The 56,516-nt window shown below is 69.2% G+C and carries 53 protein-coding genes and 1 pseudogene (1 of these 54 running past the window's edge); 24 read left to right on the forward strand and 30 right to left on the reverse strand.

Going from position 1 to position 56,516, the window contains the following annotated elements:
- The 5 genes and pseudogenes from ABZX37_RS37140 to ABZX37_RS37160 all read right to left on the reverse strand — a co-directional run.
- Positions 1-72: pseudogene (locus ABZX37_RS37140) on the reverse strand (NUDIX hydrolase); the annotation flags it as partial.
- A gap of 65 nt (positions 73-137) precedes the next feature.
- Complete coding sequence (locus ABZX37_RS37145; protein ID WP_354747680.1) at positions 138-1,211, reverse strand: Glu/Leu/Phe/Val dehydrogenase dimerization domain-containing protein; 1,074 nt, start codon at positions 1,209-1,211, stop codon at positions 138-140.
- Positions 1,212-1,358: 147 nt separating this feature from the next.
- Positions 1,359-2,558 carry a kynureninase gene (locus tag ABZX37_RS37150; protein WP_354747682.1) on the reverse strand — a complete coding sequence of 400 codons (1,200 nt, stop codon included), beginning with the start codon at positions 2,556-2,558 and terminating at the stop codon, positions 1,359-1,361.
- Positions 2,555-3,346: a tryptophan 2,3-dioxygenase family protein gene (locus tag ABZX37_RS37155; protein ID WP_354747684.1), complete on the reverse strand. Its 792-nt coding sequence runs from the start codon at positions 3,344-3,346 to the stop codon at positions 2,555-2,557. Before ABZX37_RS37155 ends, ABZX37_RS37150 begins: the two co-directional genes overlap by 4 nt.
- An 8-nt stretch (positions 3,347-3,354) precedes the next feature.
- Positions 3,355-4,128, reverse strand: coding sequence for a PaaX family transcriptional regulator C-terminal domain-containing protein (locus ABZX37_RS37160; RefSeq protein ID WP_354747799.1), 774 nt, complete (start codon positions 4,126-4,128; stop codon positions 3,355-3,357).
- Between the two features lie 88 nt (positions 4,129-4,216).
- On the opposite strand from ABZX37_RS37160, the gene ABZX37_RS37165 reads away from it, so the two are divergent.
- Positions 4,217-4,921 carry an SDR family oxidoreductase gene (locus ABZX37_RS37165; protein WP_354747686.1) on the forward strand — a complete coding sequence of 235 codons (705 nt, stop codon included), beginning with the start codon at positions 4,217-4,219 and terminating at the stop codon, positions 4,919-4,921.
- Positions 4,918-5,745: an enoyl-CoA hydratase family protein gene (locus tag ABZX37_RS37170; RefSeq protein ID WP_354747688.1), complete on the forward strand. Its 828-nt coding sequence runs from the start codon at positions 4,918-4,920 to the stop codon at positions 5,743-5,745. The genes ABZX37_RS37165 and ABZX37_RS37170 overlap by 4 nt, the downstream gene beginning before the upstream one ends.
- 63 nt (positions 5,746-5,808) lie before the next feature.
- Here ABZX37_RS37170 and ABZX37_RS37175 read toward each other — a convergent pair whose 3' ends face one another.
- Genes ABZX37_RS37175 through ABZX37_RS37200 form a run of 6 tightly spaced genes read right to left on the reverse strand, consistent with a single transcriptional unit; the run spans position 5,809 to position 9,579 of the window.
- Positions 5,809-6,630, reverse strand: coding sequence for a MerR family transcriptional regulator (locus ABZX37_RS37175; protein ID WP_354747690.1), 822 nt, complete (start codon positions 6,628-6,630; stop codon positions 5,809-5,811).
- Between the two features lie 49 nt (positions 6,631-6,679).
- Positions 6,680-7,600, reverse strand: a complete 921-nt coding sequence (locus tag ABZX37_RS37180; protein ID WP_354747692.1) for an SMP-30/gluconolactonase/LRE family protein — start codon at positions 7,598-7,600, stop codon at positions 6,680-6,682.
- A gap of 9 nt (positions 7,601-7,609) precedes the next feature.
- On the reverse strand, positions 7,610-8,266 hold the full coding sequence (locus tag ABZX37_RS37185; RefSeq protein ID WP_354747694.1) for a histidine phosphatase family protein: 657 nt from the start codon (positions 8,264-8,266) through the stop codon (positions 7,610-7,612).
- 14 nt (positions 8,267-8,280) lie between these two features.
- Complete coding sequence (locus tag ABZX37_RS37190; protein ID WP_354747696.1) at positions 8,281-9,036, reverse strand: SDR family oxidoreductase; 756 nt, start codon at positions 9,034-9,036, stop codon at positions 8,281-8,283.
- A 44-nt stretch (positions 9,037-9,080) separates the two neighbouring features.
- Entirely contained in the window at positions 9,081-9,281 is a 201-nt protein-coding gene (locus ABZX37_RS37195) for a hypothetical protein (protein WP_354747698.1), read from the reverse strand.
- A gap of 1 nt (position 9,282) precedes the next feature.
- Positions 9,283-9,579, reverse strand: coding sequence for a YciI family protein (locus ABZX37_RS37200; RefSeq protein WP_354747700.1), 297 nt, complete (start codon positions 9,577-9,579; stop codon positions 9,283-9,285).
- Positions 9,580-9,975: 396 nt separating this feature from the next.
- On the opposite strand from ABZX37_RS37200, the gene ABZX37_RS37205 reads away from it, so the two are divergent.
- Complete coding sequence (locus ABZX37_RS37205) at positions 9,976-10,914, forward strand: hypothetical protein (protein WP_354747702.1); 939 nt, start codon at positions 9,976-9,978, stop codon at positions 10,912-10,914.
- Complete coding sequence (locus ABZX37_RS37210) at positions 10,911-11,597, forward strand: ATP-binding cassette domain-containing protein (protein WP_354747704.1); 687 nt, start codon at positions 10,911-10,913, stop codon at positions 11,595-11,597. The genes ABZX37_RS37205 and ABZX37_RS37210 overlap by 4 nt, the downstream gene beginning before the upstream one ends.
- A gap of 6 nt (positions 11,598-11,603) precedes the next feature.
- On the opposite strand, the gene ABZX37_RS37215 is transcribed toward ABZX37_RS37210, so the two are convergent.
- The gene (locus ABZX37_RS37215; protein ID WP_354747706.1) at positions 11,604-13,229 is read right to left on the reverse strand and encodes an acyl-CoA synthetase; all 1,626 of its coding nucleotides are present in this window, start codon (positions 13,227-13,229) and stop codon (positions 11,604-11,606) included.
- Positions 13,230-13,494: 265 nt separating this feature from the next.
- Here ABZX37_RS37215 and ABZX37_RS37220 point away from each other — a divergent pair, with 265 nt between their 5' ends.
- Positions 13,495-15,189, forward strand: a complete 1,695-nt coding sequence (locus ABZX37_RS37220) for a bifunctional 3'-5' exonuclease/DNA polymerase (protein ID WP_354747708.1) — start codon at positions 13,495-13,497, stop codon at positions 15,187-15,189.
- A gap of 168 nt (positions 15,190-15,357) precedes the next feature.
- On the opposite strand, the gene ABZX37_RS37225 is transcribed toward ABZX37_RS37220, so the two are convergent.
- The 4 genes from ABZX37_RS37225 to ABZX37_RS37240 form a co-directional block, all read right to left on the reverse strand.
- Positions 15,358-15,936 (reverse strand): hypothetical protein, encoded by a 579-nt coding sequence (locus ABZX37_RS37225; protein WP_354747710.1) that lies wholly within the window; start codon positions 15,934-15,936, stop codon positions 15,358-15,360.
- Between the two features lie 72 nt (positions 15,937-16,008).
- A complete protein-coding gene (gene hrpA / locus ABZX37_RS37230; RefSeq protein WP_354747712.1) occupies positions 16,009-19,881 on the reverse strand; it encodes an ATP-dependent RNA helicase HrpA in 3,873 nt (1,290 codons plus the stop codon).
- 76 nt (positions 19,882-19,957) lie between these two features.
- The gene (locus tag ABZX37_RS37235; protein ID WP_354747714.1) at positions 19,958-21,151 is read right to left on the reverse strand and encodes a cation:proton antiporter; all 1,194 of its coding nucleotides are present in this window, start codon (positions 21,149-21,151) and stop codon (positions 19,958-19,960) included.
- 41 nt (positions 21,152-21,192) lie between these two features.
- Positions 21,193-21,510: a hypothetical protein gene (locus tag ABZX37_RS37240; protein ID WP_354747716.1), complete on the reverse strand. Its 318-nt coding sequence runs from the start codon at positions 21,508-21,510 to the stop codon at positions 21,193-21,195.
- 289 nt (positions 21,511-21,799) lie between these two features.
- Between ABZX37_RS37240 and ABZX37_RS37245 the strand changes: the two genes are divergently transcribed.
- Entirely contained in the window at positions 21,800-22,648 is an 849-nt protein-coding gene (locus ABZX37_RS37245; protein ID WP_354747718.1) for a chitosanase, read from the forward strand.
- Positions 22,612-23,196 (forward strand): L,D-transpeptidase family protein, encoded by a 585-nt coding sequence (locus tag ABZX37_RS37250; RefSeq protein ID WP_354747720.1) that lies wholly within the window; start codon positions 22,612-22,614, stop codon positions 23,194-23,196. The genes ABZX37_RS37245 and ABZX37_RS37250 overlap by 37 nt, the downstream gene beginning before the upstream one ends.
- On the opposite strand, the gene ABZX37_RS37255 is transcribed toward ABZX37_RS37250, so the two are convergent.
- From ABZX37_RS37255 to ABZX37_RS37265, 3 genes are read right to left on the reverse strand one after another with little or no spacing between them, the layout of a single operon-like run.
- Complete coding sequence (locus ABZX37_RS37255; RefSeq protein ID WP_354747722.1) at positions 23,162-24,145, reverse strand: PHP domain-containing protein; 984 nt, start codon at positions 24,143-24,145, stop codon at positions 23,162-23,164. The genes ABZX37_RS37250 and ABZX37_RS37255 overlap by 35 nt on opposite strands.
- 18 nt (positions 24,146-24,163) lie before the next feature.
- Complete coding sequence (locus ABZX37_RS37260) at positions 24,164-24,667, reverse strand: metallophosphoesterase (protein ID WP_354747724.1); 504 nt, start codon at positions 24,665-24,667, stop codon at positions 24,164-24,166.
- Between the two features lie 4 nt (positions 24,668-24,671).
- Entirely contained in the window at positions 24,672-25,325 is a 654-nt protein-coding gene (locus ABZX37_RS37265) for a GntR family transcriptional regulator (protein WP_354747726.1), read from the reverse strand.
- A 118-nt stretch (positions 25,326-25,443) separates the two neighbouring features.
- Between ABZX37_RS37265 and araD the strand changes: the two genes are divergently transcribed.
- Entirely contained in the window at positions 25,444-27,162 is a 1,719-nt protein-coding gene (araD, locus tag ABZX37_RS37270) for an L-arabinonate dehydratase (protein ID WP_354747728.1), read from the forward strand.
- Between the two features lie 91 nt (positions 27,163-27,253).
- On the forward strand, positions 27,254-29,029 hold the full coding sequence (locus ABZX37_RS37275; protein ID WP_354747730.1) for a VanW family protein: 1,776 nt from the start codon (positions 27,254-27,256) through the stop codon (positions 29,027-29,029).
- Here the strand turns inward: ABZX37_RS37275 and ABZX37_RS37280 are convergent.
- Complete coding sequence (locus tag ABZX37_RS37280) at positions 29,013-29,690, reverse strand: TetR/AcrR family transcriptional regulator C-terminal domain-containing protein (protein ID WP_354747732.1); 678 nt, start codon at positions 29,688-29,690, stop codon at positions 29,013-29,015. The two genes, ABZX37_RS37275 and ABZX37_RS37280, sit on opposite strands and share 17 nt — an antisense overlap.
- Positions 29,691-29,769: 79 nt before the next feature.
- On the opposite strand from ABZX37_RS37280, the gene ABZX37_RS37285 reads away from it, so the two are divergent.
- From ABZX37_RS37285 to ABZX37_RS37295, 3 genes are read left to right on the forward strand one after another with little or no spacing between them, the layout of a single operon-like run.
- Positions 29,770-30,327, forward strand: a complete 558-nt coding sequence (locus ABZX37_RS37285; RefSeq protein ID WP_354747734.1) for an ester cyclase — start codon at positions 29,770-29,772, stop codon at positions 30,325-30,327.
- Between the two features lie 42 nt (positions 30,328-30,369).
- On the forward strand, positions 30,370-31,140 hold the full coding sequence (locus ABZX37_RS37290) for an ABC transporter ATP-binding protein (RefSeq protein WP_067582806.1): 771 nt from the start codon (positions 30,370-30,372) through the stop codon (positions 31,138-31,140).
- Positions 31,116-32,705: a hypothetical protein gene (locus ABZX37_RS37295; protein WP_354747737.1), complete on the forward strand. Its 1,590-nt coding sequence runs from the start codon at positions 31,116-31,118 to the stop codon at positions 32,703-32,705. Before ABZX37_RS37290 ends, ABZX37_RS37295 begins: the two co-directional genes overlap by 25 nt.
- Before the next feature lie 479 nt (positions 32,706-33,184).
- On the opposite strand, the gene ABZX37_RS37300 is transcribed toward ABZX37_RS37295, so the two are convergent.
- Complete coding sequence (locus tag ABZX37_RS37300) at positions 33,185-34,537, reverse strand: TrpB-like pyridoxal phosphate-dependent enzyme (protein ID WP_354747739.1); 1,353 nt, start codon at positions 34,535-34,537, stop codon at positions 33,185-33,187.
- Between the two features lie 206 nt (positions 34,538-34,743).
- Here ABZX37_RS37300 and ABZX37_RS37305 point away from each other — a divergent pair, with 206 nt between their 5' ends.
- Positions 34,744-35,523, forward strand: a complete 780-nt coding sequence (locus ABZX37_RS37305; protein WP_354747741.1) for a PIG-L family deacetylase — start codon at positions 34,744-34,746, stop codon at positions 35,521-35,523.
- Positions 35,524-36,076: 553 nt separating this feature from the next.
- Here ABZX37_RS37305 and ABZX37_RS37310 read toward each other — a convergent pair.
- The 3 genes from ABZX37_RS37310 to pucD all read right to left on the reverse strand — a co-directional run bounded on the left by ABZX37_RS37310 (position 36,077) and on the right by pucD (position 40,164).
- Positions 36,077-36,565: a (2Fe-2S)-binding protein gene (locus tag ABZX37_RS37310; protein WP_354747743.1), complete on the reverse strand. Its 489-nt coding sequence runs from the start codon at positions 36,563-36,565 to the stop codon at positions 36,077-36,079.
- Positions 36,556-37,434: an FAD binding domain-containing protein gene (locus tag ABZX37_RS37315; RefSeq protein WP_354747745.1), complete on the reverse strand. Its 879-nt coding sequence runs from the start codon at positions 37,432-37,434 to the stop codon at positions 36,556-36,558. Before ABZX37_RS37315 ends, ABZX37_RS37310 begins: the two co-directional genes overlap by 10 nt.
- A gap of 396 nt (positions 37,435-37,830) precedes the next feature.
- The gene (gene pucD, locus ABZX37_RS37320; protein WP_354747747.1) at positions 37,831-40,164 is read right to left on the reverse strand and encodes a xanthine dehydrogenase subunit D; all 2,334 of its coding nucleotides are present in this window, start codon (positions 40,162-40,164) and stop codon (positions 37,831-37,833) included.
- An 83-nt stretch (positions 40,165-40,247) separates the two neighbouring features.
- Between pucD and ABZX37_RS37325 the strand changes: the two genes are divergently transcribed.
- On the forward strand, positions 40,248-41,243 hold the full coding sequence (locus ABZX37_RS37325; RefSeq protein ID WP_354747749.1) for a LacI family DNA-binding transcriptional regulator: 996 nt from the start codon (positions 40,248-40,250) through the stop codon (positions 41,241-41,243).
- A gap of 22 nt (positions 41,244-41,265) precedes the next feature.
- Here the strand turns inward: ABZX37_RS37325 and ABZX37_RS37330 are convergent, their stop codons facing one another.
- On the reverse strand, positions 41,266-42,249 hold the full coding sequence (locus tag ABZX37_RS37330) for an amidohydrolase family protein (protein ID WP_354747751.1): 984 nt from the start codon (positions 42,247-42,249) through the stop codon (positions 41,266-41,268).
- 340 nt (positions 42,250-42,589) lie between these two features.
- Here ABZX37_RS37330 and ABZX37_RS37335 point away from each other — a divergent pair, with 340 nt between their 5' ends.
- From ABZX37_RS37335 to ABZX37_RS37360, 6 genes are all read left to right on the forward strand, one after another.
- On the forward strand, positions 42,590-43,990 hold the full coding sequence (locus tag ABZX37_RS37335) for an amidohydrolase (protein ID WP_354747753.1): 1,401 nt from the start codon (positions 42,590-42,592) through the stop codon (positions 43,988-43,990).
- Between the two features lie 34 nt (positions 43,991-44,024).
- The gene (locus ABZX37_RS37340) at positions 44,025-45,386 is read left to right on the forward strand and encodes a nucleobase:cation symporter-2 family protein (RefSeq protein WP_354747755.1); all 1,362 of its coding nucleotides are present in this window, start codon (positions 44,025-44,027) and stop codon (positions 45,384-45,386) included.
- 211 nt (positions 45,387-45,597) lie between these two features.
- Positions 45,598-46,950, forward strand: coding sequence for a nucleobase:cation symporter-2 family protein (locus ABZX37_RS37345; protein WP_354747757.1), 1,353 nt, complete (start codon positions 45,598-45,600; stop codon positions 46,948-46,950).
- A gap of 9 nt (positions 46,951-46,959) precedes the next feature.
- A complete protein-coding gene (locus ABZX37_RS37350; RefSeq protein WP_354747759.1) occupies positions 46,960-47,565 on the forward strand; it encodes a UbiX family flavin prenyltransferase in 606 nt (201 codons plus the stop codon).
- Complete coding sequence (locus tag ABZX37_RS37355; protein WP_354747761.1) at positions 47,562-48,923, forward strand: UbiD family decarboxylase; 1,362 nt, start codon at positions 47,562-47,564, stop codon at positions 48,921-48,923. Before ABZX37_RS37350 ends, ABZX37_RS37355 begins: the two co-directional genes overlap by 4 nt.
- A gap of 13 nt (positions 48,924-48,936) precedes the next feature.
- On the forward strand, positions 48,937-49,917 hold the full coding sequence (locus ABZX37_RS37360; protein WP_354747763.1) for a GTP-binding protein: 981 nt from the start codon (positions 48,937-48,939) through the stop codon (positions 49,915-49,917).
- 1 nt (position 49,918) lies between these two features.
- Here the strand turns inward: ABZX37_RS37360 and ABZX37_RS37365 are convergent, their stop codons facing one another.
- Positions 49,919-50,317 (reverse strand): RidA family protein, encoded by a 399-nt coding sequence (locus ABZX37_RS37365; RefSeq protein ID WP_354747765.1) that lies wholly within the window; start codon positions 50,315-50,317, stop codon positions 49,919-49,921.
- 62 nt (positions 50,318-50,379) lie between these two features.
- Between ABZX37_RS37365 and mtnA the strand changes: the two genes are divergently transcribed.
- A complete protein-coding gene (mtnA, locus tag ABZX37_RS37370) occupies positions 50,380-51,345 on the forward strand; it encodes an S-methyl-5-thioribose-1-phosphate isomerase (RefSeq protein WP_354747767.1) in 966 nt (321 codons plus the stop codon).
- 24 nt (positions 51,346-51,369) lie between these two features.
- On the opposite strand, the gene ABZX37_RS37375 is transcribed toward mtnA, so the two are convergent.
- Positions 51,370-51,585: a ferredoxin gene (locus tag ABZX37_RS37375; protein ID WP_354747769.1), complete on the reverse strand. Its 216-nt coding sequence runs from the start codon at positions 51,583-51,585 to the stop codon at positions 51,370-51,372.
- Between the two features lie 2 nt (positions 51,586-51,587).
- The gene (locus ABZX37_RS37380; RefSeq protein WP_354747771.1) at positions 51,588-52,778 is read right to left on the reverse strand and encodes a cytochrome P450; all 1,191 of its coding nucleotides are present in this window, start codon (positions 52,776-52,778) and stop codon (positions 51,588-51,590) included.
- Positions 52,779-52,901: 123 nt separating this feature from the next.
- Between ABZX37_RS37380 and ABZX37_RS37385 the strand changes: the two genes are divergently transcribed.
- The gene (locus ABZX37_RS37385) at positions 52,902-53,621 is read left to right on the forward strand and encodes a class I SAM-dependent methyltransferase (protein WP_354747773.1); all 720 of its coding nucleotides are present in this window, start codon (positions 52,902-52,904) and stop codon (positions 53,619-53,621) included.
- A gap of 50 nt (positions 53,622-53,671) precedes the next feature.
- Positions 53,672-54,424, forward strand: a complete 753-nt coding sequence (locus ABZX37_RS37390) for a maleylpyruvate isomerase family mycothiol-dependent enzyme (RefSeq protein WP_354747775.1) — start codon at positions 53,672-53,674, stop codon at positions 54,422-54,424.
- Here the strand turns inward: ABZX37_RS37390 and ABZX37_RS37395 are convergent.
- Positions 54,421-54,819, reverse strand: coding sequence for a hypothetical protein (locus ABZX37_RS37395; protein WP_354747777.1), 399 nt, complete (start codon positions 54,817-54,819; stop codon positions 54,421-54,423). The genes ABZX37_RS37390 and ABZX37_RS37395 overlap by 4 nt on opposite strands.
- Complete coding sequence (locus tag ABZX37_RS37400) at positions 54,816-55,328, reverse strand: MarR family transcriptional regulator (RefSeq protein WP_354747779.1); 513 nt, start codon at positions 55,326-55,328, stop codon at positions 54,816-54,818. The genes ABZX37_RS37395 and ABZX37_RS37400 overlap by 4 nt, the downstream gene beginning before the upstream one ends.
- Positions 55,329-55,419: 91 nt before the next feature.
- Here ABZX37_RS37400 and ABZX37_RS37405 point away from each other — a divergent pair, with 91 nt between their 5' ends.
- Positions 55,420-56,516: the 5' portion of an FAD-dependent monooxygenase gene (locus ABZX37_RS37405; protein WP_354747781.1), read on the forward strand. It continues 340 nt past the right edge of the window; the window shows 1,097 of its 1,437 coding nt (coding positions 1-1,097); the start codon lies at positions 55,420-55,422; the stop codon falls past the right edge of the window.

The raw sequence follows: 56,516 nt of genomic DNA on the forward strand, positions 1-56,516 counted from the left end.
GAGGGACCAGCGGCCCAGGTGTGGATCTAGTGCTCGGCGCCACAAGAGGACGCGCAGTGTGTCGGAGCGCACTTGAAGGACTGCCGCCAGAACCTTCTCAGAGTCCCTCAGGGTTCCCCTCACGGACGTTTGCCTTGCTACACCGTGAGGATCGAGCGCAGGCGGCCGACATCGGTCATCCGGCGTTCGGCCAGGCGGTCGGCGGCGGCAGCGGGAGGCACGCCATCCGCCTTGGCCAGTTCGTACACCGCCTTCGTGGTGTCAAAGATGGCCGCTGTTTTGCGCTGGGCGCGGGCGAAGTCGAAGCCGTGCCGTTCGTCGTCGACCTGGATTACGCCGCCCGCGTTGACCAGGTAGTCGGGGGCGAACAGGATGCCGCGGTCGTCGAGCAGCTTGTCGACGCCAGGGTGGGCGAGCTGGTTGTTCGCCGCGCCGCAGACGATTCGGGCTCGCAGGGCGGCCACGGTCTCGTCGGTGAGCACGCCGCCCATCGCGCACGGGGCGAAGACGTCCAGCTCGGTGCTGATCATGGTGTCCACATCGGACACCACCTCAACGCCGGGGTAGGCCGCGCGAGTGCGTTCGACCGCGCCGGGTGCGACGTCGGTGATCACCACGTGGGCGCCAGCTTCGACCAGGTGGCCGACGAGGATGTGGCCGACCTTGCCGACCCCGGCGACGCCGACGCGGCGGCCGGTCAGCTCGGGGACGCCCCAGACCTGGTCCGCCGAAGCGCGCATTCCCTGGTACACGCCGAAAGCGGTGAGCACAGAGGAGTCGCCGGCCCCGCCGTCCTCTGGGGAGCGGCCGGTGACGTGCCGGGTCTCGCGGGCGACCACGTCCATGTCGCGCACGTAGGTGCCCATGTCGCAGGCGGTGATGTACCGGCCGCCGAGCGAATCCACGAACCGGCCGAAAGCGCGCAGAAGCGCTTCGGACTTCAGCGTGTTCGGGTCGCCGATGATGACGGCCTTGCCGCCGCCGAGGTCGAGGCCGGCGAGTGCGTTCTTGTACGCCATTCCCTTGGAGAGCGCGAGAACGTCGTCCAGCGCGGCGTCTTCGGTGGCGTAGGGGTAAAACCGGGTTCCGCCGAGGGACGGGCCCAAGGCGGTGGAGTAGATGCCGATGATGGCCTTCAGCCCGCTGGCCTCGTCGTGGCAGAACACGACTTGCTCATGGCCGCTGTGCCGGCCGAACACTCCTTCGGTCACGGTGGTGACTCCTTTGTCTCCCACGCGGCTCGTGGCCGCGCAAATGTGTGAACGGTGCGCACCGGGGAGCGGGGGTTGCCCGTTCACTGGTGCACACCGTCAACCTACTTCGCCGTTCTCCGGGCCACCACCCGCATCCCGGGAGCTTCACCCCAGATCCGCGACAGCTTCCCGAAGGGTGGAAATCGCGGTCTCGAGCTGTTCATCCGACAGGTATGGCGCGGGGCCGAACCTGAGGTAATGGCCCCGGCTGTCGGTGCGCACGCCGCGCGCGGCCAGGCGTTCGCATAGTTGCCCGGCGACGGGACTGCGCAGCGAGAGGAAGCCGCCGATGCCGTCGAGCGGGGTGTCCCGGTCTCGGGTGACGACGTCGGCGGGGAGGCCGAGGTCGTCGAAGCAGCGGGCGAGCAGACCGACCTGGTGCTGCGACACCTCGCGCAGGAACTCGGCGGTGAGTCCTTCCTCGGCGAAGAACCGCTGCACCCGCACGCCGCGGTAGTGGCTCGACGGGTCGTAGGTGGCTCCGGCGAACCGGTCGCCTCCTGGTGCGTAGGCGACTTCGTCTGGCCGGCGTTCATCGGCGAGAGCGCCGAATTCCGCGTACCAGCCGGTAATCACCGGGCGCAGTTCTTGCGCGTGCGCGGGCAGGCGCAGGAAGCAGTTGCCCTCGCCGAGTTGCAGGTACTTGTAGCCGCCGCCGAGGACCCACGCGTTGGTGAGGCCGAGGTCGTGCAGCGGGAACGGGACCGCGCCGACCGCGTGGTAGGCGTCGACGACCAGCTCGACCGAGCGGCTCCGGCAGGTTTCCGCCAGGTGCGCGAGACCCGGCACGATCCAGGACGTCTCGAACAGCACTGCCGACGTGAGGACCGCGGCGGTGCGGTCGTCGACCTGGTCGGCGAGCCGTTCGGCCAAAGTGGCCACGGGCGCGGCGGGCACGCGGACCACCTCGACGCCCTCCTCGGCCAACCGCGTGAGCTGGCGGCGCAGAGTGTGGAATTCTCCGTCCGTGGTCACCAATCGCGGCCGCTTCCGGAGTTCGATCGCGGACAGGAACCGCAGCACGAGCTCGTGCGTGTTCTGCCCGAGCGCGTAGTCGCCGTGCGGATCGGACAGCCATTGCCGGAACCCGTTCCGCAGCTCGTCGGCCTTCGCGAACGCCCGGCCCCACTTCTCGTCCACCTCCTCCGCGGCGTCGGCGAACGCTTCGCGCAGGCCTTCTTCGGCGACGTCCGGCCAGGCCTGGTGCGAATGCGCGGACAGCAGCAGCCGGTCGGCGACACGGAACCGCGAGTAGTGCGGGGCGAGCGCGTTTTCCTTGGCGCGCAAAGATTCCACAGTGGTCACAACCGGCTCCGCACGGCCCACAGGTCCGGGAACATCGGGGTGAACAGCGTGGTGCGCAGGTAGGTCGCGCCGGACGAACCGCCGGTGCCGGTCTTGTCGCCGATCGTGCGTTCGACCATCTTCACGTGCCGGTAGCGCCATTCCTGCAGGCCCTCGTCGAGGTCGACCAGCGCCTCGGCGAGCACCGACGGGCCGCCGTCGTCCTGGTACACCTTCAGCAGCACCTCCTGCAGCTCCGGCGACGCCTCGAGCGGACGGGTCACGTCGCGGTCGGTGGCCACCGGGTAGCCCTTTCCGGACAGATACGTCAGGAACGAGTCGAAGACCGACGGACGGCGCATCGCGTCGGCGATCCGGGTGCGCTGCTCGCCGCCGTCCGGGTAGTGCGCGAACACGCGCTCGTCGCGGCGGCCGAGCACCGCCTCCAGCTCGCGGAACTGGCCGGACTGGAAGCCGCTCGACGCGTCGAGGCGGGCGCGGAAGCTGGTGAACTGGCTGGGCGTCATCGTCTCCAGCACGTCGATCTGCGCGACCACCACCTTCAGCACGGTCAGGATGCGGCGCAGCGTGCGGATCGAATGCGCGGTGTTGCCCGCTTCGAGGTTCTCCTGCAGGAACGCGGCCTCGTGCAGGATCTGCTTGAACCACAGTTCGTAAACCTGGTGGATCACGATGAACAGCAGTTCGTCGTGTTCGTCCGAGCGCGGGCGCTGTGCGGCGAGCACCTCGTCGAGCGCCAGGTAGGACGTGTAACTGAGCGCGGCTTGGGTGTCGGCTGTTCCGGTCATCGGGTTCCTCATCTCGTGGACAGGGTTCGGTCGAAGTGGCGCTGCGCGGGTGGCGCGAGCGCCGAATACAGGTCGTGGAACAGCTTGACCGCGGCGTCCCGGGTTTCCGGCGCCGGGATCAGTTCGGACGGCAGTTCCGGGTCCAGTGAAGGAAATTCGCGATAGGTGTGCACCAGGCGGGTGCGGACGGCGAACGCCTGCGCGTCGCTGAGATCGCCTGGGCAATCGCCGAATTCGGCGACGAACGCGGCGTAACGGGCGGACAGTCCGTCGAGGTCCCACGCCCGTCCGGCCAGGCGGCGCACGTCCAGCGCGGCGGACGGGGTGCCGAGCATCAGCCCGGCGTGCTCGGCGACTTCGAGTTCGGTGAGCACCGCGAGCACCTCGGCCTCGCGGTCGTGCGGGGCGAGCCAGGTGCCGTCCTGGACCGGGCCGAACCCGAGGAAGCGCAGCCGCCGCACCAGCCGCTCGCGGGATTTGCGCCGGGTTTCCGGGATGTTCTGCCACAGCACGGTCCAGGTCCCGGCCGGTTCGTCGCGGCGGCCGAGGCCGAAGATCCGCCGGTCGCCGTCGTCGAGCAGGGCGACCGTGCGCGAGGTCAGCGAGTAGTGCACCAGCCTGCCCTCGCGGTGCCGGGACAGCAGGCCGCGGCGCACCAGCCGGGTCAGCGCGATCCGCGCCGCGCCGTCGGAGAACCCCAGCTCGTGCAGCAGCGCGACGAGACCGCCGGACCACACGCGCCTGCTTTCGCGCGGGCGCACGTAGCTGCCCAGCAGCGTCATCACGAGCTCCTGGGGCGTGCGGGCGGGTTCGGTGTCGGGCACGAGGCAACTCTATACACCTCAGCCCGCTGCAGTGTAGCTTTCGGGAGTGAGCAGTTTTTCGGACCGAGTTGTCGTGGTCACCGGCGGCACGCGCGGCATCGGCGCGGCCGTCGCCGAACGGTTCCGCAACGCCGGCGCGACGGTGCACTCCCCCGGCCGCGCCGACTGCGACGTCACCGACGAGGCCGCCGTCCGCGCGTACTTCGCCCAGCTCGGACCGGTCGACGTGCTGGTCAACAACGCTGGGGTGTCGTCGAGCGCGCCGCTGGCGAAGACCGGGCTCGACGATTGGCGCGGCCAGTTCGAGGTGAACGCGACCGGCGCGTTCCTGTGCACCCGTGAGGTGTTGCCGGGGATGCGCGAACGCGACTTCGGACGGATCGTCACGGTCGCGTCGACTGCGGGACTGGCTGGCGCGCGCTACACTTCGGGCTACACCGCGTCGAAGCACGCGGCGGTCGGCTTGATGCGGGCTGTGGCGGCGGAAGTGGCTGGCACGGGCGTCACGTCGAACGCGGTGTGCCCGTCGTTCGTCCGCACCGATATGACCGCGACGTCGGTGGCCCGGATCCGCGAGCGTACCGGCCGCGACGAGGCGGACGCGGAAGCCGCGCTCGCCGCCGCCTCCCCGCTCGGACGGCTGCTCGAACCCGGCGAAATCGCGTACGCCGTGGAGTTTTTCGCCGCCCCGGAGGCGGCCGCGATCAACGGACAGACCCTCGTACTCGACGGTGGAGGAATCCAGAAATGAGCCCGTTCCGCGCCAGTGTCCCGCTCACGAAATCGTGGGAGCACTTCGAGTTCACCGTGGACGACGGGGTCGCGACGGTGACCTTCGACCGTCCGGAAAAGCTCAACGCGCTCACCTTCGACGTCTATGCCGACCTGCGCGACCTGGTCGCCGAATTGCCGCACCGCGGCGACGTGCGGGTGCTCGTGCTCACCGGGAAAGGGCGCGGATTCTGCTCGGGCGGCGACGTCGAGGAAATCATCGGCGAGCTGCAGAAAATGGACACCGCGGAACTGCTCGAATTCACCCGGATGACCGGCGCGGTGGTGAAAGCCATGCGCGAAACGCCGATCCCGATCATCGCGGCGATCAACGGCGTCGCGGCCGGCGCGGGTTCGGTCCTCGCACTGGCGAGCGATTTCCGGCTGCTGGCCGAATCGGCGAAATTCGCGTTCCTGTTCACGAAGGTCGGCCTGGCGGGCGCGGACATGGGTTCGGCGTATCTGCTGCCGCGCCTGGTCGGCCTCGGCCGGGCGACGGAATTGCTGATGCTGGGCGACAAACTCCCCGCCGCGCGCGCCGAAGCGATCGGGCTGGCGAACCGCGTGGTGCCGGACGCCGAGCTGGCCGACGAGGCCACCGCGCTGGCCCGAAGGCTCGCGGACGGCCCGGCGCTGGCGTACTCCACCACGAAGGTGCTGCTGACCCGCGAACTCGACAGCGACCTCGGCAGCTCGATCGAACTGGAAGCCATCACGCAGGCGCTGTTGATGACGGCCAAGGATCACAAGGAGTTCTACGCCGCCTGGACCGCCGGTCGCAGTCCACAGTGGACCGGCCGCTGATTGTCCGTGAAGGGCTCCTTGAAGGAATCTAGTTCCCTCAAGGAGCCCTTCACGGACCGCTGGTCAGGCCCGGGTCACCGAGACCTGGAGTTCCGTCACCCAGTCGTCGCGGTTTTCCGGGCACTCCAGGTTGACCTCTCGGGGGTAGCCGGTCGACTGGTAGCCGTTGGCGTCGATCCAGCGGGCCAAGGCCTGAGCCGCCGGATCGATCGTCTCCATCGAGCCGCGGTGCACGACGGCCGCCGCGTGGTCCAGCGGCGGCAGGTCGTGGACCCGGACGTCGCCGTCCCGCTGCGGGGCGGAAACCTCGACGGCGGCGTGGACGACGACCTTGCCGTCGGCCTCCGGGACGTCCTCGTAATAGGCCACTCCGGGTCCGGTGCACCCGATGCCCGCCGCCTCCAGCCGCCGGAAAAGCTCGGCGTAGAGCGGTCCGATGACCGGGCCGATGTCCTCGGGCTCGAAACTCGCGGCGATCGCGGTCAGCTCCGCCACCCGCACGGCGGGGACGCTCTTGATGACGACGTCGTTCTCGGGCATGTGCCCCTCGCTTTCGATCGCGCGGAGCCTCGCCTCGACCCGGACCAGCCGGGCCGCCGCGGCCGCCATCGCCGCCTCCAGGTCAGCCCGCCGCAGCCGCAGCATGGCGCCCAGCTGCTCAGCGGTGACCTTCTCGTCGAGGATCTCCTGGACCTGCTGGAGAGTGAAGCCGAGATCCTTGAGCGCGATGACGCGGTTGAGGCGCGCCAGCTGGGCGGCGGCGTAGTACCGGTAACCGGTGGCGGGGTCGACGTGGGCCGGGCGCAGCAGTCCGGTCGCGTCGTAGTGCCGCAGCATTCGGACCGAGACGCGGCCGTGCCGGGCGAAATCTCCGATAGTGAACATGACGTCTTAGAGTTGACCGCCTGACACGGTGTGAGAGTCAAGAAGCTGGTCAGAGGTCGGTGTAGGCGAGCGCGTTCTCCTCCAGGGAGCCGAACCACAACCGCCCGTGGTACTCGCGGATGCCCACCAGCAGGTGGAATCCCGGGATCTCGCCGCGCAGTTCCCGCACCACCGAGCCGTCCGGGGCGACGGCGACCGCGCCCACCCGGCGTTTCGGCGCGGGCTGCACCGCGTCCGGCAGAGCGCGCACCGCCGTCCGGACCGCGCGCGGCAGACGGCGCACGACGTCGAGGGCACGGACGCGCGGGCTGGCCTCGGTGATCCAGATCAGGCCGTCCGAACCGGTCGCGATGTTGTCCGGGAAGCCCGGCAGATCGTCGATCAGGACGTCCTGGTCGCCCGCGCGCGGACCGGTCAGCCAGACCCGGCTCACCCGGCACGCGCCGGTTTCGGCAACCGCCACAAAGGACTCGTCCGGCGGCAGCGCGACGCCGTTCGCGAACTGGAGACCGTCGGCGAGCAGGTCGATGTGACCGTCCGGCGCGCGGCGCAGCAGCCGTCCGCCCGCGGTCTGTTCGATGAGGTCGTCGCGCCAGTTGTCGATGCCGAAGCGGCGCGAGGAGTCCGTGAAGTAGACCGTGCCGTCGGCGGCGACCGCGGCGTTGTTGCAGAACACGAAATCCAGCCCGGCACCGGACGTCGCGAGGGTCGTGGTCTCGCCGCCGGCCAGCGGCATGGTCAGCAACCCGGCACGGGCGTCGCAGATCAGCAGCTCGTCGTCGCCGTACAGCTCCAGCCCGAGCGGGCGGCCGCCGGTGTCGCCGATCAGGTCGATCCGCCGCCCGTCCGGGGAAAGCCGCAGGATCCGGCCGTCGTCGACGCCGGTGTAGACCCGGCCCTCGGCGTCCACGACCACGTCTTCCGGACCGTGCCCGTTCACCGGGACGACCGTGACCTCACCGAACTGCACGCCGGCCTCCTACCGGTAGCTGAGCAGCCGCGAGTTCTCGCCTTCGAGATGCGGATGCTCGTTGAAGGACAACAGGTTCACGCCGCCGCGGCCGGACGTCAGCTTCGTGATTCCGGTGTTCACGGTGACGCGGTTCAGCTTCAGCAGCCCGGGCCCCGGCGTGCCCAGCAACGATCCGGCGACCGCGCCCAGCACCCCGCCGGAGGTGAACACGAGCCCGTTTTCGCCCTTGCCCAGCGAACCGGCCAGTTCCGCCAGCGCCGCCGTGGAGCGGCCGAGGAAGGCGGGCCAGCTTTCCGCGCACGGACCAGTGTCGCCGGAGTCGACCCACGCGTTCAGCGCGGCGTCCAGCAACTGCTGGTACTCGCGCGAATCCTGTTGCGGCGCACCGCCCGCGTGGTGCGCCGCGATGTCGACGTGGTCGTATTCGTTCCAGCGTTCGTCCTCGATCACCGGCACGTCGCAGCCGAGGACCTTCAACGCCGTCGCCGCGGTGTCCCGCTGGCGGGCCAGCGTTCCCGAGCGCACCTGCGAGAATTCGACCCCGCGCCGTTTCAGCTCCGCGCCGACCACTGTGGACTGTTCGAAACCCAGCGGCGACAACGCGTCGTAATCCGCCGCGCCGAACGACGCCTGCCCGTGCCGGATCAGGTAGATCGCACCCATTTATGCCCGTCCCGTCAGGAAAACATCCGAAGCAACCGGCCCGGAGCGAAGCGTACCGCGAGACTCAGCGGTACCCAGGGCCACGAAGGCACGTACGCGCGCTTCGGCTCCGCTTCGATCGCCTTGACCAGCGCGTGCGCTCCGGCTTCGGCCGACACCATCAGCGGATTGGGTTTGGTCGAGCGCGCGGTCATCTCGGAGCTGATGTAGCCGGGCCGAACGTCGGTGACCGTGATGCCGTGGCTGCTCAGTTCCAGCCGCGCGCCGTCGGTGAACGCGGAGATCCCGGCCTTCGACGCGGAGTACGCGGTGAGGTTCCGGGGAAAACCGCGCAGCGCCATGAACGACGAGATCACCGCGAGGTGCCCGTCGCGCTGCTCGCGGAAGATCCCCGCCGCCGCCTCGATCTGGGCCACCGCGCCGACAAGGTTGGTTTCGAGGGTCTGCAGGTTGGCGTCGAACCGGCCCGCGCCGACCGGCTGCCCCTTGCCGAGCCCGGCGTTGACGATCACGCGGTCGAGCCTGCCGAGCTCCGTCCGGAACTCCTCGAACACGTCGAAGACGCGCGCGTGGTCGGTGACGTCGAGCGCGCGCGTCGCGACGGTGATGCCCGGGTACCCGGCGCGCAGCTCGGCGGCCAGGTTGTCGAGCCGTTCGGTGCGCCGGGCGCACAGCGCGAGATTGCGGCCGCGAGCGGCGAACTGCCGGGCCATTCCCTCGCCGAGACCGGAGCTGGCTCCGGTGATCAGGATGTTCTGCCGCAGGACCATGCCCGGAGCCTACCCGCTGGTAACCAATCAGACGCTCCCGCGGCTCACGCTGCCGCCCACCTCCGCTCGGCCCGCTCCCGGCTGCCGGGAATCAGCCGGAAGAGCAGCTTCGGCACCGCCCCGGCGAAGTAGTACGTCTTGCCGTCGACCTCCAGCGCGTGCTGCGCTTTGCCCGCGGGCGCTTTGTCCGCCGGCCCCAGGCTCAGTGCGAACGCGCACTTGCCGTCGAACTCCGGCTCGGCCATTTCACGCCCCCGGCGGGGGAAGGATTTCCAGCACGTCGATCGTGCCGATCTCGGTGTGCGGGTGCCCCTCGAGAAGACTCCGCACCGCGTCCGCCGAATCGGCCTGCAGGATCGAGTACCCGCCGATCGTGCCGTCCCCGCCCGCGGTGGGCGCGCCGCCGTCCACCACCGCTTCGCCCGCTTTCGCGAACCACGCCGTCCAAGCTTGCATCCCGGCGGCCTGCTGTTCCGGCGTCGCCTGGGCCATCCGCTCCGCGGCCGACTGGTCGGCGCGGTAAAGGAGAAGGAATTTCGCCATACCGATCACCTGCGATCGAGGGAAACCGCCCCGCTGACGGGGATCGGGCCCATGGTCTGCCGCTTCGGCCGCTCGCGCAAGTCCGGCGGATCCGGCGCGGATGACCGGTGGCCCGGCTTCTGGGGGCATGCCGGGCCACCGGTTCCGGGCGCGGCCGCCGGCCGGGCGCGGGGCGCGGTCCGCGCTGCCGGGGCCGAGGCTCCGGACGCGCCGGGGGCGGCGCGTTCCGTCCTGGCCATGGAAGCGCGACCGTGCAGGTCAGGGCAATGGTTCACAGTTGCCAGTACTAGCCCGTTCGTCGGAGTGGTACGGCGGTACAACCTGGTCCGGCGGCTGCTACCGTGCCTGTGTCGGACTCGGCACAGTCGGTTACCGCTGGGGGCGGTCGAGAAGGAAATGACGCAGCGACATGCGGGCCAAGCGGGTCCGGACGCCGACGGAGGCGCCCGGACCGCGTTCGCGAGCGCGCTGCGCGCCGCGATCGGAGCCAGCGGGCTTTCCCTGGACCGGATCCAGGCACGGCTGCGCGCCCGGGGCGCGACGGTGAGCGTCACGGCGCTCAGCTATTGGCAGTCGGGCAAACGCCAGCCGGAACGCGCCGGATCGCTGTCGGCGGTGCGGGTGCTGGAGGAAATCCTCGACGTCCCCGACGGCGCGCTGCTCGGCCTGCTGCCGCCGCCCCGGCCGCGCGGGGCGAGCAGGCGCGACCGGGCGGGCGAGGAGCCGGTCACCTTCACCCGCGAGATCCTGCAGCCGCTGCTGGACCGCGTCGGCGCGCCGGACGCGCTGGACCAGCAGCACCAGCTGAAGCTCATCGGGCTGCACGACCGCTGCGACATCGCGGCCGACGGAGGCCAGCTCGCGGTCACCTCGCGCGCGGTCTTCCAGTCCGGTGCGGACGGTCAGGACCGCTGGCTCCTGGTGTACGCGCAGGGTGACGCGACCGCGGTGCCCGACTTGCAGCCGGTGCGCAACTGCCGCGTCGGACGCGCCGAAGTGGACGACGACCACGGCATCCTGGTGGCCGAATTGCTCTTCGACCGCGCGCTGGAACGCGGCGAGACGCACCTCATCGAGTACACCCTGCGCAACTCCGGGCCGCCGTATCCGCAGTGCCGGGCCACGCACTACCGGGAATTCCGCCGCCCGGTCCGCGAGTACCTGCTGGAGATCCGCTTCGACCCGACCGCGGTGCCCGCCCGCTGCTGGCAATACGCGAACGCCACCGACGAAGCGCCCGCCCGGCGCCGCCTGCGGCTCGACAGCGGCAACGGCGTGCACGCGATCGCGCTGGACTTCGGACCGGGGATCTTCGGCATCGGCTGGGGTTCGTGAGTCCGGCGGCTGAGCTGCGGGAGCTGACCGTACTGGTCGACACGGGACGGTGGCGCGAGACGGTTCTGGATTCGGTGTGTCTTGTGGTTCCGGCGGGGCTCACTGCGCTGCTCGGCGAATCCGGATGCGGCAAATCGATGGTCGCGGCGGCGTTGACGGGCTCGCTTCCTTCGGTTGCGCACCGGACTGGAGAGGTACGCGTTCGTGGCAGCGTCGGGTTCGTGCCGCAGTCCGGGGTCACGGCGTTCGCCGCGGAGCGAACCGTCGGCTCGCAATTGGACGAGCGTCAGCAGCTCTATCGCGGCCGGAGCGTCGAGGACGCCTGCAAGGCAGCGGTCTATCCCGAGGAGACACTGGATCTTTATCCGCACCAGCATTCCAGCGGGCAAATCCAGCGGGCCGCGCTCGCGGCGGCCCTGCTGTCCGAACCGGATCTGCTCGTGGTGGACGAACCCAGCGCCTCGCTCGACCGCGGCACCGCCTACGAAGTGTGGGCCAGCCTGCGCGCCTATGCCGATACTGGCACCGCCGTGCTGACCATTACCCACGACGGCGCGATGCTGGCCGAGACCGGGTACGCCGACGCGATGGTGTTCATGCAGAACGGACGCACCGTCGCCGCCGGGTCGCTCGCCGAGATTCGCACCCTCGCAAATCCTTACCTGGAGGGCTTTTTTCAGTGACCGTGCTCAACTGAGCTTGGTCCGCAACACCTTCCCGGTCGCGTTGCGCGGCAACTCCTCCAAGAACTCCACATCCCGCGGCACCTTGTAGCGCGCCAGATTCGCCTTCACGTACTCGCGCACGCCGTCCTCATCCAGCGTCGAACCTTCCGTGCGCACCACAAAGGCCTTGAGCCGCTCGCCGAAATCCGGGTCCTCGACGCCGATCACCGCGGCTTCGAGGACGTCTTCCCGCTCCACCAAAAGGTTTTCCACCTCGATCGGGAACACGTTCTCGCCGCCGGAGACGATCATCTCGTCGTCGCGGCCGTCGATGAACAGCAGGCCGTCCTCGTCGAAGTGGCCGACGTCGCCGCTGGAGAGCAGGCCGTCGATGATCTCCTTGTTGCGGCCGTCGGTGTAGCCGCCGAAGCTGAGACCGCTGCCGACGAACACTCGTCCGGTCACGTGCGGCTCGGTGATCTTGGTGCCGCGCTCGTCATACAGCGCGACGCGGCAGCCGACCGGCGCGCGTCCCACGGTGCCTGGCGCGCGCTTCCAGTCTTCCGGCGTCGCGACGGTCGCCACTGCGACTTCCGTGGAGCCGTACAGGTTGTGCACGACGTCGCCGAATTCCTCGTTCGCCCGGTTGCCGAGATCCGGCGACAGCGCGGACCCGGCGACGAAGATGATCCGCAGGCACGAGGTGTCGTAGCGATCGCGGACTTCCTTCGGCAGGTCGACGATCCGTTGGAGCATCGTCGGCACCAGAACGAGCGCGGTGCACCGATGCGTGGCGACGCCCTTCAGCGTGGCCTCCGGGTCGAACTTCCGGCGCATCACCACCGTGCAGCCGAGCGCGAAGCTAAGGATGAACTGCGACAGCCCGGTGCCGTGGAACAGCGGCGCGCCCATGAAGGTCGCCTCGCCGGAGCGCAGCGGGATGCGGTCCAGGAACTGTGCCGACGCCAGCGCGGACGTGTGCGGTCGCGGCGCGCCCTTGGGGGTGCCCGTGGTGCCGCTGGTGAGCAGCACGAACCCGCCGGCTTTGGCGGGCGCGGGCACCGGGCGGTCGTCGGTGCTGGCGATGATCTCGGCGAGCACCGGGATCTCGTGGCCGCCCGGCTGGTCCACCCAGGCCAGGTAGCGGTCGACGTCTCCGTCGATCGCGTCGAGCAGGCCGGTGAACTCCTGGTCGTAGACGAGCGCGGTGACGCCCTCGCGGTTGGCGACATCGGCGAACTGCGGCTTGGCGAACCCGGTGTTCATCAGCAGCAGCCGCGCGCCGAGCTTGCCCGAGGCGGCCATCGTGAGCACGAGCCCGCGGTGGTCGCGGCACAGCGCGGCGATCACCGAACCGGGGCCGAGGCCGCGCTGTGACCAGGCGCGGGCGAGCGCGTTGGACTGGTCGTCGAGCTGCTTGAAGGTGAGCGGGCCGAGGTCGTCGACGATCCCGACGGCCGTCGAATCACGCCGGGCCGCGATGTGGTTCGCGCCGGCGAACGGGCCGTACTTGCGGATCGCGACGAGGGAACGCAGGCCCTCGTCGAGGCGGGGAAACGGCACCAGCCCGGCGCGCCGCATCACCTCGACGCTGCGCACGGTCTCGGTCAGCTTGCCGGCCACCTGACCGGCCAGCTCGGCCACACTCATCCGGGCACCTCCATTGCTGCTGCGGGAGCGCCCACGCCGACGGTCTCCGTACCGCCGGTATGGGAGTTACTCGACAGTAAAGCAAGGCCAGGCCGCGCACCAGTGCCCGGCCGGGGAGGAAATCTCCGGTACCGGTCACCGACTGTCCGTGAAGGGCTCCTTGCGGGAATCCGATTCCTTCAAGGAGCCCTTCACGGACCGCGGAGAACCAGGCCGGGGCGCCGGGTGTGCGGAAATTGTCGGTGCTGGTCCGCACAATGTGACGGTGCAGGTGATCACCGGCCGGGAGGAAGAGTCCGGCTACACGATCGAGGGCCCCGCGGGGACCCTCCGCGGGCTGTCGCGCGCCGACTGGGTCGACGAGGTACGTCGGCTGGAAGCGGCCGAGAGCCCGCGCTGGGTGCTGCCCTCGGCCGAGGAGATCTACCCCGCACTGGTCAAGGCTGGCGTGCGGCTGGGCCGGTGCTACGACCTGTCGCTCGCCGAGGGACTGCTGCTCGCCTACGAGGGCCGGGAGGGCGAATCACGCAGCCTGCGGGCAGCGTGGGCCCGGGCGAACGGGGACGAACCGCCCGACGACGGCCCGGCCTTCGGCGAGGACGCCCAGCCCACGCTGTTCTCCCCGCGCGGCCCCGGCCTGCCACCGGGCGTCACGGTCGTCGCCGCGGCCCGACGAGTCCTGGCTGAGCAGGAGAAACGCGTGGCCGCCACCGAGGCCCCCGCCCGGATGCGGCTGCTGCTCGCGGCCGAATCGGCAAGCGCACTGGCCGCCGCCGAAATCTCCGCCGCCGGGCTCCCCTGGCGCGCTGACCGCCATCTGCAACTGCTGGAAGAACGCCTAGGACCGCGCGTACCCGCTGGTCAACGTCCGAAAGCCCTCGTCGAGCTAGCCGCGAAGATCTCGGCGGCCCTGGGCGGACGGCCAGTGAACCCCGACTCGTCGGCCAGCGTCGTACGCGCGCTCGGCCGGGAAGGCATCGAAATCCCGGCGGCACGAAAGTACCTGCTGCAGGACATCGACCACCCCGCCGTCGCGCCCCTGCTGGAGTACAAGGAACTGTCGCGGCTGCATTCGGCCAACGGCTGGGCGTGGCTGGACGAATGGGTCGCCGACGGACGATTCCGGCCGCACTACGTCGTCGGCGGCGTGGTGTCCGGCCGCTGGGCCACCCGGGGCGGCGGGGCGCTGCAGATCCCGCGCGCGCTGCGCTCCTGCGCGTCCGCGGACCCCGGCTGGAAACTCGTCGTCGCCGACGGCGCACAACTGGAGCCACGCGTCCTCACCGCGTTGTCCGGCGACCGCCGCCTGGCCGAAGTCGCCGCGGCGACCGATTTGTACGCCCGATTGGCAGAAGCCCTGTTCTCCGGTACGCGCTACGTCCCGCTCCGCCCCGGGGACACGCGAGACGACCGTTCGCGCGCGAAGATCGCCATGCTGTCCGCGATGTACGGCGGCACGTCTGGCGAGGCTGGGCCGCTGCTTGCGTTGCTGCGCCAGCGTTTCCCGGACGCGGTGTCCTATGTGGAGCACGCCGCCGCAGCTGGCGAGCGGGGCGAGCGAGTCCGGTCACGGCTGGGCCGCACCTCCCCGGCCCCGTCTGCGGCTTGGCGCGCCTTGACCGGTGGCCTCACCGAGGACGAGGCGACGGAGACTCGCGCGCGCCGGGCGTCGCGGAGCTGGGGGCGGTTCACGCGGAACTTCGTGGTGCAGGCCAGCGCGGCTGACCTGACCGCGGTCTTGTTGGCCACCTTGCGCGGGCGGCTGCCCGATCCGGCGCATCTGGTGTTCTTCCTGCACGACGAGGTGATCGTGCACGCGCCCGCGGAGCTGGCGGATGAGGTCGCGGCGATCGTGGAGGCGGCGATCCAGGAGGCCGCGAGGCTGGTCTTCGGCGAGGCCTGCCCGGTGCGATTTCCGATGCACGCGAAGCCGGTGGACACTTACGCGGAGGCGAAGTGAGCGCGCTCGCCTCGGCGGCCTTCCCAGCCGCCCCAGGAATGTCCGCACACCACACGGCGGGTTCCGCCTCACCGGTACGGCTGAACGCCGGACCGCGCCGGGTCACCGTGGCCGGATTTCGAGCGTTTCTCCCGCGCGAGCCGACGGCGCCGGCAGCCGGGGCCGTCCTCAGTCGCCGATCTTGACCTGCATTCGCACGGTTCCGCCGGGATGATCGCGAAAGTAAGTCAGGATCTGCGCGCTGTCCGCCGTGCAGCCGGCGTTCGTGAAGCCGTTTTGTTCCGTGTAGCCCAGAATGACGGAACATTTCGCGATAAAGGTGTACCGGTCGGGCAGCAGCACGAAGAACGTCGCCACCGCGGTGCCCGGCCCGCCGTCATTGCGGAAAATGGCGCTCATCGTGCAGGCGGAGCCCTGGCACGGTCCGTCCCATTGAGAGGACCGCACCTGGAACGCGGGTTCCGCGGGCACGGTGGTGCTGGGACTGTCCGGAGTTTCCAGGGTGCTGCGCGGGGTGGTGCTCGGCGTGATTTCGACTGTCCGCACCGGGCTTGTCGGCGGTGTGCCAGCAAGCGTGTCCGTCGCCTGCGCCCGGCCCGCCCCGGCGACTGAATCGCCCGCGGCTCCGGAAACCGGGGTGTTTTTGCTCGTGGGCGGCGAAATCCATTCCTTTAACGGATTGAACCCGGTCAGCGTATTGACAGCCACCAGAATAGCCAGAACGCCGCTCACCACGCCGATGATCAACGACCATTTCTTGACGCCGGAATCGTCGTCGGGCTTCTTCGGCTCGTCCCCCTCGCCTGCCATCGGGCGATTCTACAGCGCTTCGTCCAACGCCTTCGTAATCCGCTTCAGCGACACCGGATGCGCCGTCCCCAATGTCTGCGCGAAGAAGCTCACCCGGAGTTCCTCGATCATCCACCGCACCTCCGCCAGGGCGGGCGAAGACGTCCCGGGCGGCAAGGCAGCCAGCGCGTCCTGGTATTCCTTCGTGATCCACGCGACGTCGGCCATGCGCTGCAGGTCCCGCGTCTGCTCCAGCGGCAGCTTCTCCAGCCGCCGCTCGATGCCGCGCAGGTACCGGACCACGTTCGACAGCCGTCCGGCGCCCGTTTCCGTCACGAAGCCCTTGTGCACCAAGCCGTCCAGCTGACGGCGGATGTCCGCCAGCGACTCGGCCGGGCCGCGGGTGTCGGACAGGCGCGTTTCGACGTCGATGGCCGCGCGCAGGATCCGCTCGACCTCCGTCAAAACCTCCAGCACCTTCGGGTTCAGCCCCGCCCGCACCTTTTCCAGCAGCGCGGCGAAACCCGCCTCGTCCCAGACCGGGCCGCCCGCGGCGGCCATCAGCGCGTCGACAGCACAGTCGACGCAATCCTCCAGGAGGCCCGCGACACTGCCGTGCGGATTGCGGTTCAGCACCAGCTTCGAGGAGTTCGACAGCGAGCGCGTAATGAACTTCATCGGCGAGTTCAGGTTCAGCCGCAGCATTCGCCGCGTGCCGGACCACATCGCGTGTTGCTGTTCGGCGGGCGTGTCCAGCAGCCGCACGGCCACCGACGCGCCCTCGTCGACCAGCGCCGGATACGCCTTCACGTCGTGGCCACGCCGGGTGGAGGCGAAGACCTTCGGCAGCTCGCCGAAGGACGGCTGCACCAGACCCGCCTTCTCAATGCTGTTGGCAGCCTTGGAAATCGTCTCCCGCACGCGCGGCGCGAGGCGGCGCTTCAGCTCGTCCAGGTCCTTGCCCTCGGCCACCCGCTTGCCGCGCTCGTCCACCACCCGGAAGGTGATCCGGAGGTGATCCGGCACCGTCGAGAGGTCCCACGCCGAATGCGGGACGTCGATGCCGCGCATCGCGTGCAGCTCGTCGCCGAGGATGTCGAGAAGCGGACCGTCCGAAGGGGACATTCGCGTCAACGCGTCCGCGGCCGTGTCGGGAGCCGGGACGAAGTTGCGCCGCAACGTTTTCGGCAGCGACTTGATCAGCTGCGTCGCCAGTTCGCCGCGCAGGCCAGGCACCTGCCAGTCGAAGCCGTCCGGCGTCACCTGGTTCAGCACCGGCAGCGGGATGTGCACGGTCACGCCGTCGGCGTCCGCGCCGGGCTCGAACTGGTAGGTCAGCTTGAAGACGTGCGTGCCCTGCGTCCACGAGTCCGGGTAGTCCGATTCGCGGACCGCGCCCGCGACCTCGTTGATGAGCATGGACTTCTCGAACGACAGCAGGTCCGGCTCGTTCCGCCGCGCCTTCTTCCACCAGCTGTCGAAGTGCCGCACGGACACGATGTCCTCGGGCACTCGCGCGTCGTAGAACTCGTACAGCGTCTGGTCGTCCACCAGGATGTCGCGCCGCCGGGCGCGGTTCTCCAGGTCTTCGACCTCGTCCAGCAGCGCGCAGTTCTCCGAGAAGAATCGATGGTTCGTGTGCCAGTCGCCCTCGACCAGCGCGTGCCGGATGAACATGGCGCGCGAGATCTCCGGGTCGATGCGGCCGTAGTTCACCCGCCGGTCCGCGATGAGCGGAACGCCGTACAGCGTCACCTTCTCGGTCGCCATCACCGCGCCCTGCTTGCGCTCCCAGTGCGGCTCCGAATACGAACGCTTCACCACGTGCTGCGCGAGCGGTTCGACCCAGTCCGGCTCGATCCGCGCGTTGACCCGGCCCCACAGCCGCGACGTCTCGACCAGCTCGGCCGACATCACCCAGCGCGGCTGCTTCTTGAACAGCGCCGAGCCGGGGAACACGGAGAACCGGGCGCCGCGCGCGCCGAGATAGTCGCCCTTCGCCGGGTCCTTGAGCCCGATGTGCGACAGCAGCCCGGAAATCAGCGCCGTGTGCACGTGCTGCGGTTCGGCGGGCGTGGTGCTGAGCGTGATGCCGAGCGGTTTGGCGAGCTGGCGCAGCTGGCCGAAGATGTCCTGCCACTCGCGGATCCGCAGGTAGTTCAGGTATTCGGTGCGGCACATCCGGCGGAACTGGTTGCCGGTCAACGTCTTCTGCTGTTCGCTGACGTACTCCCACAGCTTCAGGTAGGAGAGGAAGTCCGACGTCGGGTCCGCGAACCGGGAGTGCTGCGCGTCGGCGGCCTGCTGTTTCTCCGCCGGACGCTCGCGCGGGTCCTGAATGGACAGTGCGGCGGCGATGATCATCACCTCGCGCACGCAGCCGTTCTGGGCGGCCTCCAGCACCATCCGGCCCATCCGCGGGTCGACCGGCAGCAGCGCGAGCTTCCGGCCGACCTCGGTGAGCTTCGAGGAATCGCCGGTCTCGAACGCGCCGAGCTCCTGCAGCAACTGCACGCCGTCGGTGACCTGGCGGCGGTCCGGCGGCTCGACGAACGGGAACGCGTTCATGTCGCCGAGGCCGAGCGACGTCATCTGCAGGATGACCGACGCCAGGTTCGTCCGCAGGATCTCCGGATCGGTGAACTCCGGCCGCGATTCGAAGTCTTCCTCCGAGTACAGCCGGATGCAGATGCCGTCCGAGGTACGACCGCAACGACCCTTGCGCTGGTTCGCCGACGCCTGCGAGACCGCCTCGATCGGCAGCCGCTGCACCTTCGTGCGGTGGCTGTAGCGCGAGATGCGCGCGGTGCCCGGATCGATCACGTACTTGATCCCGGGCACGGTCAGCGAGGTCTCGGCGACGTTCGTGGCCAGCACGATCCGCCGCCCGGTGTGCCGCTGGAACACGCGGTGCTGGTCAGCGGCGGACAGCCGCGCGTACAGCGGCAGCACCTCGGTGTTCCGCAGGTCCAGCCGGTTCAGCACGTCCGCGGTGTCGCGGATCTCGCGCTCGCCGGAGAGGAACACGAGGATGTCGCCCGGGGCCTCGCCGGACAGCTCCTGGACCGCCTCGGCGATCGCCTGCGTCTGGTCGCGGTCCGGGTCGCCCTCGGGCTCGTCCGGGTCCACCAGCGGGCGGTAGCGCACCTCGACCGGGTAAGTCCGGCCGGAGACCTCGACGATCGGCGCGTCGTCGAAATGCCGCGAGAACCGCTCCGGGTCGATGGTCGCCGACGTGATGACGACCTTCAGGTCGGGACGGCGCGGCAGCAGCTGCTTGAGGTAGCCGAGGATGAAGTCGATGTTGAGGCTGCGCTCGTGCGCCTCGTCGATGATCAGCGTGTCGTACTGGCGCAGCATCCGGTCGGTCTGGATCTCGGCCAGCAGGATGCCGTCGGTCATCAGCTTGACCAGGGTGTCCTGGCCGGAGTGGTCGGTGAACCGGACCTTGTAGCCGACCGTGTCGCCCAGTTCGGTCTTCAGCTCGCTGGCGATCCGGTCGGCGACCGTGCGCGCGGCGAGCCGGCGCGGCTGGGTGTGCCCGATCTGCCCGCGCACGCCGCGGCCCAGCTCCAGGCAGATCTTCGGCAGCTGGGTGGTCTTGCCCGACCCGGTCTCCCCCGCGACGATCACCACCTGGTGATCGCGGATCGCGTCGCCGATCTCGTCCTTGAGCCTGCTGACCGGCAGCTCGGCGGGGTACTCGATCTTCGGCACGCTCTCGCGGCGCTGCCGCACGCGCAGCAGCGCCGTTTCGACGTCGGCGGCGATGCGCTCGGCCGTCTCCTGCTTGCCACGAGACCGGCGCGCGCCGTCGAGACGACGACGGAGCCGGTACTCGTCGCGCAGCATCAGTTCGGGCAACTGGGCGCGCAGCTCTGCGAAGGGGGATGGAGTGGACATACTTGGGCCAAGGATAGCCGTGCGTGACGGTCGTGGCTTCCGAATATGCCGCGAGTGACAGCCCCGCCTCGCCGGTTCACGGCACCGGGGCCGGCCGCGGCCGCACGAGCTTGGCCGGAAGCAGCCAGGTCAGCCGGTCCGAGCGGAGCACGGCGAGCGGTCCGATCACGGCCAGGAGCAGCACGTATCCGGCGACGAACGGGGCCACCCGCGAGTCGAGCCCGGCCGCGGTCGCCATCGTCGCCAGCACCAGCGAGAACTCGCCCCGGGTCAGCACGGTCAGGCCGATGTTCACGCCTTCCTGCCGGTCGAAGCCGTGCAGGCGGGCGGCGAACGCCCCGGCGGCGAGGTTCAGCACCAGCGTCAGCACGACGGCGGCGAGCACCGGGAGGACGACCGTGCCGACCGCGCCCGGGTCGATCGACAGCCCGAAGATGAAGAAGAACAGCGCGCCGAACGCGTCCCGCAGCGGCAGCACCAGCTTGTGCACCCGCGGCGCGACCTGGGAATTGCCGAGCATCATGCCGACCATGAACGCGCCGATCGCGTCGGAAACGCCCACCTCCTCGGCCGCCGCGGCACCGAGCACGGCGACGCCGACGAAGCAGACGGTGAGCAGTTCGTCATCCGCTGAGCCGAAGAGCCGCGACACCAGCCGTCCGCCCCAGCGGGCCAGCGCGGCGAGGACGAGCAGGAAGCCGAACGCCTTGCCGAAGTCGGCGAGCGCCGCGCCGAATCCGTCGGCGCCGCTCAGCACCGGCTGCAGCAGCGCCAGGTACAGCGCGAGGAACAGGTCTTCCAGCACGACGATGCCCATGATGAGCCGGGATTCCCGGTTGTTCATCCGCCGGGTTTCCAGGAGCAGTTTGGTGACGATGGCCGAGGACGAGATGCCGATCGCGCCGGCGATCACCAGCGCCTCGCGCGTGCCCCAGCCGAGCGCGAAGCCGAACGCGAGCCCGCCGCCGATGTTCAGCACGAGGTACGCCAGCCCCGCCCAGGCGAGTCTGGCGCCGCCGCGGGCGAGGTCGTCGAGCGAGAACTCCAAGCCGAGATAGAAGAGCAGGAACACGAGGCCGAGCCCTGCCAGCACGCCGAACTCGGCCGGATCGTCCACAAGGGACAGTCCGGGGGTGTGCGGGCCGAAGACGAAACCGGCCAGCATGAACAGGGGAATCGTGGGCAGCCCGATCCGGGCGCCGACGCGGGCGAGGGCGCCGGCGGCGAGAAACGCGCCGCCGACGGCCAGCAAAGCATGACCGTTGCTCATGAAATCCTCTTGAGAGCCGGGTACAGGTGGGGAACGAGTACTCAGCACTCGGGAGGGGCCCGCGCCGCGGCGGGCGCGGGCGCGCGGTCCAGTTCCGCCGGCGGTGCGGCGGAAAACGGGACAGTGCACCGATCCGGCCGGGCAAGGCGGATCTCGCCCGGGGCGTCGGCGAGCGGCAGCGGGTGCGCGGCGACGAGGTGCGGGCCCTGTTCCTGAACCAGGGCCGGTTCGGGGTCGTGCGGACGCGGGCCGGACGGTCCCGGACCGGGGACGGCGACGCCGAGCAGGAGCAGCGCGGCGAGTGCCACGACGAGGATGGACCGGTGCCGCGGCGCGGAAGCGGCGGCAGCAGTCGTCATCTCGGGGCGAGTTTACCATGTCTTTAAGGTGCGCCGAGAGCTTCTGCTGAAGTCCATAGTGGACAGTCCAACGACGACTCCCGCCGTTCCAGTGGATTTTCAGCCGCCTTCAGGCAATCTTCATCGTCCACAGTGGATCGACCGCGTTCACATCTGTGAAAAGTTTTCGCATCCCTTGCCCCACGGCTTCACGCTCGGTTATCGTGGCGCTACGCCGCAGCAGTACCCGGAACCGGTCATTCGCCGGTCCGGCCGCCTTGCCCACGTACCGCGGAAAGGGATTCCCCTCATGCGCAAGACGATGCGGCCCACGCTGGTCGCCGGTCTCACGGCTGCCTCGGCCCTCGCCCTCGTGTTCAGCACCCCCGCTCTCTCGGCTGCCGCCGTGCCCGCCCCGCTCGCCACCTCAGCTTCCGTGCTGGGATCCGGCGGCGACCTCGCGTCTCCCGAGAAAAAAGAGATCGCGATGCAGCTCGTGTCGAGCGCGGAGAACTCGTCGCTCGACTGGAAGAAGCAGTACTCCTACATCGAGGACATCAAGGACGGCCGCGGCTACACCGCGGGCATCATCGGGTTCTGCTCCGGCACCGGCGACATGCTCGAACTCGTGCAGGCCTACACCAAGTCCGTGCCGGACAACCCGCTCGCGAAGTTCTTGCCAGCGCTGGAAAAGGTCAACGGCTCCGATTCGCACGAAGGTCTCGGCGCGCCGTTCGAGAGCGCTTGGAAGGAAGCCGCGGGCACTCAGGAATTCCAGGCCGCGCAGAACAGCGAGCGCGACCGCGTGTACTTCGACCCGGCGGTGAACCAGGGCAAGTCGGACGGTCTCGGCGCGCTCGGCCAGTTCATCTACTACGACGCGATCGTGATGCACGGCCCAGGCACGAGCACCGACAGCTTCGGCGGCATCCGCGACGCCGCGCTGTCGAAGGCGAAGCCACCGGCCCAGGGCGGCGACGAAACCGCCTATCTCAAGGCATTCCTCGACGCGCGCAAGGTGGTCATGAAGAAGGAAGAGGCGCACGCGGACACGTCCCGCGTCGACACCGAGCAGCTGGTGTTCCTCAACGACGGCAACCTCGATCTGCACACGCCGCTGAAGTGGCAGGTCTACGGCGACCCGTACGAGATCAACTGAATCCCCGGCAAGTTCTCACGGTCACCGCGCACAGCGCGTCCGCGTGGGACCACGACGGCGACCGCTGGGTACGGGCACTCGGTCCGTACCCAGCGGAAGTCGGCGCGCAAGGAATCGGCGTCGCGAGCGAAGGGCTTTCCCTTACCCCAGCCGGAATCTGGCCGCTCACCGAGGCTTTCGGCATCGCGCCGAACCCCGGTACCCGACTCCCCTACCGGCAGGTGACCACTTCGGACTGGTGGGTGTCCGATGTGCGCTCTCCGCTCTACAACACGCATTACCGAGGCACACCAGGCCAATTCGACGAAGCGGCGGGCGAGAACCTCGGTGCGGCGGGCCTGGCGTACGCGCACGCGGTGGTGATCGACTACAACCGCTCGCCGGTCGTGCCCGGTGCCGGTTCGGCGTTTTTCCTGCACGTGACCACCGGCGGGCCGACCGCTGGCTGTGTCGCTCTGGCAGTCGACGACCTGATCGCGGTGCTGCGCTGGCTCGACCCCGCGCGGAATCCCGTCATCGCACTAGCTGATCAGCCGTCCGCGTGTTGACGATCCGGTCCGGCTCGATGCCCGCCTCTTCCGCCCGCTCGCAGCCGTAGCCCTGCCAGTCGAGCTGACCGGGCGCGTGCGCGTCGCTGTCGATCGCGAACTCGCAGCCCAGCTCGACGGCCTGGCGCAGCAACCGCATCGGCGGATCGAGCCGGTCCGGCCGCGAGTTGATCTCCACCGCCACCCCGTTCTCGCGGCAAGCGGTGAACACCTTCTCCGAGTTGAACTGCGACTCCGGCCTGCTGCGTCCGCCGACCAGCCGTCCGGTGCAGTGCCCCAGCACGCGGACGTGCGGGTTCTCGACGGCGGCCAGCATCCGCGGGGTCATCTCCCGCGCGGGCATGCGGAGCTTCGAGTGCACGCTCGCCACCACGAAGTCGAGCCGGTCCAGGAGCTTCTCGGTCTGGTCGAGCGCACCGTCGTCGAGGATGTCGACCTCGATGCCGTGCAGCAGGCGGAACGGGGCCAGCTGCTCGTTCACTCGCGCGACCTCGTCCATCTGCGCGCGCAGCCGTTCCGGGGACAGGCCGCGCGCGACGGTCAGCCGCGGCGAATGATCAGTGAGCACGATCCACTCATGCCCCAGCTCGCGCGCCGTCTCGGCCATCTCGAGGATCGGGCTGCCACCGTCGGACCAGTCGGAATGCGTGTGACAGTCGCCGCGAAGCGCCGTACGCAGCGCACCGCCGTCCGGCAGCCTCTTTTCGGGCAGCTTCGCCGCGTACGCGGGCGTACGGTCGTGCCACGCGTCTTCGATGACCCCCGCAGTGGCTTTGCCGATCCCCTTCAACGCCTGAAGCGTCTTCGCACCGACGCGCGACGCCAGTTCGTCTTCGGAGAGCTTGTCGACCACTGCGGCGGCCTGACGGAACGCGCGCACCCGGTAAGTCGGTTCACCGGCGCGTTCGAGCTGGAAGGCGATGTCGCGCAGGGCGCGGGCCGGGTCCATGACTCCTGTTCTACCCGTTCAGCCGCGCCGAGGCAGCTCATGCAGCTCGACGTCGCCGAGACGGCCGTCGCGGATTTCCGCGGTTTGGTAGGTGCAGAACGGCTGCCGCCGCCGGTCGGTGGGCGAACCGGGGTTGAGCAGCCGCAGCCCGCCGGGCGTCACCGTGTCCCACGGGATGTGGCTGTGGCCGAAGATCAGCCCGTCGACGTCCGGATACAACGCGTCGCACCGAGCGGGACGGCCCTTCGCGTCGCCAGTCTCATGGACGACCGCCAGCCGGACGCCTTCCAGCGTCTCGCGAGCCACCTCAGGCAGGCGTTTCCGCAGTTCAGGGCCGTCGTTGTTGCCGTAAACGCCGATCAGCCGGGCGCTGCGGGCCTCAAGAGCGTCGAGAGTGTCCACGTCGACCCAGTCGCCCGCGTGCACCACGACGTCCGCCTTCGCGACTTCGTCCCAGACCTGTGCGGGCAGTTCCTTCGCCCGCTTCGGCAGGTGGGTGTCCGCGAGGAGCAGCAACCGCACGCCGTCACTCCTCCCCGATCGCCTCGAGCACGTGGTCGAGGAACGCCGCGATGTGCGCGCGCAGCAGCTCGGCCGCGCCGTCCTCGTCGCCCTTCTTCGCGGCGGCGAGCACCGCCTTGTGCTCGTTCCATTCCTTGCGCCAGCTGGGATTCGCGTCCCAGCCGACCACCGTGATCAGCGCCGCGCGGTCGCGCAGGTCGTCCAGCATCGACACCATCAGCGGGTTGCCGCAGCCCGCGTACAGCGCGCGGTGGAACCGCCGGTTCAGCAGGCTCAACGTGGTCTGGTCGGTATCCGCGCCCGACGCTTCCTTGAGGACCTGCGCGGCCTCGTCGAACGCTGTGCGGTCCGACGAGCGCACGGCGCGGCGCAGCGCCTCGGGCTCCAGCACCATCCGCACGTCGTAGACCGACCGCGCCAGCTCCGCGTCGACCACGCACACCGACGCGCCCTTGTACGGGCTGAACGTGACCAGCCCGGTGTTGGACAGCACCTTGAGCGCTTCGCGCACGGGCGTCTTCGACACCCCGAGCCGCGCGGCCAGCTCCGCCTCCACGAGCTGCTGACCGGGCACCAGCTCGCGGGCGAGAATGCCGCGCCGGATCTCCTCCAGCACCACCTCGGTGCGGGAGGCGGGGAGGCTGAACGTGGACGGCATGCCGACCCTCCTGGCTTTCGCGCTCGTCCCCGCACATTCAACCAGGCGGGCGTCTCCGAGCGTCGACACGTACGATCATATATCAGATGCCATCCGCCGACCGAGGAGACGCAGCCCGATGAAGGCACCCGAGGACTTGCGCAGCCACCGCTGGTTCGGCGGCGACGACCTGCGGAATTTCAGCCACCGCACCCGTGCCCGGCAGCTCGGCTACGAGGCCGACGAGCACCTCGGCAAGCCGGTGATCGGCATCCTCAACACCTGGAGCGACATCAACCCGTGCCACCAGCACCTGCGCGAACGCGCGGAGCAGGTCAAGCGCGGCGTGTGGCAGGCGGGCGGGTTCCCGCTGGAGTTCCCGGTGGCGACGCTGTCGGAGACCTATCAGAAGCCGACGCCGATGCTGTACCGGAATCTGCTGGCGATGGAGACCGAGGAACTGCTGCGGTCGTATCCGGTCGACGGCGCGGTGCTGATGGGCGGCTGCGACAAGACCACCCCGGCGCTGCTGATGGGTGCGGCGAGCGCCGGGCTGCCGTCGATTTTCGTGCCCGCCGGGCCGATGCTGCGCGGAAACTGGCGCGGCGAGGTGCTCGGCAGCGGCACCGACATGTGGAAGTACTGGGACGAACGGCGCGCGGGCACGATCGGCGACCGCGAGCTCGCCGAGCTGGAACGCGGCCTCGCCCGCTCCCCCGGCCACTGCATGACAATGGGCACCGCGTCGACCATGACGTCCGCCGCCGAGGTGCTCGGGCTGACGCTGCCCGGCGCGGCGTCGATCCCCGCGGTCGATTCCGCGCACCACCGGATGGCGGCGGCGAGCGGTGCGCGAATCGTGGGCATGGTGTGGGAAGACCTCACGATCGCGAAGATCCTCGACGAGCACGCGTACGCCGACGCGATCACCACCGTGCTGGCACTCGGCGGATCGACCAACGCGGTGATCCACCTGATCGCGATGGCCGGACGCAGCGGAATCTCGTTGTCCCTGAAGGATTTCGACGAGATCGCGCGCCGGGCGCCGGTGCTGGCGAACATCCGGCCGGGCGGCGATTGGCTCATGGAGGATTTCTATTATGCGGGCGGCCTGCCCGGGCTGTTGTCCCGCTTGACCGACCTGCTGCACCTCGACCGGATCACCGTCACCGGGCGTCCGCTCGCTGATTCTCTCGCCGACGCGGGCGTGCACAACGACGACGTGATCCGCCCGCGCGACAACCCGGTCGCCAGCGAAGGCGGCGTGGCCGTGCTGCACGGGAACCTCGCTCCCGGCGGCGCGGTGATCAAGCACATCGCCGCTGACCCCACGCTGCTCACGCACACCGGTCCGGCGGTGGTTTTCGACAACTACAAGGACCTGAAGAAGCGCATCGATGACCCGGCGCTGGGTATCACCGCCGATTCCGTGTTGGTACTGCGCGGATCCGGTCCGCTCGGCGGTCCCGGGATGCCCGAGTACGGCATGCTGCCGATCCCGGCGCACCTGCTGGAACAAGGCGTGCGGGACATGGTGCGGATCTCCGACGCCCGGATGAGCGGCACCAGCTACGGCGCGTGCGTGCTGCACGTGGCACCGGAATCGCACGTCGGCGGACCGCTCGCGCTCGTCCGCGACGGCGACCTGATCACCCTGGACGTGCCGTCCCGGACGTTGCGGCTTCAGGTGGACGACGCCGAACTGGAGCGTCGTCTCGCTTCGTGGGCCGCCCCTGCACCGCGGTTCGAACGAGGTTACGGTGCGCTGTACGCGGAGCACATCACGCAGGCCGACGAGGGCTGCGACTTCGACTTTCTGGCGCGCGCCGGGGCCAATCCGGAACCGGACGCCGGGTGACCGGTTTGTTCCGCTGGGGGCAGTAGTCCGGCATGTCCGGCTCGGCCCGTACGCTGTGCCCTTGACCGCAGCGAATCGAAGGGGTCGTGAGGTGCAGTACGAACCGCGCTGGCCGGAAACCGACAGCGACCAGACCGAGATCCTGCCGGTCGTGCCGCCCGAGGAACCTCCGTCCCCGCCGCGAAGGCGGGGCCTGCGCAAAGCGGGCTGGATCAGCGGCGGCGTGCTCGGCGTCCTGGTCGTCGCCTACCTCATCGACCTGCTGACCAGCCAGGGCCGGGTGCCGCGCGGCGTCGTCGTGGCCGGCGTGGACGTCGGCGGGCTGGAGCGGCCGGTCGCCGAACGCGAGCTGCGCGGGAAGATCGAGCCGCGGCTCACCCAGCCGCTCACCGTCACCGCGGGCAACGCGCACACCAAGCTGTCGCCGACCGAGGCAGGGCTGGGGCTCGACTGGAGCGGCACTCTCGACCAGGCGGGCGACCAGCCGATCAACCCCTTCACCCGGCTCGCGTCGTTCTTCAGCACGCGGGAACTCGGCGTGGTGTCGCACGCGGAGGCCGAGAAGCTCGACCCGGCGCTCGAGGACCTGCGCGGACGCGTCGACCGGGAGCCGGTCGAGGGCACGATCCGGTTCGACGGCACCACCCCGGTCGCGGTCCCGCCGCAGGCCGGGCAGAAGCTGGACGTCGCGGCGGCGCGCGCGAAGGTGCTGAGCGGCTGGGCTTCCAGCAACGAGCTGACGCTCCCGGTCGCGCCGACACCGGTGCGCACCACCGCGGAGGGCGTTCAGCGGGCACTGACCGAGTTCGCCAAGCCCGCGGTGTCCGCGCCGATCGTGGTCAAGGGCGAAGGCGCGGACGCGACGCTGAGTCCGGAGCAGATCGCGGGCGCGTTGACGTTCGTGCCCGGCGACGGCGGCGGCCTCGCGCCGCAGGTCGACCCGAAGAAGGTCACCGACGCGCTCGCGCCGCAGCTGAAGTCGACCGAGCAGGAGGGCAAGGACGCGGCCATCGCGTTCTCCGGCGGCAAGCCGGTCGTCGAACCGTCCGCGGACGGCAACACGGTCGACTGGGAGCAGAGCCTCAAGCCGCTGCCGAACACGCTGAAGCAGGCCGACAGCCGTGAGCTGAAGGCGATCTACAAGAAGACTCCGGCGAAGGTCACCACCGAGCAGGCGGACAAGCTCGGCGTCAAGGAAGTCATCGGCGAATTCAGCACCGGCGGGTTCGCGCCCGACTCCGGCACGAACATCCGCGTGGTCGCCGAGAAGGTGAACGGCGCGATCGTGAAGCCGGGAGAAACCTTCAGCCTCAACGGGTTCACCGGCGCGCGCGGGCGTCCGCAGGGGTACGTCGAGGCGGGCGTGATCGAGAACGGCGCGCCTGCCCGCGAGGTGGGCGGCGGCATTTCGCAGTTCGCCACCACGCTGTACAACGCGGCGTACTTCTCCGGGATGAAGGACGCCGGGCACAAGGAACACAGCTACTACATCAGCCGTTACCCGGCCGCGCGCGAGGCGACGGTGTTCCAGAACCCCAACGGCGCCAGCGTGATCGACCTGAAGTTCACGAACGACTCGGACACCGGCGTCGCGATCCAGACCGTCTGGACGTCGTCGTCGATCACCGTGAAACTGTGGGGCACCAAGCGGTACACGGTCGAATCGGTTCCCGGCGAGCGGTCGAACCCGACGCCGCCGCCGACGAAACCGGGCCCGGCGGAGAACTGCCACGCGTCCAACGGCGCGCCCGGTTTCACCGCGAGCGACACCCGGATCCTGCGCGACGCCTCGTCGGGCCGGGAAGTTTCGCGGCACACGCGGTCGGTCCGCTACAACCCGCAGCCGAAGATCACCTGCGGGGAGTAACGAGTCGCTGCATCGTGGCGGCCACCGCCAGATCCACGGCGAAGGAAAACTCCGCTTCGTGATCGCACCGCGCCAGATACGGCGCGCATTCGACGACGGCGGGAAGTCCGGTCTGCTCCAGTTCGGCGCGGCGGTGGGCGATTCCGGCTTCGTCGGTGACGCCGAACGCCGGCCCCGCACCCGCCTCGCGCAGGAGCGAGCCGACCACGACGGCCAGGAGCGAGCGCAGCAGGTGCACCGCCTCTTCGGGGGACGCGCCTGCCTTGCGCAGCACCGAAAGCACCGCCTCGACCGGGGCGAGCGCGGCGATCGACGGCAACTGTCTGGTTAGGACCAGCGCGGCGGCCTGCGGGTGCGCGCGCGTCGCTTGCCGGAAGGACTGGGCGATCGCGCGGAGGTCTTCTTCGGGCTGGCCGGTCAAGTCCGGGAGGCCGATCCCGGCGAGCACGTGCCCGGCGACGGCGTCGAGCAAGGCTTCTTTGCCGTCGATGTGGTGGTAGAGGCTCTTCGCGTCCACGCCGAGACGCTGCCCGACGGTCCGCATGCTCACCGCTGCCGCGCCGTCGGCGTCGACTACTTCCAGCGCGGCCGTCAGGATCGCCTCCCGCGACAGCCGGGCGTCTCCCTTGCGCGGGCGTCCCCGGCGCGTCGTGGTGTTCACGGCTCCATCATGGCGCACTTGCGGTTAACCCACACTGTGGATTAAATTGCGGTTCCGCTCTCCTGGCTTGGAGGAACCCGTGGACCCGTTGGCCATCCCCGCGCCCGAAGTGCTGCGAGCCCGGCACAAGCTCGTCCTCGACCACTTCCGCGACGAGGTGCGCCAGGACTGGGACGACGTGCTGGAGACGTTCCCGCACCCGCACTACGAGATCGTCCCGACGATGACCGTGCACGACGGCGATTCCGCGGTGCGCGGCTACTACGACGAAACGCGTCGCGCTTTTCCGGATCAAGACCACGAAATCATCGCCCTGCGGCACAGTGCGGATGCGGTAATCGTCGAGTTCTGGCTTCTCGGCACACATCGCGGGCCGCTCGGGAAGATCCCGCCGACCGGGCAGCGGTTCCGGGTCCGGATGACCGCGTACTTCCTGTTCGACGCCGACGAACGGCTGGTGTGCGAACGCATCTACTTCGACACGCTCACCATGCTCCGCCAGTTGCTGAGCGCGTACGACATCCGGAAACCCACGTCATGGCCCAAGCTCGTCCGCGCGGTGCGCGGGCTGCTGGCGATGTCCGGAACCCCGGATCCGCGGCTTTCCGAAACCACTCCGCCCGCTTTCTGTCGGTGACCCCGCGTACAGTCGTGCGCACACCACGGGAAGGGGGAACCGGTGTCCGACGACGCGGCCATGGGGCTTTACGGACTCACCAAACGGTTCGGGACCACGCTGGCAGTAGACGATGTGCGGCTGGAAGTGCCGCGGGGGTCGTTCTTCGGTCTCGTGGGCCCCAACGGAGCCGGGAAAACGACGTCGCTGTCGATGGCGGTCGGGCTGCTCAGGCCAGACGCCGGCGAAGCGCGCGTGTTCGGTGTGGACGTTTGGCGGGAACCGGAACGGGCGAAAAGCCTGATCGGCGTTCTTCCGGACGGATTGTCCATTCCGGAGCGGCTCACCGGGCGGGAACTGCTGACGTACATGGGCTTGCTGCGCGGGCTCGCGCCGGACACGGTCGCCGAACGCGCGCAGGAACTGCTCGGCGTGCTGGAGCTGACGGACGCCGAGCGCACCCTCGTCATCGACTATTCCGCGGGCATGCGCAAGAAGATCGGCCTCGCGACGGCGTTGCTGCACGGGCCGCGGCTGCTGGTGCTGGACGAGCCGTTCGAAGCGGTGGACCCGGTTTCCGCGTCGACGATTCGCACGATCCTGCAGCGGTTCGTCGCTTCCGGCGGTGCGGTCGTGCTGTCGAGCCACGTGATGGCGTTGGTGGAACAGCTGTGCAGCCACGTCGCGGTGATCACGCGCGGACGCGTCGTCGCCGCGGGCGCGGTGGCGGACGTGCGGGGCGAAGGCACGCTGGAAGACGCGTTCGTGCACATTGTCGGCGGGCGGACCGGTGGAGCGGAGGGGCTGGCGTGGTTGGCGTCCTCGTCCGACTGAAGCTGCGGGTCCTGCGCAATTCGCTGCGCGGGCGGCAGATCGCCGGAATGATCGTCGGCGGCATCTTCGGTCTGCTGGCGGCTTTGTTCACCATCGGCGTCGCGGTGTTCCCGGCTCCGGAAGCGCGGATCACGGTCGACCTGCTCACCTCCGTCTACGCGGTGTGGATGGCGGGCTGGGTGCTCGCGCCGATCGCGACCGGCGGCGGGGACGACACCCTGCGGCCGGAGCACTTCGCGCTGCTGCCGATCGGCCGTCGCAAGCTGGCGGTCGGTCTGCTCGCGGCGAGTTTCGTGGGCGTCACGGCGCTGGTGAGCCTGCTGGCGTTCCTCGGCTTGGTGTTCTACGGGCTGCGGTTCGGCGCCGGTGCGGCGTTCGTCGGGCTCGTGTTCACCGTGCTGCAGCTGGCGTTCGTGGTGTTGCTGTACCGCGTGGTGATGGCCGCGCTCGGCACGCTGCTGACGTCGCGCAAGGGCAAGGAACTGGGCATCATCCTGGTGGCGCTCACCGGGTTGTCCGGCGTCGCGGTGAACTACGTGACGCGGAGCGTCGGCCCGGCGATCGTCACCGGCCAGATGCCCGGCTTCGTCAGCGTCATGCACGCTCTGCCGTCCGGCTGGGGCACCCTCGCGGTGCACGCGGCCGGAGCCGGCGAATGGGGCACCGTCGGCGGCCTCTTCGCCGCGCTGCTCGGGGCAGTAGCGGTCTTGGTCCTGGTCTGGGGCGCGTTGCTGGCCCGGCAGGTCACCACTCCTTCCTTCCGCGGTGCCTCCCGCACCCGCGCGAAGAGCACCCGCACGCGGCGCAGCCTCCTCCCCGCCACGCCGATCGGTGCCGTGGCGCGCAAGGAGCTCTACACCTGGTGGCGAGACGCGCGCCGACGCGTCGCCCTGCTGTCGACGCTGCTCATCGGTTTCGTCATCACCGTCGTGCCAGCCCTGTCCGGCGGTGGCGGCGGACAGTCGGTGATGCTGCCGTATTTCGGTGTCGCAGTGGTGATTTTCGCGTCCATGCAGTCCGGCAACCTGTACGGAATGGACGGCAGCGCGCTATGGCACACGCTCGTCGTCCCCGGCGCCGAACGCGCCGACGTGCGCGGCCGTCAGCTGGCATGGGCCCTGATCGTCGCCCCCATCGCCCTTGTGCTGGCGCTGGTCCTGCCCGGCGTCACCGGCGTGCCGGGGGCGTACCCGTGGGTCCTCGGCCTGGTCCCGGCAACCCTGGGCGCCGGAGCCGGAATCCTGATGCTGCAATCGGTCTTCCTGGCCTTCCCGCTGCCGGATCAACGCCGCAGCGGCAGCCCATGGTCGTCCGGCGGCCGCCCCGGCTGCGCCCGCGCCGCCCTGATGCTGGCGACAACGCTCCTCATCCTGCTCGGCGCGCTGCCGGTGGTGGCGCTGTGCGTAGCCGGAAAGCTCACGGACCTGCCAGTGCTGCAGTGGCTGGGCATTCCGGCCGGAATCGCGACCGGCATCGCCTTGGCGTGGTGGTGGGGTTCGCTGGCCCAGAAACGACTGATGGAGCGAGGTCCGGAGCTGCTGGCGACCGTCTCCAAGGAACGGTGACAGAGGAACGGCGACAGATTTTTCTTGCCGGGTTTTTCGCCGGGCTCTTGAACGGCGTCGAGCGCGTTCGCAGCCAAGGTAAGAGACCCGGCTTGAGGAGTTCGCCATCAAGCAGTACCTGATGGCCGTCCAGGGAGCCGAAACCACGCTGGAGACCGGCGACGAGCCAGCCGATCCATCCGGCCTGCCGCCGCCCGCCAACCGACCACAACCTGCCTGGCAGCCAGCCGATCCACCCGGCCCGCCATCGCCTGCCACCCGACCCCAGCCAACCACAACCGGCCTGGCAGCCAGCCGACCCACTCGGCCCGCCACCACCCACCAACCGACCCCAGCCTGCTTGGGCCGTCAGTCGATACGTCCGGCCTACGCCGCCTGCTCACCGGTCCGAGCCAACCGCTTCCAGCCAGCCCGCTAGCCCAGCGTCACTCGCCAACTAACCCCTCATCTCCTCCTCTCCAGTCCGCCAGCCACACCCGTCAGGGAAGCGCCGCCAACGATTCCTCCAGCGCTGTGTCCGGAAGTTCGTTGTCCACCATGTCCCCCGCCAGATACGCGCCGTACGCGGGCAGGTCGAGGTGCGCGTGTCCGCAGAGTGCCGTCAGGATCACCTTCTCCTCGCCAGTCTCCTTGCAGCGCAACGCTTCCTGGATACACGCGGCCAGCGCATGCGTCGGTTCAGGTGCGGGGATGATTCCTTCCGTGCGGGCGAACCGCACCCCGGCCGCGAAACATTCCTGCTGGCCGATCGCGAGCGCCTCGATGAGACCCAGCTCGTAGATGTGCGAGATCAGCGGCGACATCCCGTGGTAGCGCAGGCCTCCGGCGTGGATCGGGTCCGGGATGAAGCCGTGGCCGAGCGTGTGCATTTTCAGCAGGGGCGTGAGGCCGGCCGTGTCGCCGAAGTCGTAGGCGTAGCGGCCTCGGGTGAGGGTCGGGCAGGCCGCCGGTTCGACCGCGCGGATCACCGGGTTCATCCGGCCGGCCAGTTTTTCCCGCAGGAACGGGAAAGCGAGCCCGCCGAAGTTGGAGCCGCCGCCGGTGCAGCCGACGAGCACGTCCGGGGTGTCGCCGGCCATTTCGAACTGCCGGAGGGCTTCCTCGCCGATCACCGTCTGGTGCAGCAGCACGTGGTTGAGCACGCTGCCCAGCGCGTACCGGGCGCCCGGATCCGCCGCCGCCTGCTCGACGGCTTCGCTGATCGCGATGCCGAGGCTGCCCGTCGACTGCGGGTTCTCGGCCAGGATCGCGCGGCCAGAAGCAGTGCGGTCCGATGGACTCGGATACACCTGCGCGCCGAAGGTCTCCATCATCAGTTTGCGGTACGGCTTCTGGTCGTACGACGCCCGCACCTGCCACACCTCACAGGACAGCCCGAACGTCGCGCACGCGAACGCCAGCGCGCTCCCCCACTGCCCGGCGCCGGTCTCGGTGGTGAGCCGTGTGACGCCCTCGGCCGCGTTGTAGAACGCCTGCGGCACAGCGGTGTTCGGCTTGTGCGAACCGACCGGGCTGACGCCCTCGTACTTGTAGTAGATCCGGGCCGGGGTCCCGAGCGCCTTCTCCAGCCGGCGGGCGCGGTAGAGCGGAGACGGACGCCAGAGCCGGTAGACGTCGCGGACTTCCTCGGGAATGTCGATGTAGCGCTCGGTGGTGACCTCCTGCTCGATGAGCGCCCGCGGGAACAGCGGGGCCAGGTCCGCGGGCCCGACGGGCTCGCGCGTTCCCGGGTGCAGCGGCGGAGGCGGCGGCTCGGGCAGGTCCGGCACCACGTTGTACCACTGCGCCGGGAGATCGGCCTCGTCCAGGATGTATTTCGTCCGTTCTGCCATGACGCCTCCTCGGTCGGCGGACCCCAACGTAAGCCGGGCGGCGGGAGAAGCCAAGCGCCGGAGCGCGCGAGGGGACCCCTCGCGCCGGTAAAGCCGCAGGTCCACCCATGTGGGCGACTTGTCCACAATGGAGGGTTGCGGATTTTCCGGAAGCCGTTCGCGGCGGGCGCCGGTTTTTGTCGGTGGGTGCCGGTAGATTCGTTGGCATGGCGACATTGGTGACGTTCCACGCTCATCCGGACGACGAGGCGATCATGACCGGCGGCGTGATGCGCAAGGCGGCCGACGAGGGGCACCGGGTGGTGCTCGTGGTGGCCACGCGCGGGGAAAAGGGCGAGATCCCCGAGGGCCTGCTCGACGACGGCGAGCAGCTCGCGGACCGGCGCGTGAAGGAGACGCGGGCGGCGGCTGAGGTGCTGGGCGTCTCGCGGGTGGAGTTCCTGGGATACCAGGACTCCGGGATGATGGGCGACCCGTCGAACGACGGCCCGGACACGTTCTGGAGCGCACCGGTCGAAGAAGCGGCGGAGCGGCTGGCGACGATCCTGCGCGAGGAGTCGGCGGACGTGCTCACGGTGTACGACGACTTCGGCGTCTACGGCCACCCGGATCACATCCAGGTCCACCGCGTCGGCATGCGCGCGGGAGAACTCGCGGGCACGCCGCGGATCTACCAGGGCTCGGTGAACCGCGACGAGGTGCGCCGCGCCGCCGAAGCAGCGCGCGCGGCGGGCGAGGAAGGCGGCCCGGACGAGGACATGATCATCGGCAAACCGGCAGCGGAGCTGACCGCGGAAGTCGACGTCACGGCATACGCGAAGGTGAAGCGGGCGGCGATGCGCGCGCACCAGAGCCAGATCAGCGAGGATTCGTTCTTCCTGGCCCTGCCGGACGACAAATTCGGCCAGATGTTCGGGACGGAGTGGTTCATCCGGGCAGGACAGGGGCCGGGGGTGACGGAGACGGATCTGATGAAGGGACTCTGACCGGTCTGGTACGAGCCGGAGCGCGGGGTTACCGACGCTGGGCCGCAGGACCGAAACAGATCGGCGAGCTGGTACAAGCCGGAGCGCAAGGTTACCGGCGCTGGGCCGCGAGACCGGAACAGATCGGCGGGCTGGTACGAGCCGGAGCCCGGGGTCACCAGTGCTCGGCCGCAGGACCGAAACGGGTCGGCGGGCCGGCGCCGACGGAGTCGCCCGCGCAGGCACGGTTTCCGGTGCGGATCGCAGGCCGGGCCCGGTCGCGGGTTGGCACTGGCGGCTGCACGTGGACCGGCTGTGCGGAGCGGCAAGGTCCGCTGCGAGCCAGTGGCCGATGGCAAAACTGACAGTGCCCGGAGCAGGTGGAATTGCTCGCGTGGCACCGGGCAGACAGCCCCAGCCGGTGCGAGTGCTGCGGGCCGAGCGAAATGGCAGGCCGGTTCGCGTCCTCATGCCGGACTGCGGGCAGTTGCCTGCGTGCGGCTTGGCAAGCCGAGCGCAGGCGCCTGACAAGGCAGCTCAGTCGACGCAATGGCTCCCGCACGCGGGGCAGCTGTCACGCGGGGCTCGCGGGCTCCGCCTCTCCGACGCGAGTCGCGGCCAGGCGGACTGCGTCCAGGATTTTCTCGTACCCGGTGCAGCGGCAGAGGTTTCCCGCCAGGGCTTCGCGAATTTCCGGGTCCGTCGGGGCGGTCACGCGGTGTACGAGTTCGTGTGCGGCGACGATCAACCCCGGCGTGCAGAAGCCGCATTGCACGGCGCCGGCTTCGATGAAGGCTTGTTGTACTGCGTCCAGCTGGTCGCCGTCGGCCAGGCCCTCTACGGTGCGGACGTTCCGGCCGTCGGCTTGGCCCGCGGCGACCAGGCACGAGCACACTGGGGTACCGTCCAAATACACTGTGCACGAACCGCATTCGCCCTGTTCGCAAGCGTTTTTCGAGCCCGGCAAGCCTAGCTGGTCGCGCAGGATGAAGAGCAGGCTTTGTCCTTCCCAGACCTCGTCGACAGTCCGGGGCTCGTCATTGACCGTGAGGTTCAGGCGCATTTCGGCTGCCCGCCTTTCCGATAGTCGTCCCAGGCCCAGCTCAACGTCCGGCGGGCCAGTACTGCGATCGCGTGGACGCGGTAGTCCGCGCTGCCCCGGACGTCGTCGATCGGGGACGCGGCGCTCGCGGCCAGTTCGCCGAAGCGGCGGACCACCGGGTCCGGCAGCGGGGGGCGGGATTCCCACGCATCAGAGAGGGCCTCGCGGAGAAAGTCTTCGGCGGCGGTGGCTCGGCGTGGGGTCGGCGCGGCCGAACCGACCGCCGCGCCCACCCAGCCGGTTTCTGGGGCCAGGTCCAGTGCGAACGAGCACACTGCGATGACCATCGCGTTGCGGGTGCCGACTTTCGCGAACTGCTGCGGACCGGTAGCGGTCGGGAGGTGGATGGAGGCGATCAGTTCGTCCTGGGCCAGCGCGTTGCGTTTGACGCCTTGGTAGAACTCCGTCGCCGGGATCATCCGGGTGCCGCGCACGGACGCGACCTCGATCGTCGCGTCGCAGGCCAGGAGCATCGGGTGGGTGTCGCCGGCGGGGGAGGCAGCACCCAGGTTTCCGCCGACGGTGCCGCGGTTGCGGATTTGCGGGGAGCCGACGGTGCGGCTCGCCATCGCCAATCCGGGGAGGCGGGTGCCCAACTCGGTGATGATCCGGGTGTACGACACGCCCGCGCCCAGGCGGATGCGGCCGTCTTCTTCGGTCCACTCGGTCAGGTCGCTGATCCGGGTCAGGTCGAGCAACGCGGTGGGGCGGCGGTGGTCGAAGTTGAGTTCGACCAAGACGTCGGTGCCGCCCGCCAGGGGGACGGCGTCGGGGCGGTCCGACTTGACCGCCAGGGCTTCCGCCCAGGTCGCAGGGGTCAGGAAATCCACGGGGCACCTCCGGCCTCGGGAAGGAACGGGAAGGGTCGAACGGCCGCGCTGGGCGAGCCGGTCACGAAGCGGTACGCAAGCTCGCACCGCGATCCTGGGCGATGTCGCCTGGACGGATCGGGGAGTTCGGCAAGGGCAGGCCGGTCACGAAGCGACACCCGAGCCCGCACCGCGACCTCCCGCCGAAGCGATGTCGACCGAGCGGATCCGGAAGTGTCGGCAAAGGCAGGCCAGTCACGAAGCCACGCCCAAACCCGCACCGCGACCTCCCACCAAAGCGAGGTCGTCCGGACGGACCGGAGAACTCGGTAGACGCAAACCGGTCCGAAGCGGTGCCGCGACCCTCTGGCAAGGGCGATGTCGGCTGGACGGATCGAGCCCGGCAAGGCAAGCCGGTCACGAAGCCACGCCCAAACCCGCACCGCGATATCCGGCCAAAGCGATGTCGTCCGGGCGGATGGGGGCGTTCGGCAAAGCCAAGCCGGTCGCCGAGCGGAGGGCGTTCAGGATCGCGGGGGTCGAGGAGAGAGTCGGCGGCTCACCGACGCCGTTCAGGCCGTACGGCGAGTCCGGGTGCGGGAATTCGAACAGGCTGATCGGCATCGGCGGCACATCCAGCACAGTGGGGATCAGGTAGTCCGTGAAGGACGGGTTTCGTACCCGCCCCTCGGCGTCCACCAGGATTTCTTCCATCAAAGCCAAACCAAGGCCCTGTACGCTCCCGCCTTCGATTTGGCCTTCTACCGCCAGCGGGTTCATCGCCTTGCCGACATCCTGGGCGGTCGCCAGCTCGACGACCTTCACCAAACCCAGCTCGACATCTACGTCCACCACGGCTCGGTGGGCGGCGAAAGCGAAAGCGATGTGTGCGTCGCCCTGGCCGGTTTCCGGGTCGATGCCTTGGGTGGGGCGGTGGTGGTACTCGAAGGTGTGCGAAAGAGTCTCCGAACCGACCAGGTCGGCGATGGCGCACACGGGGCGTCCGGCGGTGTCCAGGACTTGGTCGTTGCCCAAGGAGAGCGCGGGGAGGCCCGAAGCGGTCGAAGCGCGGCGTAACAGTTCGCGGGCGAGGTGGCGGCAAGCCCCCTGCACAGCGCCGGTCGACATCCAGGTCATTCGGGAAGCGGAGGCGGAACCGGCGTCGCCGATTTGGGTGTCGGCGGGGAGGACGACTACCCGGGAGACACCCAACTCCGTGCTCGCCACTTGCGATTGGACCGTTGTGACGCCTTGTCCGCATTCCGCCGCGGCGGTGTGCACCGAGACCACCGGCGCACCGTTCACGACGGCCAAGGTGACTCGGGCCGTCGAGATGTCGTCGACGCCTCCTGAGTAGCCGATCGCTTTCACCCCGACGGCGTAGCCGACTCCGCGACGCACCCCCTCGCCGTGCGTCGTGTTGGCGGCTCCGCCGGGGAGGGAAAGGAGGTCCATGGCGGCAGCGGGTGGTAGAGGGCGGTCACGCAGGGCTTGCAGGAGTTCCGCGACGGGGGCTGGGCCGTCGACGGCTTGGCCGGTGGGCAGGACAGTGCCGGTGGTCATGGCATTGCGGAGGCGCAACTCCATCGGGTCCATGCCTAGTTCGCGCGCCAGTTTGTCCATATTGGACTCGCAGCCGTAGGCCGATTGGACGGCGCCGAAACCGCGCATCGCGCCGCAGGGTGGGTTGTTCGTGAATACTGCCAGGCCGTCGATTTCGGCGTTCGGGACGTCGTAGGCACCGGTCACGAAATAGCAGGCGTTGGCGATGACGACCGGGGAAGTTGAGGTGTAGGCGCCGCCGTCCAGAATCAGGCGGGCTTTTACATAGACCAGGCGTCCGTCCTTTGTGGCTCCGTGTTCGTAGCGCATCTTCGCCGGGTGGCGGTGTACGTGGCCGAAGAAGGATTCGTAGCGGTTGTAGGACATCTTCACCGGGCGTCCGAGACGCAGGGCGAGCATGCAGGCGTGCACGTGGACGGAGAGGTCTTCCCGTCCGCCGAAGGCACCGCCGACGCCTGCCAGGGTGAGGCGGACTTTTTCTGGCGGCAGGCCTAGGCACGGCGCTAATTGTTCTAGGTCTTTGTGCAGCCATTGTGAGGAAACGTAAAGCTCGACGCCGCCATCCTCGGAGGGAATAGCTAGGCCGGATTCGGGGCCCAGGAAGGCTTGGTCTTGCATACCGACCTCGTACTCGCCGGTGACCACGACATCCGCCTCAACGCGGGCCCGCGAAAGGTCGCCGTGGCGGATCTTCACATGGCGTACCAGGTTTCCGTCTGGGTGGATGGGGCGGACACCCTCGTCCAGGACTGTCATCGGGTCGGTGACCGGGGTCAGCGGTTCGTAGTCGACGATGATCAGTTTTGCCGCCTGACGCGCGGTTTCCGGGTCGTCGGCGGCGACCAGTGCGACGGGTTCGCCGTGGTAGCGGACCTCGTCGACAGCGAGGACCGGCTGATCGGCGGACTTCATTCCGTACGTTTTCGCGCCGGGCACGTCCTCGTGGGTGAGAACGGCGTGCACGCCGGGTTGGGCGAGAGCCTTGCTCGTGTCGATGGATCGGATCCGCGCGGCCGCGTACGGGCTGCGCAACGTGGTCGCCCAGACCATGCCCTCGATCCACAAGTCCGACGAATAGGCGAACCTGCCGGTCACCTTGGCGGTGCCGTCCGGTCGGAGGGCGCTTTCGCCCACCCCGGCGGCTTTCCCGGTTTCCGCGGCGCGTACCAGCGAGTCCACAGTGACCACCAGCTTTCCTGCTTTGCCGACTCCACGGGATTCAACACGTGTAGATCGGGAGTGTCAACGGCTCTTCGGGTATCGTCTGGCGCATGCAGCGGGTCACCCGGGACGATGTCGCACGGCTGGCGGGCACCTCGCCGGCCGTGGTCAGTTACGTGCTCAACAACGGGCCGCGTCCGGTCGCCCCCGCCACGCGGGCGCGGGTGGAACAGGCGATCGCCGAGCTCGGGTACCGGCCGAATCTCGTCGCGCGGGCGTTGCGGTCCACGCGCAGCAACGTGCTCGGGCTGGTCGTGCCGGACAGCAGCGAAGGCTACTTCACCCAGCTCACCCACGCGGTCGAGCGGGCCGCGTTCGCTCGCGGATCCCTGGTACTGCTGGGGAATTCAGCGTTCTCCCGGGAGCAGGAGCTGCGGTACGCCGAATCGCTGGCGAACATGCGCGTGGACGGTCTGCTGCTCGTCCGCGCGGAGATCGCTGGAGCGGCCGCGACCCACTCCACTTTGGACGTTCCGGTCGTCTACCTGCACCACCACGCCCCGTCCGGTGCCGCCGCGCCGTCCGTGGTGCTGGACAACAAGGCGGGCGGGCGGCTCACCACCGAACATCTGCTCGGACACGGCTACCGGGAGATCGGGTGCCTCACCGGGACCGCGCGGTCCGGGCCGGTGGCCGATCGGGCTCGAGGCTGGACCGAGGCGATGCGGGCGGCGAAGAGGAGTGCGGGCAATGTCGTCCGGACTGGCCTGGATCGGCATGCCGCGCGGGCGGACATCCGGCGGTGGCTGCAATCGCCGGGGCGGCCACGCGCGATCATGGCGACCGCGGACGGGCTCGCGCTCGACACGCTCACTGTCGCCGCGGAGCTTGGCTTGAGCGTGCCGAAAGACCTTGCGGTGATTGGATTCGGCGGAACCGATGCCGCCGCGCACAGCTGGCCCTCGCTGTCCACCGCCGGGCATTCCTTCGACGATTTCGCCGACGCGGCAGTGTCCACTCTGGACAAGCTCCGAGAGAACACCCAACCGGAAGACCGCATCCTCGACGTACATCTGACCGCGCGCGCCAGCTGCGGGTGCGGCTGAACCCGCAGCCGGCGCGAGCGAATCAGGAGTTCGCGGTCTCAGCCCACGCCGACGGCGTGTAGCCGAGATAATGCGACGCGTGCGTATTCGCCGCCGAGGCCTGCGGAATGTCCCCGCGCAAATACGCCTCGGCTTCGGCCTTGTCCTTCGGCGGCGGCGTCGGCGCGAGGCCGAGCAGCTTGGCCATGTTGTTGCCGAGGTACCCCTCCAGGTCGTCCTCGGACAGGTTCAGGCCCTGCGGCGGCTGGTGGCACAGCACTTCCAGCTCCCGCGCCCACATGCCGGGCTCGTTCGGCGGCGAGTCGGTGCCGAAGACCAGGTCGCTCTTCTTCATCTCCTTGGCGAATTCGACGATCCGCGACTGCAGCAGCCAGCCCGATTCGCCGATCACGTTCGGCGAGTCCTGGATCATCCAGAACGCCTCGAAACAGTAGACGCCGCCGGTCTGGATGCCGAAATGGCCGAGAATGAACGTGACGTTCGGGAACTCGCGGATGATCGGGTAGAACTGGGTCGGGATCGAGTACGGCCCGTCCCCGGTGTGGATCAGCACGATCACGCCGAGTTCGTCGCACACCCGCATCACCGGCCGCAGCCAGTCCAGCGCCCGGTCCGGGCGGTAGGAATGCATGTTGGCGTGCAGTTTCAGCATCTTGTAGCCGTATTCCTTCACGTGGAAGGCCAGCTCCGCCGCGCCGTTCTCCGGGCCGAACCGCGGGTTGTACATGAAGTTCCCGACGAACCGGTCCGGGTACCGCTGCACGAGCGAGGTCACGTACGCCTGGTATTCGCGGATGCCCTCGCGCCCGGTTTTGTTGCCCTCGCGCCAGGTCGTGTTGCCCGGCGGCGGCATGATGCAGCTGACGTCCACGCGCCGCGGCTTGCCGTTGATCCAGAATGGACCGTCCATCATTTCCAGCGTGCGCTCGCCGGTGAACGGGGTTCCGGTGTGCCGCCAGGCTTCGTCGACGAGATTCGTCGGATGGACATGGGTATCGATAATCACCGGATGTCTCCTTACGCAAGACTTGAGTAAAGGACTCCCCGGCCGCGCTTCACCGCACCTACGGGACCCGGAAGCGCGATCCGCGCTCCGGCGCAACCGAGTGCAACACCTTCGCCGCCCGCTGTCAACACATGATCGCCGAATGCCTTGCGCGGCAAGACTTTTCCGGAGAAGGCTCTTGACACCGGTCCCGCGAGGGCTTTGCATTGAACGACCCGGCGGCGCTGCCGGGCGCCGGTGACCTCCCGTTTCGGGCCAACCGTTCGGCCAATTGCCTCCAGCCGCGCGCTGGAGACGACCGCCGGGCCGGGTCCGACCCCGCCCGGGGAAGGGCGGCCCGATGTCGGCTGCGGAACCCTGCGACCTCCTCCTGACCGGCGGCACCGTGGTGACCGTCGACGACGAGCGCACTGTCCATCAGAACGGCCACGTGGCGATCACCGGCGACCGGATCGTCGGCGTCGGAGCGGGATCCGGCACTGAGCACTGGCGCGCCGACGAGGTCGTCGACTGTCGCGGCAAAGCGGTGCTGCCCGGCCTGGTCGACGGGCACAACCACCTCTACCAGGCGCTCGCTCGCGGTCTCGGCGAAGGCATGTCGATCGTGCCGTGGCTGTGCGATTTCATGTGGCCGTATTCGATCGCGATCACCGGGCCCGAAGCGGTGGCCGGGGCACGGCTCGGCGCGGTCGAAGCGTTGCGCGCCGGCATCACGACGGTGATCGACAACCATTACGCGCCAAGCGATCTTGAAACGACGCTCGCCGTCGCCGACGTCATCGAGGAGGCCGGGCTTCGCGGCGCGGTCGCCCGCGGCATGCTGGGCGAACGCACCGAAATCGCCGCCCGCCGCGGCCAGCCGATCGAACTGTTCCGCTATTCCAGCGAGGACGAATTCGCGATCACCCGCGAGGCGATGGAACACCGGCCGCCGACGTCCAAGGTCGCGGTGTGGCCCGCCGCGCTCAACCTCTGTTACGTGGAGCAAAAACTGGTCCGCCGGACGGTCGAGCTCGCCCGGGAATTCGGCACTCGCTGGCACACCCATTGCTGCGAGAGCAAAACCGATCCGGTCAGCTACCTCGAAACCCACGGGGTCCGGCCGGTCGAATGGCTCGCGCAAGAAGGCCTGCTCGACGAGCGGGCCACCCTCGCGCACGCGATTTGGCTAGACGAAGCCGAAATCGAGCAGGTCGCGGCCGCGGGTGCCGGGGTCTCGCACAACCCGGCGTCCAACGGTTACCTCGCCTCCGGCACCGCGCGGATCGCGAACATGCGCAAGCAGAACGTTGCGGTCGCGCTGGGCACCGACGGTCCCAGCTGCGGCCATCGGCAAGATCTTTTCGAGGCAATGAAACTCAGCGTCTTCGGCCAGCGAACGGCCACTTTGGACCCGACGGCGCTGCGGGCCGAGGACGCGCTGGAAATGGCCACCCGCGAGGGGGCCCGGTACGCCGGAATCGACGCGGGAGTGCTGAGCGAGGGAAAACTCGCCGACGTCATCGTGACCGCGCTCGACCGTCCGCACGTGCGCCCGGTGCACCGGGCTGTCGCCGCCCTCGTCTACTCCGCCCGCGGGTCCGATGTGGAGCTGACGATCGTGGGCGGCGAGATCGTCTACCGCGACGGACAGTGCGTCCGCGTCGACGAAGAGGCCGCCGCCAGCGAGGCGGAACGGCACGCGGCCCGGCTGCTGGAACGCAGCGGCATGGGCGGCCTGCGCACTCCCTGGGCGCGGTGATCCGCGCTCCCCTTTCCCCGCTGTGGAGGAAACCATGCGATTCCGTCCGCGCACCACCCGAGCCGAAGCCACGACCCGCGACGCGGTCGACACCGTCCCCCGGCTGCGGCAGATGCTCCCGCTCGGTGTCCAGCACCTGCTGGTCGCCTACTCCGGAATGGTCACCGTCCCGCTGCTGATCGGGCTCGGCGTCGGCCTGTCCACCGCCCAGATCGCCACGCTCGTCACGGCGAACGTGCTGGTCAGCGGCATCGCGACGCTGTTGCAGACGCTCGGGATCGGCAACGTCGGCGTCCGGCTGCCGATCGTGATGGGCTCGACCTTCACCGGCATCACCCCGGCGATCATCGTCGGCAAGGAGGCCGGGCTGCCCGCGGTCTTCGGCGCGACGATCGTCGCCGGTCTGCTGACGTGGCTGGTCGCGCCGTGGTTCAGCAAGCTGATCCGGTTCTTCCCGCCGATCGTGACCGGGACGATCATCGCGATCATCGGATTCTCGCTGCTGCCCTCCACCGCGACGCTGATCGCCGGGTCCGATCCGGGCGCCGCCGACCACGGTTCGGCCGGACGGCTGATTCTCGGGCTGGGCACCATTGTGCTGACTGTCTGTTTGGAACGGTTCGCCCCGCCCGCGGTGCGCCGTTTCGCGATCCTGATCGCGCTGGCCGTCGGGACGCTCGTGGCGATCCCGCTCGGCATGGCCGACTTCAGTTCGGTCGGGCACGCGGATTGGGTCGGCGTGGTGAAGCCGTTCGAATTCGGCATGCCGACGTTCGCCTTGTCCGCCTTGCTGCCGATGATCATCGTGCAGCTGGTGAACATGGTGGAATCGACCGGCGACACGCTCGCCATCGGGCAGATCGTCGGCCGCGACGTCGGACCGCCCGAGATTTCCCGGGCGCTGCGCGCGGACGGGATCGGCTCCGCGTTCGCGGGCGTGTTCGGCTCGTTCACCGTCGTCACCTTCGGCGAGAACGTCGGCCTGGTCAGCATCACCCGGGTGATGAGCCGGTTCGTGGTCGCCACCGCGGGCGCGGTGCTGGTGCTCATGAGCCTGGTGCCGAAACTCGGTGCGGCCGTCGCGTCGCTGCCCGGCCCGGTGCTCGGCGGCGTCGGAGTGGTCATGTTCGGCACTGTCGGGGCGGTCGGGCTACGCATCATGAGCCAGGCGGATCTCAGCAACGGGCGCAATATCTTGATCGTCGCCATCTCGTTCGGCTTCGGTCTTTTGCCGGTCGGCGCGCCGGAGTTTTACCAGCATCTGCCCGTTGTGGTGCAGACCGTGCTGACGAGTGGCATCGCGGCCGGCGGCATCGCGGCGTTCCTGCTGAACCTCGTGCTCAACCGCCGCGAGCGGGCTCCGCGCACCGGGCCGGAAGCCGCGCCCGGGTATTGACCCTCGGCGGCTTCCGATGCACCATAGTCGAAACTCCTTGCAGGGAAGGAAAAATCTTCGATCATCCCATAACCCCGTAGGTGCGGCGGCAGGATTCGCGCGCGGCCGGGGGTCATCGACGCCGGCTGCCCGTCCGGCTCCGGCGACGACCCACGATCCGCCCGGCCCGGCCGCTTTCCCGGTCCCGCCGGCCCAACGAGGTGAGGGAATCATGGCCAGTCCCCTGTCCCCGGTGGACGAACGTCCCCGATTCGGCCCGCTGGTGCTGCTGGGTTTGCAGCACGTGCTCGTGATGTACGCCGGTGTCGTCGTGGTGCCGATCGTGGTCGGCGCCGGGCTCGGCCTGCCCCAGTCGCAGATCGCCGACCTGGTCAGCGTCGACCTGGTGCTCGCCGGGATCGGCACCATGCTGCAGGCGTTCGGCGTCTGGAAATTCGGCATCCGGATGCCGCTCGTGGTCGGCGCGGCGTCCAACGGAATCGTCCCGATGGTGCTGATCGGCAGCACGCAGGGGCTGTCCACAGTGTATGGCTCGCTGCTCGTGGCCGGCGTGCTCTGGGTGCTGATCGCGCCGTTGTTCGGCAAACTGCTCAAGCTGTTCCCGGAGGTCGTCACCGGCACCGTCATCACGTTGATCGGATTGACGCTGATTCCGGTCGGGCTGAAACTCATCGCCGGTTCCAATCCGTCCGCGCACAACTACGGTGCGCCGGCGAATCTCGCGCTCGCCGGGTTCACGCTCGCGCTGATCGCGGTGTTCTACCGGGTGTTCCGGGGTCTGCTCGGCCAGCTCGCGATGCTGATCGCGCTCACTGTCGGCGCGATCGTCGGCTGGCTGACCGGGCTGGGCAGCCTCGCCGGAGTCGCCGACGGTCCCGTTTTCGGGCTTCTGCGACCCATGCATTACGGAGCGTTGCATTTCGACATTCCGTCGATTCTGCTGTTCCTGGTGATCGTTTTCGTGCTGATGGTCGAGGCGTCCGGGCAGGGGCTCGCGGTCGGCCAGGTGGTCGGCAAGAAGGTCGGGCCGCGCGACATCGCCAACCTGCTCCGGGTGGACGGATTGCTCACCGCGCTCAGCGGCGTGTTCAACGGCTTCGCCTACACCACGTTCGGCCAGAACATCGGGCTCGTCGCGCTGACGAAGGTGCGCAGCCGCTATCCGGTCGCGGTCGGCGGCATGATCCTGGTGGTTTTCGGGGTGGTGCAACCGATCGGCCGGGTGATCGCGGCGATCCCGCAACCGGTGATCGGCGCGGCCGCCGTCGCTACCTTCGCGGCGCTGACGGTGTCCGGCATTCAACTGCTGTCCCGAGTGGACTTCACCAAGACCGGCAATCTCGTGATCGTCATGCTGTCGCTCGGCGTCGGATTGATCCCGGCCGGTGCGCCGGAATTCTACAAGCAGTTCCCGTTCGCGGCGCAGGTTTTCCTCAAGAGCGGCGTGGCCACCGGCACTGTCCTGGCGATACTTCTGAACCTGCTCTTCTTCGCCCGGCGCACCTGGCAGCCGAAAGAACCGCTTGTGCAACGAGAACCCGCCGCGAAACTTTCCCAGTCCTGAAAGGACGTCATGGGCACCGAACCGCAGCGGCCCCGGCTGATCGTCGGCATCACCGGGGCCAGCGGCCCGCACCTGGCCGTCCACCTGCTGACCGCGCTGCGCAAGCTCGGCACGGTGGAAACGCACCTGGTCATGTCCCGGGCCGCGCACCGCACCATCGAACTGGAAACCGGAATGCCTCCCGGCGAGGTCGCCGAACTGGCTGACGTCCGCCACGCCCGCGGGGACATCGCCGCGTCGATCGCGTCCGGTTCCTTTCGCACCATGGGCATGGTCGTCGTGCCATGTTCCATGAAAACCGTCGCCGGAATCGCGCACGGCTACAGCGACGACCTGCTCGTCCGCGCCGCCGACGTCACACTGAAGGAACGCCGTCCGCTCGTGCTCGTCGCCAGGGAAACCCCGTTGAGCCTCGTGCACCTGCGCAATCTCGTGGCGGTGACCGAGGCGGGCGCGACCGTGCTGCCGCCGGTGCCCGCCTTCTACCACCGGCCCGAGTCCATTGAGGACATCCTCGCCCACCTGACCGGCAAGGTGCTCGACCAGTTCGGCATCGAGAACGAACTGTTCGCGCGCTGGCAGGGTCCGCCCGCCTCACAAGGAGTTTCGCGGTGAACCACCGGCAAGATCCCCATGCTTTCGTAGACCAGTATCGCCAGGACTTTCCCGACGACGTGCTCGTCCTCGACGACCCCGTTCCGGCCGACGAGGGCGTCACCGGGGTGATTTACGAACTCGCCGCGGCCGGACGGCACGAGATGGTGCTGTTCCGGAAGGTGACCGGCCTCGACGTGCCGGTGGTCAGCAACCTGTTCGCTTCACGGGAGCGCATCGCTCGCATGCTCGAAACCGGACCGTCCGGTTTGCACAGTGCCTATCAACAGCGTGCGCTTCGCGCGGTGCCGCCGAGAGTGGTCGATAGCGGGCCCGTGCTGGACGACGTGACGACCGATGTCGACTTGGCGACCATCCCGATGCTGCGGCACTTCGCCAGCGACCGCTCCCCTTACGTCACCAGCGGAATCATCGTCGCGGAAGATCCGGACACCGGCGTCGGCAACCTCAGCTATCACCGAGCGATGCCGCATTCTCGCACCGAATTGGCGACCAGTCTCCATTCTCGGGGCGACCTGTGGCGAATGCTGCAGAAGTACGCCGAACGCGGGGAGCCGATGCCCGTCGCGATGGTGCTCGGCGGGCATCCCCTGTTCATGCTGGCCGCGTCGGCCCGGGTCGGCTACGACGTGGACGAACGCGCGGTAGCCGGCGGATTGCTCGGCGAACCGCTGGAAGTCATGCGTACCCCGCAGCACGGCATCGGTGTCCCGGCTTGGTCGGACTTCGTGCTGGAGGGCACGATCGACGCCTCCGAGCACGCGGACGAAGGCCCGTTCGGCGAATTCTCCGGCTATTCCTCGAATCGCTCGACCAACAACGTGCTCCGCGTGCAAACGATCATGCGCCGCTCCGACGCCATGCTCATCGACGTCGTCGGCGGCAACACCGACGAACACCTGAATCTCGCCCGGGTGCCACGAGAATCGGAAATGGCGGAGAAACTCAAGGCCCGCTTCCCGGACGTCACCGCAGTGCACTATCCGACGTCCGGCACGCACTTCCACTGCTATGTCGCACTCCGCCAGCGACGACCCGGCCAAGCCCGGCAGGTGATGCTCGGCTTGCTCGGCTGGGACCCGTATGTGAAGACGGTGATCGCAGTGGACGAGGACGTCGACGTCACCGACGACAGTGAAGTCTTATGGGCGTTGGCCACGCATTTCCAGCCACACCAAGACTTGTTCACTGTGGACGGTCTGCCCGGCTCGCCGCTCGACCCGTCCTCGGGCTCCGACGGCACGACGTCCCGGATGGGCCTGGACGCCACCCGCGGCCCGCACTTCGACGGCAACCGCATCGTCGTTTCGGAAGAAGCACGCCAGCACGCTCGCCGGATTCTCGGCGAGAACGTTTAAGGAGGGAATCATCATGGCCAAAATCCCGGTGACCGTTCTGACCGGCTTTCTCGGCTCCGGCAAAACCACGCTCGTCAACCACATCCTCACCGCGAACCACGGCCACCGGATCGCGGTGATCGAGAACGAGTTCGGCGAGATCCCGATCGACAACGCGCTCGTGCTCGGCGGCGACGAGAAGATCATCGAAATGAGCAACGGCTGCTGCCTGTGCTGCACCGCGCGGACCGACCTGATCGAAATCCTGCAGTCGCTGCTGCGCCGGCGCGAACGGTTCGACCGGATCCTCATCGAGACCAGCGGAATGGCCGACCCGAACCCGGTCGCGCAGACGTTTTTCGTGGACGACGAGGTGTCGTCGGCCTTCGCGCTGGACGCGATCGTGACGCTGGTCGACGCGCGGCACGTCGGCAGCCATCTCGAGGAGGGCGAACACGACGGCGTCGGCGGCCAGGTGAGCAACCAGATCGCGTTCGCCGACCGGATCGTGCTCAACAAGATCGACCTGGTCACCGAGCCGGAAATCGAGGAACTGCGCACGCGGCTGCGCTCGGTCAACGCGACCGCGGACATCCTCACCTCCAGCTACGGGAGCGTCGACCTGGACGACATCCTCGGCATCAACGCCTTCGACCTGAACCGCACCGTCGCCGCCGACCCCGGCTGGCTGGAAGACGAGTCCCACCACCACGACCCGACGCTGGAATCCGTCTCGATCGAACTCGACTACCCCCTGGACCGCGCCGCGTTCGAACAGTGGCTCACGGCATTGCTGTCCGAACGCGGCGACGACCTGTACCGGTTCAAGGGAATCCTGGCCTTCGACCGCCGGACGGTGCTGCAAGGCGTGCACCGGATCTACGAATTGACCGATGCGGGCGAGTGGGGTGCGGAGCCGCCGGTCAGCAAACTCGTCCTGATCGGCCGGAACCTCGACCGCGCGGAGCTGACCGACACTGTGTCCCGCTGCAGCTTGGCCGCGGTTGGCCGGTGATTCACGCGAGCGCCGCAGTCACATCCAACTCAACGAGCTGCCCCCGGTAGCCCAGACACGCCACGCCGACCAACGTGCTCGCAGTCGTGAACGCCGCCGCGATCGAAGAGTTCACGAACCGCTCCCACACCGCGGCGAGGGTCGGCTGATCGGAGGTCGCCACGTAGATCACCGTGCGCACGACGTCCTCGGGAGTCGCTCCGGCGTGGGCCAGCGCGACCTCGGTGTTCGCGACAACCTGGTCCACCTGCGCGAGGACGTCCCCCGACACGACCTGGCCGTCGGGGGCCAACGGGCACTGACCAGCGAGGTGCACTGCGCGGCGCGCGTCGACGGTGGTCACGTGGTGATATCCAGGAGTCGGATGCAAAGCGGGCGGGTTCTGCCGTTGAATGGTCACGAGGCAGATCGTCGCTCACGCGCGCGGCGTCTCGCCACGGGATTTCCGGACCGGGAGGGCGTATGCGCAGGACCATCGACTGGGCCGACGGGACCATCGTGATCGTGGACCAGGTAGCGCTTCCGGGCGAATACCGCACGCTTACCCTGCACACAGTGACCGAACTGGTCGACGCGATCCAACGACTGGCAGTCCGCGGAGCACCGGCATTGGGAGCGGCCGGTGCCATGGGCGTCGCTCTGGCGGCGTGCCAAGGCGGGGATGTGCGTGCCGAAGCGGACCGGATCGCGCACGCCCGGCCGACAGCGGTCAACCTGGCCTGGGGCGTTTCCCGGGCACTGGACCGATTGCCGGACGGAGCCGATGCGGTGCTCGAGGAGGCGCGGGCGATGCTCGACGAGGACGAGCAACGCAACCGCACCGCGTCGGCACACGCGGCGGAGGTCGTGCTGGACGCGTGCCCGCGCAGGCCGTTGCGGTTGCTCAGCCACTGCAATGCCGGCCACTTGGCGACGGTCGCGTGGGGCACGGCGCTCGGCGTCGTCTGGCACCTGCACGCGCGGGGGCTGGTGGAGTCGGTGCTGGTGGACGAGACGCGGCCGTTGCTGCAGGGATCCCGCCTCACCGCTTGGGAACTCGAGCAGGCCGGGGTGCCGTACCGCGTGCAACCGGACGGCGCGGCAGCCGCGGCGATGGCGCGCGGACTGGTCGATTGCGTGCTGGTCGGCGCGGACCGGATCGCGGCGAACGGCGACGTGGCCAATAAGATCGGAACCTACGGGCTGGCCATCGCCGCCGCGCACCACGGTGTGCCGTTCGTTGTCGTCGCGCCGACGTCCACTGTGGACAAATCCATCGCCACCGGGGCGGATATCGACATCGAGGAGCGCGCAGCTGTCGAACTGACGGAGTTCGGCGGGGCGCAGATCGCGCCGGAGGGATCGGCGGTGTTCAACCCGGCTTTCGACGTCACGCCCACAGCGCTCATCACTGCCGTCGTCACCGAGGACGGCGTGTTCGGCTCATGAGCCTGGTGCGGTGGCGGTCCGGAGCTAGGGGCGCGGGCCAACGACCTCGGTGCCGTCCCGCACGGTGATCGCCATAGCCGGACAAGAATCCGCCGCGTCCAGCAGAGTCTCGTCCGGTCCGACAGTCCCGGCGACAGCACGCGCGGTGGCACCGTCCAGCGCGAACGTCTCCGGCATCAGCGACGCGCACATCCCGCTCCCGATGCACGCGCCCCCGTCGACCTCGACCGTCCAGCTCATCGTCACCATCCCACCGGCATCGACCGCGGCCCGCGGACCAGCATCTGCGTCTTCCACTCAATATCCCCGGCGAGCCGCAGCCCCGGCAACTCCCGGGTCAACGCCCGCAACGCCTCCTGCAGTTCCAGCCGCGCGAGCGGGGCGCCCAGGCAATGGTGCACCCCGTGCCCGAACCCGAGGTGGTGGTTGTCGCCGCGATCCAGAACGAGCTGATCCGCGGTACCGAACTGCAGCCGGTCACGGTTGGCCGCCCCGATCGCCACCAGCACCGGTTCCCCTTGGCGCACCAGGACATCGCCGACCTCGACGTCCTCCACCGCGTACCGAGCGAACCCGGCCCCGGCCCCGAGCGGCACGAAGCGAAGCAACTCCTCGACTGCGGTCGGGATGAGCGACGGGTCCGCGCACAGCCGTTCCCAGTGCTCATGCTGGTCCAGCAGCGCATACACGAAGTTGGGGATCTGGCTGGCGGTCGTTTCGTGCCCGGCCACCAGAATCCCCACGCAGAGGTCGACCAGTTCCAGCTCGGTAAGCCGGTCCCGGACATCACGGGCTTCGATCAGCGCGGTCATCAGGTCGTCCCGCGGCTGTGCCCGATGCTCGGCGATCAGCCCGGCCATGTACGCCCGCAGTTCCTCCCGGCTGCGCTCCGACTCCTCCGGCGTCAGCCGTGTGGTCGACAACGCCGCGTCGCTCCACTCGCGGAACTGCGGCCGATCCCCCACCGGCACCCCGAGCAACTCGCAGATCACCGCGACCGGGATCGGCAACGCGTACAGATCGACGAGATCAGCCGGTTGCCCGTGCTCCCGCAACTCCGCGATCAGCTCATCGGCCAACCGCGCGACCCGGGGCCGCAACTCCTCCACCCGCCGCGCCGTGAACGCCTTGGCCACCAGGGTCCGCAACCGCGTGTGATCCGGCGGATCCATCGACAAGATGCCGCCCGGACGCCGATACCCCGACATCCGCGGCTCGTCGCTGTCCTGCGCCAACGCGCGGGAAAACCGCCGGTCGCCGAGCACGAGCCGGGCATCGGCATAGCGGGTGGCGAGCCAGGCGGCCTCGCCGTGCGGCATCTGGACGCGAATCATCCCGGCGTTCTCACGGGCGGCGGTGTAGGCCTCGTTGAGCGCGAGCCCCGCCTCCTCGTTGAACGGATAGGCGAGCGGTTCGGTGTGCGTGGTGGTCATGCCAACGACTCCCCGGATCCCTTTGTAAGCAGGTGCTTACATGCCTACACCCGGGGTCGGTCACGCGTCAATCCGCCAGGAGCTTCCAGAAAATCCCGAGACACCCGCCCTAGGCTCGACCCAATGACTTCCGCATGGACGAACGAAGCCGCCATCCAGCAGTGGGACACCGGCAGCACCCGGGAATCGATGGAAGCGACCGCCGCCAGCGGCGACTTCTCCAAACAGCATCTGGTCAACCCCGTCCTCCTCCGGCTTCTCGGCGACGTGCGCGGCCGGCGGGTGCTGGACGCGGGCTGCGGCAACGGATACTTCAGCCGGATGCTCGCCGAGCGCGGAGCCCAGGTGACGGGCGTCGAACCGGCCGCGAGCCTGGTTTCGTTCGCCCGGGAGAAGTCCGCGGCGGATATTTCTTACCTGCAGGCGGATCTCGCTCACCTGCCCGGACTGGAGCCGTTCGACGCTGTCGTCTGCAGCATGGTGCTGATGGCGATTCCCGACTGGAAGCCCGCGATGCGCGCCTGCGTCGAGGCGCTGCGGCCGGGCGGGCTGTTCGTGTTCGCGATCGTCCACCCGGCGTTCGAGGAGCTGTTCGGCACCTGGCGCGAACACGGCGAATACCGCCGGAAGGAGTACCTGGCGGAGTACGAGATCGTCGGGCGCGGCGCGTCCGACTTCCATCGGCCGATTTCCGCGTATCTCAACGAAGTGGCCGCGCTCGGCTGCCGGGTGCGCGAGGTCGTCGAGCCGGGGCTCGACCCGGTGCACGGGATCGAGGCTTACGCGCGCATGCCGAATTTCCTGATCGTCGCGGCGGAAACCGGCTGCCCGATAGGCCAATAACCGGTTCCCGAACGTCCCGGACCCGGCCGCGGTTTGGATAGCGTGGTCGCATGCTGGACTACGGCCTGGATTTGTCCGAGATAGCCCTCGAAGTCGCGTTGCCGGACTTGCGCGCGGAAGGCGACGACCTCGACGCGGTGGTGTCCGCGGAACCGGACTGGTCGAGACCGACGCCAGCCCCGCGGTGGACGATCGGCCACCAGGTCGCGCACCTCGCGGCGGCCGACGCGAACGTCCTTCTCGCCATCCGGACGCCGGAGAAGTTCGCCGCGGTGCTGGAGGAAGACGCCGACGCCGTCGCGGCCGAGGGTGCCGCGCGTCCGCGTTCGGAGCTGCTGGACCACTGGCGCGCCGGACGCGCCGAAGTGGCGGACGCGCTCGGCGAGATGCCGCTGGACCAGGCGTTTCCGTGGTACGGCTCGGAGTCCACCGCGAAGCTCGCGGTGGCGCTTCGGCTGATGGAAACGTGGGCGCACGGGCAGGACATCTTCGACACCGTGGGCGTCGAACACCGTCCGACGGACCGGCTCAAGCACATCGCCGCCTTGGGCTTCGCCGGGCGCGGGCTTTCGTTCTACGCCGCCCAGCTGCCACTGCCGACCGAGCCGATCCGGGTCGAGCTGACCGGTCCCGACGGCGCCGTCTGGGGCTGGGGTCCGGACGACGCCGCGCAACGGATCCGAGGCAGCGCCCGGGATTTCTGCCTTCGCATCACCCAGCGCCGCGCCCTGGACGAAACCGGCCTGGCCGCGATCGGCGACGACGCGAAAGCCTGGCTGGAGAACGCCCGGGTCTTCCTCTAGCGCCGCCTGGGCCGCAGCAGCGCGACGCCCAAGGTCAACGCGCTGGTCGACGCCACGTGGATCGCCAGCGCCTTTTGGTTCGGTGCCCACACTCCGGTCGTCGGACCGCCGGACCACATCGCCGCGACGAAACCGCCTGCGGCACAAGCCATTGCCCGCCACAGCGCCGGCGAGCGGTCCCGCCCGGCGGCCAAACCGGTGCCCACGGCGCCGAAAGCGCCCGCGGTGATCAGCGCTTCGCGCGCCATGTGGTACTGCACGTGACCTTCGCCGTGGCGGACCTCCGGCGCGCGGTAGCTCGGATCGGTGATGTGCGTGACCGTCTGCCACACCGACGGCGCGGCTGCGGCCAGGCCCGCGACAATGGCTGCCGCGCCCAAGGTTTCCCGCTTCATTGCTCGTCCTTTCCCTTGAGGTGGTGCGAAACCCGCCGCAGCGCGTCGTTCACCACGTCGATGGTTTCCGGGTCGAGAGCGCGCGCGATTTCGCGTTCGATCTCGGTCTTGAGCTCGAACGACGCGAGCGCCTGCCGTTTGCCCTCCTCGGTGAGGGTCACGAACACCGAACGCCGGTCGCCGGGGTCCTTGTCCCGGCGGACCCAGCCGCGGGCCTCGAGCCGGGTGATCCGGTGCGTGACCGAACCCGAGGTCAGCTCGACCGCGGCCATCACCTGCCCCGGCGTCAGCCGGTGCTCGGGCGCGCGCTTGAGCGCGGCGAGCATTTCCAGCTCCCACAACTCGATCCCGTGCGCGGACAGCTCGCGGCGCATCGCCAGTTCCAGCTGGTGCGCGACCCGCCGCAGCCGGTAGGACAGCGACTTCGCACCCAGCACGCTCTCGTCGCCGCCGCCGCGCCGGACGGCGTCCACCAGGTCGTCGACCGCGTCCCGCGGCGTTGTGTTCACCGGCACGGACCTTTCTCTCGACATCAAGACAGTGAGAGAATACCTTGACGTCAAGACAGTTCGCCAGTCGAACATCGACCAAGGGGGAACCATGGACATCGAAGTCGCGGTGATCGGAGCCGGACCCGTCGGGATGGCGGCGGCCGCGTTCCTGCACCACGCCGGAGTCTCGGTCCGGGTCTTCGAGGCGGCTCCGGAACGCGCGGGGCAATCGAGGGCCACGACCGTCCATCCGCGCACGCTCGAGGTCCTCGATGCGCTGCCGGACGAGGCGGGTTCGCTGGCCGCGCGCATGGTCGCCGAGGGAAATCCGGTGCCCGCCGCGCATTTCGCGACCCTGCCGAACCTGCTGAGCTACACCGGACTCGACACTTCGTTCCCGTTCGTGCTGATGCTCCCGCAGCCGGAAACCGAGCGGCTGCTCGCCGAGCATCTGGCCGAACAGGGCGTCGTGATCGAGCCGGGGTGGAAACTCGCTGACCTGACGCAGGACGAGCAAGGCGTCACGATCGTCTCGGAAACCGGCGACACCCAGCGCGTCGGTTACGTCGTGGGCGCGGACGGCGCACACAGCGCGACCAGGCACGCGCTCGGCCTCGGCTTTCCCGGAAATCCGGCTTCCACCGTGGGTTTCCTCGCCGACGTGCGCCTGGAACGCCCGCCAGCCCACCCGCACAACTGGGACTGCGAACGCGGCTCGTACAGCGTGCTTCCGCTGCCCGGCGGCATTCACCGCATTTTCGGCCACGAACCCGGCGACACCGGCCTCACGCCTGAGGAAGCCGCACGCCGCCAAGCACTGATTCCCGACGAGACCGAACTGCGCGCGACGCTCAAACGGCTCGCCGACGACGATTTCGGCATCACCGAGGTGATCTGGGCGTCGCGAACCGGCGACACCACGCGCCACGTCGAGCAGTACCGCACCGGCCGGGTGTTCCTCGCCGGCGACGCCGCGCACGTCCATCTCCCGGCGGGCGGACAGGGGCTCAACGTCGGCGTGCAGGACGCGGCGAACCTCGCGTGGAAGCTCGCCGCCGAGGTGAAGGGCCGCGCGCCGCGGCGGATCATCGACGGCCCGCAGTCCTACGACGCCGAACGCCGCCCCATCGCGGCCCGGCTCGCGGCGAACACCCTCGCCCAGGCCGCGCTCATGGTCACTTTCACGCCCGGCGGGAAAGCGTTGCG

Source organism: Amycolatopsis sp. NPDC004079 (genome assembly GCF_040610415.1).
Lineage (GTDB): Bacteria > Actinomycetota > Actinomycetes > Mycobacteriales > Pseudonocardiaceae > Amycolatopsis > Amycolatopsis halotolerans.

Excerpts from the sequence above, each read along its gene's own strand:
- ABZX37_RS37155 (WP_354747684.1), bottom strand. The coding sequence starts at position 3,346 with ATGACCGGAACAGCCGACACCCAAGCCGCGCTCAGTTACACGTCCTAC.
- ABZX37_RS37160 (WP_354747799.1), bottom strand. The coding sequence starts at position 4,128 with ATGACGCTGCTGGGCAGCTACGTGCGCCCGCGCGAAAGCAGGCGCGTG.
- ABZX37_RS37170 (WP_354747688.1), top strand. The coding sequence starts at position 4,918 with ATGAGCCCGTTCCGCGCCAGTGTCCCGCTCACGAAATCGTGGGAGCAC.
- ABZX37_RS37175 (WP_354747690.1), bottom strand. The coding sequence starts at position 6,630 with ATGTTCACTATCGGAGATTTCGCCCGGCACGGCCGCGTCTCGGTCCGA.
- ABZX37_RS37185 (WP_354747694.1), bottom strand. The coding sequence starts at position 8,266 with ATGGGTGCGATCTACCTGATCCGGCACGGGCAGGCGTCGTTCGGCGCG.
- ABZX37_RS37190 (WP_354747696.1), bottom strand. The coding sequence starts at position 9,036 with ATGGTCCTGCGGCAGAACATCCTGATCACCGGAGCCAGCTCCGGTCTC.
- ABZX37_RS37195 (WP_354747698.1), bottom strand. The coding sequence starts at position 9,281 with ATGGCCGAGCCGGAGTTCGACGGCAAGTGCGCGTTCGCACTGAGCCTG.
- ABZX37_RS37200 (WP_354747700.1), bottom strand. The coding sequence starts at position 9,579 with ATGGCGAAATTCCTTCTCCTTTACCGCGCCGACCAGTCGGCCGCGGAG.
- ABZX37_RS37205 (WP_354747702.1), top strand. The coding sequence starts at position 9,976 with ATGACGCAGCGACATGCGGGCCAAGCGGGTCCGGACGCCGACGGAGGC.
- ABZX37_RS37215 (WP_354747706.1), bottom strand. The coding sequence starts at position 13,229 with ATGAGTGTGGCCGAGCTGGCCGGTCAGGTGGCCGGCAAGCTGACCGAG.
- hrpA (WP_354747712.1), bottom strand. The coding sequence starts at position 19,881 with ATGTCCACTCCATCCCCCTTCGCAGAGCTGCGCGCCCAGTTGCCCGAA.
- ABZX37_RS37235 (WP_354747714.1), bottom strand. The coding sequence starts at position 21,151 with ATGAGCAACGGTCATGCTTTGCTGGCCGTCGGCGGCGCGTTTCTCGCC.
- ABZX37_RS37240 (WP_354747716.1), bottom strand. The coding sequence starts at position 21,510 with ATGACGACTGCTGCCGCCGCTTCCGCGCCGCGGCACCGGTCCATCCTC.
- ABZX37_RS37245 (WP_354747718.1), top strand. The coding sequence starts at position 21,800 with ATGCGCAAGACGATGCGGCCCACGCTGGTCGCCGGTCTCACGGCTGCC.
- ABZX37_RS37255 (WP_354747722.1), bottom strand. The coding sequence starts at position 24,145 with ATGGACCCGGCCCGCGCCCTGCGCGACATCGCCTTCCAGCTCGAACGC.
- ABZX37_RS37265 (WP_354747726.1), bottom strand. The coding sequence starts at position 25,325 with ATGCCGTCCACGTTCAGCCTCCCCGCCTCCCGCACCGAGGTGGTGCTG.
- araD (WP_354747728.1), top strand. The coding sequence starts at position 25,444 with ATGAAGGCACCCGAGGACTTGCGCAGCCACCGCTGGTTCGGCGGCGAC.
- ABZX37_RS37300 (WP_354747739.1), bottom strand. The coding sequence starts at position 34,537 with ATGGCAGAACGGACGAAATACATCCTGGACGAGGCCGATCTCCCGGCG.
- ABZX37_RS37305 (WP_354747741.1), top strand. The coding sequence starts at position 34,744 with ATGGCGACATTGGTGACGTTCCACGCTCATCCGGACGACGAGGCGATC.
- ABZX37_RS37310 (WP_354747743.1), bottom strand. The coding sequence starts at position 36,565 with ATGCGCCTGAACCTCACGGTCAATGACGAGCCCCGGACTGTCGACGAG.
- ABZX37_RS37325 (WP_354747749.1), top strand. The coding sequence starts at position 40,248 with ATGCAGCGGGTCACCCGGGACGATGTCGCACGGCTGGCGGGCACCTCG.
- ABZX37_RS37335 (WP_354747753.1), top strand. The coding sequence starts at position 42,590 with ATGTCGGCTGCGGAACCCTGCGACCTCCTCCTGACCGGCGGCACCGTG.
- ABZX37_RS37340 (WP_354747755.1), top strand. The coding sequence starts at position 44,025 with ATGCGATTCCGTCCGCGCACCACCCGAGCCGAAGCCACGACCCGCGAC.
- ABZX37_RS37345 (WP_354747757.1), top strand. The coding sequence starts at position 45,598 with ATGGCCAGTCCCCTGTCCCCGGTGGACGAACGTCCCCGATTCGGCCCG.
- ABZX37_RS37350 (WP_354747759.1), top strand. The coding sequence starts at position 46,960 with ATGGGCACCGAACCGCAGCGGCCCCGGCTGATCGTCGGCATCACCGGG.
- ABZX37_RS37360 (WP_354747763.1), top strand. The coding sequence starts at position 48,937 with ATGGCCAAAATCCCGGTGACCGTTCTGACCGGCTTTCTCGGCTCCGGC.
- mtnA (WP_354747767.1), top strand. The coding sequence starts at position 50,380 with ATGCGCAGGACCATCGACTGGGCCGACGGGACCATCGTGATCGTGGAC.
- ABZX37_RS37375 (WP_354747769.1), bottom strand. The coding sequence starts at position 51,585 with ATGAGCTGGACGGTCGAGGTCGACGGGGGCGCGTGCATCGGGAGCGGG.
- ABZX37_RS37380 (WP_354747771.1), bottom strand. The coding sequence starts at position 52,778 with ATGACCACCACGCACACCGAACCGCTCGCCTATCCGTTCAACGAGGAG.
- ABZX37_RS37385 (WP_354747773.1), top strand. The coding sequence starts at position 52,902 with ATGACTTCCGCATGGACGAACGAAGCCGCCATCCAGCAGTGGGACACC.
- ABZX37_RS37390 (WP_354747775.1), top strand. The coding sequence starts at position 53,672 with ATGCTGGACTACGGCCTGGATTTGTCCGAGATAGCCCTCGAAGTCGCG.
- ABZX37_RS37395 (WP_354747777.1), bottom strand. The coding sequence starts at position 54,819 with ATGAAGCGGGAAACCTTGGGCGCGGCAGCCATTGTCGCGGGCCTGGCC.